The sequence below is a fragment of the Chryseobacterium phosphatilyticum genome (assembly GCF_002899825.2).
Classification (GTDB): Bacteria; Bacteroidota; Bacteroidia; order Flavobacteriales; family Weeksellaceae; genus Chryseobacterium; species Chryseobacterium phosphatilyticum.
Genome location: NZ_PPED02000004.1, coordinates 346,029 through 403,699, shown reverse-complemented (window position 1 = coordinate 403,699; position 57,671 = coordinate 346,029). Strand labels below are relative to the sequence as shown.

52 protein-coding genes (1 of these 52 only partly in view) are annotated in these 57,671 nt (G+C 36.6%); 26 read left to right on the top strand and 26 right to left on the bottom strand.

The features are described from left to right. Positions 1–8: 8 nt before the first annotated feature. From C1631_RS17515 to C1631_RS17495, 5 genes are all read left to right on the top strand, one after another. Entirely contained in the window at positions 9–1,244 is a 1,236-nt protein-coding gene (locus C1631_RS17515) for an OmpP1/FadL family transporter (RefSeq protein ID WP_103246668.1), read from the top strand. Between the two features lie 9 nt (positions 1,245–1,253). Continuing rightward, on the top strand, positions 1,254–2,825 hold the full coding sequence (locus C1631_RS17510) for an SGNH/GDSL hydrolase family protein (protein ID WP_109713566.1): 1,572 nt from the start codon (positions 1,254–1,256) through the stop codon (positions 2,823–2,825). Positions 2,826–2,910: 85 nt separating this feature from the next. Next, a complete protein-coding gene (locus tag C1631_RS17505) occupies positions 2,911–3,849 on the top strand; it encodes a ribose-phosphate pyrophosphokinase (protein ID WP_109713565.1) in 939 nt (312 codons plus the stop codon). A gap of 56 nt (positions 3,850–3,905) precedes the next feature. After that, positions 3,906–4,541, top strand: a complete 636-nt coding sequence (locus tag C1631_RS17500; RefSeq protein WP_109713563.1) for a 50S ribosomal protein L25/general stress protein Ctc — start codon at positions 3,906–3,908, stop codon at positions 4,539–4,541. Positions 4,542–4,824: 283 nt separating this feature from the next. Further along, entirely contained in the window at positions 4,825–6,045 is a 1,221-nt protein-coding gene (locus tag C1631_RS17495; protein WP_109713561.1) for a cysteine desulfurase, read from the top strand. A gap of 37 nt (positions 6,046–6,082) precedes the next feature. On the opposite strand, the gene C1631_RS17490 is transcribed toward C1631_RS17495, so the two are convergent. The 5 genes from C1631_RS17490 to hemA all read right to left on the bottom strand — a co-directional run bounded on the left by C1631_RS17490 (position 6,083) and on the right by hemA (position 10,347). Next, positions 6,083–6,205: a GNAT family acetyltransferase gene (locus C1631_RS17490; RefSeq protein WP_103246663.1), complete on the bottom strand. Its 123-nt coding sequence runs from the start codon at positions 6,203–6,205 to the stop codon at positions 6,083–6,085. A 157-nt stretch (positions 6,206–6,362) separates the two neighbouring features. Then, positions 6,363–7,394: a uroporphyrinogen decarboxylase gene (gene hemE, locus C1631_RS17485; protein ID WP_089692984.1), complete on the bottom strand. Its 1,032-nt coding sequence runs from the start codon at positions 7,392–7,394 to the stop codon at positions 6,363–6,365. A gap of 47 nt (positions 7,395–7,441) precedes the next feature. Beyond that, positions 7,442–8,125 (bottom strand): uroporphyrinogen-III synthase, encoded by a 684-nt coding sequence (locus C1631_RS17480; RefSeq protein ID WP_109713559.1) that lies wholly within the window; start codon positions 8,123–8,125, stop codon positions 7,442–7,444. 52 nt (positions 8,126–8,177) lie between these two features. After that, a complete protein-coding gene (hemC, locus tag C1631_RS17475; RefSeq protein WP_103246660.1) occupies positions 8,178–9,086 on the bottom strand; it encodes a hydroxymethylbilane synthase in 909 nt (302 codons plus the stop codon). Beyond that, complete coding sequence (gene hemA / locus C1631_RS17470) at positions 9,073–10,347, bottom strand: glutamyl-tRNA reductase (protein ID WP_103246659.1); 1,275 nt, start codon at positions 10,345–10,347, stop codon at positions 9,073–9,075. Before hemA ends, hemC begins: the two co-directional genes overlap by 14 nt. A gap of 324 nt (positions 10,348–10,671) precedes the next feature. Between hemA and C1631_RS17465 the strand changes: the two genes are divergently transcribed. The 6 genes from C1631_RS17465 to C1631_RS17440 all read left to right on the top strand — a co-directional run bounded on the left by C1631_RS17465 (position 10,672) and on the right by C1631_RS17440 (position 17,007). Then, positions 10,672–11,697, top strand: a complete 1,026-nt coding sequence (locus C1631_RS17465) for a rod shape-determining protein (RefSeq protein ID WP_002982450.1) — start codon at positions 10,672–10,674, stop codon at positions 11,695–11,697. Between the two features lie 28 nt (positions 11,698–11,725). After that, positions 11,726–12,580: a rod shape-determining protein MreC gene (mreC, locus tag C1631_RS17460; protein ID WP_103246658.1), complete on the top strand. Its 855-nt coding sequence runs from the start codon at positions 11,726–11,728 to the stop codon at positions 12,578–12,580. After that, the gene (locus C1631_RS24390) at positions 12,573–13,079 is read left to right on the top strand and encodes a hypothetical protein (protein ID WP_027371971.1); all 507 of its coding nucleotides are present in this window, start codon (positions 12,573–12,575) and stop codon (positions 13,077–13,079) included. Before mreC ends, C1631_RS24390 begins: the two co-directional genes overlap by 8 nt. After that, on the top strand, positions 13,076–15,121 hold the full coding sequence (locus tag C1631_RS17450; protein ID WP_109713557.1) for a peptidoglycan D,D-transpeptidase FtsI family protein: 2,046 nt from the start codon (positions 13,076–13,078) through the stop codon (positions 15,119–15,121). The genes C1631_RS24390 and C1631_RS17450 overlap by 4 nt, the downstream gene beginning before the upstream one ends. Next, a complete protein-coding gene (gene rodA / locus C1631_RS17445; protein ID WP_103246655.1) occupies positions 15,118–16,347 on the top strand; it encodes a rod shape-determining protein RodA in 1,230 nt (409 codons plus the stop codon). The genes C1631_RS17450 and rodA overlap by 4 nt, the downstream gene beginning before the upstream one ends. A 78-nt stretch (positions 16,348–16,425) precedes the next feature. Next, positions 16,426–17,007 (top strand): pentapeptide repeat-containing protein, encoded by a 582-nt coding sequence (locus C1631_RS17440; RefSeq protein WP_103246654.1) that lies wholly within the window; start codon positions 16,426–16,428, stop codon positions 17,005–17,007. Positions 17,008–17,208: 201 nt separating this feature from the next. Here C1631_RS17440 and C1631_RS17435 read toward each other — a convergent pair whose 3' ends face one another. Both C1631_RS17435 and C1631_RS17430 read right to left on the bottom strand, forming a co-directional pair. After that, positions 17,209–17,919 carry a C40 family peptidase gene (locus C1631_RS17435; protein ID WP_103246672.1) on the bottom strand — a complete coding sequence of 237 codons (711 nt, stop codon included), beginning with the start codon at positions 17,917–17,919 and terminating at the stop codon, positions 17,209–17,211. A 508-nt stretch (positions 17,920–18,427) separates the two neighbouring features. Further along, positions 18,428–20,623, bottom strand: a complete 2,196-nt coding sequence (locus C1631_RS17430) for a glutamine synthetase III family protein (protein ID WP_109713555.1) — start codon at positions 20,621–20,623, stop codon at positions 18,428–18,430. Between the two features lie 355 nt (positions 20,624–20,978). Here C1631_RS17430 and C1631_RS17425 point away from each other — a divergent pair, with 355 nt between their 5' ends. From C1631_RS17425 to C1631_RS17405, 5 genes are all read left to right on the top strand, one after another. Next, complete coding sequence (locus tag C1631_RS17425) at positions 20,979–22,670, top strand: DUF6909 family protein (RefSeq protein ID WP_103246652.1); 1,692 nt, start codon at positions 20,979–20,981, stop codon at positions 22,668–22,670. A 166-nt stretch (positions 22,671–22,836) separates the two neighbouring features. Continuing rightward, positions 22,837–23,304 carry a DinB family protein gene (locus tag C1631_RS17420; RefSeq protein WP_103246651.1) on the top strand — a complete coding sequence of 156 codons (468 nt, stop codon included), beginning with the start codon at positions 22,837–22,839 and terminating at the stop codon, positions 23,302–23,304. 154 nt (positions 23,305–23,458) lie between these two features. After that, the gene (locus C1631_RS17415) at positions 23,459–25,297 is read left to right on the top strand and encodes a M1 family metallopeptidase (RefSeq protein ID WP_103246650.1); all 1,839 of its coding nucleotides are present in this window, start codon (positions 23,459–23,461) and stop codon (positions 25,295–25,297) included. Between the two features lie 101 nt (positions 25,298–25,398). Next, positions 25,399–26,157, top strand: a complete 759-nt coding sequence (locus tag C1631_RS17410; RefSeq protein ID WP_109713553.1) for a type III pantothenate kinase — start codon at positions 25,399–25,401, stop codon at positions 26,155–26,157. Between the two features lie 78 nt (positions 26,158–26,235). After that, positions 26,236–26,769: a GNAT family N-acetyltransferase gene (locus C1631_RS17405; protein ID WP_103246648.1), complete on the top strand. Its 534-nt coding sequence runs from the start codon at positions 26,236–26,238 to the stop codon at positions 26,767–26,769. Between the two features lie 104 nt (positions 26,770–26,873). Here C1631_RS17405 and C1631_RS17400 read toward each other — a convergent pair whose 3' ends face one another. The 9 genes from C1631_RS17400 to C1631_RS17360 form a co-directional block, all read right to left on the bottom strand. Next, positions 26,874–27,305, bottom strand: a complete 432-nt coding sequence (locus C1631_RS17400; RefSeq protein WP_103246647.1) for a nucleoside deaminase — start codon at positions 27,303–27,305, stop codon at positions 26,874–26,876. Next, positions 27,306–27,914, bottom strand: a complete 609-nt coding sequence (locus tag C1631_RS17395) for a hypothetical protein (protein WP_228441320.1) — start codon at positions 27,912–27,914, stop codon at positions 27,306–27,308. It abuts the gene before it with no gap. Between the two features lie 55 nt (positions 27,915–27,969). Next, positions 27,970–28,890, bottom strand: coding sequence for a helix-turn-helix transcriptional regulator (locus C1631_RS17390; RefSeq protein ID WP_103246646.1), 921 nt, complete (start codon positions 28,888–28,890; stop codon positions 27,970–27,972). Positions 28,891–29,170: 280 nt separating this feature from the next. Continuing rightward, positions 29,171–29,341, bottom strand: a complete 171-nt coding sequence (locus C1631_RS24155; protein WP_165828324.1) for a hypothetical protein — start codon at positions 29,339–29,341, stop codon at positions 29,171–29,173. A gap of 112 nt (positions 29,342–29,453) precedes the next feature. Further along, a complete protein-coding gene (locus tag C1631_RS17380; protein WP_109713551.1) occupies positions 29,454–30,008 on the bottom strand; it encodes a hypothetical protein in 555 nt (184 codons plus the stop codon). Between the two features lie 3 nt (positions 30,009–30,011). Further along, a complete protein-coding gene (locus C1631_RS17375) occupies positions 30,012–30,695 on the bottom strand; it encodes a hypothetical protein (RefSeq protein WP_103246643.1) in 684 nt (227 codons plus the stop codon). Between the two features lie 76 nt (positions 30,696–30,771). After that, positions 30,772–31,347: a DUF2589 domain-containing protein gene (locus C1631_RS17370; protein WP_103246642.1), complete on the bottom strand. Its 576-nt coding sequence runs from the start codon at positions 31,345–31,347 to the stop codon at positions 30,772–30,774. A gap of 371 nt (positions 31,348–31,718) precedes the next feature. Next, positions 31,719–32,756: a patatin-like phospholipase family protein gene (locus tag C1631_RS17365; protein WP_109713549.1), complete on the bottom strand. Its 1,038-nt coding sequence runs from the start codon at positions 32,754–32,756 to the stop codon at positions 31,719–31,721. Positions 32,757–32,947: 191 nt separating this feature from the next. Further along, positions 32,948–33,448 (bottom strand): M15 family metallopeptidase, encoded by a 501-nt coding sequence (locus C1631_RS17360; RefSeq protein ID WP_103246640.1) that lies wholly within the window; start codon positions 33,446–33,448, stop codon positions 32,948–32,950. Between the two features lie 247 nt (positions 33,449–33,695). Between C1631_RS17360 and C1631_RS17355 the strand changes: the two genes are divergently transcribed. Both C1631_RS17355 and C1631_RS17350 read left to right on the top strand, forming a co-directional pair. Then, positions 33,696–35,276 carry a Na+/H+ antiporter gene (locus C1631_RS17355; RefSeq protein WP_103246639.1) on the top strand — a complete coding sequence of 527 codons (1,581 nt, stop codon included), beginning with the start codon at positions 33,696–33,698 and terminating at the stop codon, positions 35,274–35,276. Positions 35,277–35,421: 145 nt separating this feature from the next. Further along, on the top strand, positions 35,422–36,717 hold the full coding sequence (locus tag C1631_RS17350) for a Y-family DNA polymerase (protein WP_228441317.1): 1,296 nt from the start codon (positions 35,422–35,424) through the stop codon (positions 36,715–36,717). Positions 36,718–36,798: 81 nt separating this feature from the next. Here the strand turns inward: C1631_RS17350 and C1631_RS17345 are convergent, their stop codons facing one another. The 4 genes from C1631_RS17345 to C1631_RS17330 all read right to left on the bottom strand — a co-directional run bounded on the left by C1631_RS17345 (position 36,799) and on the right by C1631_RS17330 (position 41,150). Continuing rightward, complete coding sequence (locus tag C1631_RS17345; RefSeq protein ID WP_103246637.1) at positions 36,799–37,410, bottom strand: YdeI/OmpD-associated family protein; 612 nt, start codon at positions 37,408–37,410, stop codon at positions 36,799–36,801. 5 nt (positions 37,411–37,415) lie between these two features. Continuing rightward, positions 37,416–38,549 carry a serine hydrolase domain-containing protein gene (locus C1631_RS17340; RefSeq protein WP_103246636.1) on the bottom strand — a complete coding sequence of 378 codons (1,134 nt, stop codon included), beginning with the start codon at positions 38,547–38,549 and terminating at the stop codon, positions 37,416–37,418. 128 nt (positions 38,550–38,677) lie between these two features. Next, positions 38,678–39,502: a hypothetical protein gene (locus C1631_RS17335; RefSeq protein ID WP_123966724.1), complete on the bottom strand. Its 825-nt coding sequence runs from the start codon at positions 39,500–39,502 to the stop codon at positions 38,678–38,680. A 106-nt stretch (positions 39,503–39,608) separates the two neighbouring features. Then, on the bottom strand, positions 39,609–41,150 hold the full coding sequence (locus C1631_RS17330) for a glycine--tRNA ligase (protein WP_103246634.1): 1,542 nt from the start codon (positions 41,148–41,150) through the stop codon (positions 39,609–39,611). Positions 41,151–41,699: 549 nt separating this feature from the next. Here C1631_RS17330 and C1631_RS17320 point away from each other — a divergent pair. Beyond that, the gene (locus C1631_RS17320) at positions 41,700–42,395 is read left to right on the top strand and encodes a pseudouridine synthase (RefSeq protein ID WP_103246632.1); all 696 of its coding nucleotides are present in this window, start codon (positions 41,700–41,702) and stop codon (positions 42,393–42,395) included. 316 nt (positions 42,396–42,711) lie between these two features. Beyond that, positions 42,712–43,749 carry a quinone-dependent dihydroorotate dehydrogenase gene (locus C1631_RS17315; protein ID WP_103246631.1) on the top strand — a complete coding sequence of 346 codons (1,038 nt, stop codon included), beginning with the start codon at positions 42,712–42,714 and terminating at the stop codon, positions 43,747–43,749. Positions 43,750–43,800: 51 nt separating this feature from the next. Here C1631_RS17315 and C1631_RS17310 read toward each other — a convergent pair whose 3' ends face one another. Both C1631_RS17310 and C1631_RS17305 read right to left on the bottom strand, forming a co-directional pair. After that, a complete protein-coding gene (locus tag C1631_RS17310; protein WP_103246630.1) occupies positions 43,801–44,691 on the bottom strand; it encodes a hypothetical protein in 891 nt (296 codons plus the stop codon). A 15-nt stretch (positions 44,692–44,706) separates the two neighbouring features. Next, entirely contained in the window at positions 44,707–45,951 is a 1,245-nt protein-coding gene (locus C1631_RS17305; protein WP_109713547.1) for a DUF445 domain-containing protein, read from the bottom strand. A gap of 180 nt (positions 45,952–46,131) precedes the next feature. Here C1631_RS17305 and msrB point away from each other — a divergent pair, with 180 nt between their 5' ends. From msrB to C1631_RS17290, 3 genes are all read left to right on the top strand, one after another. Continuing rightward, on the top strand, positions 46,132–46,578 hold the full coding sequence (msrB, locus tag C1631_RS17300) for a peptide-methionine (R)-S-oxide reductase MsrB (protein WP_228441314.1): 447 nt from the start codon (positions 46,132–46,134) through the stop codon (positions 46,576–46,578). A gap of 129 nt (positions 46,579–46,707) precedes the next feature. Beyond that, on the top strand, positions 46,708–47,466 hold the full coding sequence (locus tag C1631_RS17295) for a murein L,D-transpeptidase catalytic domain family protein (protein ID WP_103246627.1): 759 nt from the start codon (positions 46,708–46,710) through the stop codon (positions 47,464–47,466). Between the two features lie 175 nt (positions 47,467–47,641). Then, positions 47,642–47,989 (top strand): cupin domain-containing protein, encoded by a 348-nt coding sequence (locus C1631_RS17290; RefSeq protein ID WP_228441311.1) that lies wholly within the window; start codon positions 47,642–47,644, stop codon positions 47,987–47,989. A 163-nt stretch (positions 47,990–48,152) separates the two neighbouring features. Here C1631_RS17290 and fabF read toward each other — a convergent pair whose 3' ends face one another. From fabF to C1631_RS17270, 4 genes are all read right to left on the bottom strand, one after another. Beyond that, positions 48,153–49,394 (bottom strand): beta-ketoacyl-ACP synthase II, encoded by a 1,242-nt coding sequence (gene fabF / locus C1631_RS17285; RefSeq protein WP_103246625.1) that lies wholly within the window; start codon positions 49,392–49,394, stop codon positions 48,153–48,155. Positions 49,395–49,577: 183 nt separating this feature from the next. After that, positions 49,578–50,846 carry an acetyl-CoA C-acetyltransferase gene (locus C1631_RS17280; RefSeq protein ID WP_109713545.1) on the bottom strand — a complete coding sequence of 423 codons (1,269 nt, stop codon included), beginning with the start codon at positions 50,844–50,846 and terminating at the stop codon, positions 49,578–49,580. 10 nt (positions 50,847–50,856) lie between these two features. After that, positions 50,857–51,462, bottom strand: a complete 606-nt coding sequence (locus C1631_RS17275; protein WP_109713543.1) for a TetR/AcrR family transcriptional regulator — start codon at positions 51,460–51,462, stop codon at positions 50,857–50,859. 113 nt (positions 51,463–51,575) lie between these two features. Then, positions 51,576–51,995, bottom strand: a complete 420-nt coding sequence (locus C1631_RS17270; protein WP_077413428.1) for an OsmC family protein — start codon at positions 51,993–51,995, stop codon at positions 51,576–51,578. 262 nt (positions 51,996–52,257) lie between these two features. Between C1631_RS17270 and C1631_RS17265 the strand changes: the two genes are divergently transcribed. The 3 genes from C1631_RS17265 to C1631_RS17255 form a co-directional block, all read left to right on the top strand. Further along, complete coding sequence (locus C1631_RS17265; RefSeq protein ID WP_103247000.1) at positions 52,258–53,136, top strand: AraC family transcriptional regulator; 879 nt, start codon at positions 52,258–52,260, stop codon at positions 53,134–53,136. Positions 53,137–53,503: 367 nt separating this feature from the next. Then, positions 53,504–56,467, top strand: a complete 2,964-nt coding sequence (locus tag C1631_RS17260; RefSeq protein WP_109713542.1) for a SusC/RagA family TonB-linked outer membrane protein — start codon at positions 53,504–53,506, stop codon at positions 56,465–56,467. Between the two features lie 10 nt (positions 56,468–56,477). Then, positions 56,478–57,671: the 5' portion of a SusD/RagB family nutrient-binding outer membrane lipoprotein gene (locus tag C1631_RS17255; RefSeq protein WP_103246998.1), read on the top strand. Its footprint extends 432 nt past the window's final position; only the first 1,194 of its 1,626 coding nucleotides appear in the window; the start codon lies at positions 56,478–56,480; its stop codon lies beyond the right edge, outside the window.

Below are 57,671 nucleotides of genomic sequence, written 5' to 3'. Positions count from 1 at the left end.
AACAGTCTATGAAAAAAATATTGGTATCAACTGCTTTATTGGCGGGCGTTTTATCTTATGCAGGAGGCTTCAGAGTTTCTTTGCAAGGGGTAAAACAATTGGCCATGGCGCATACTAGTGCTCATGCCGAAGATGCGAGTGTGACATTCTTTAACCCTGCGGGTATGTCATTTATCCCTTCTAAGCTGAGTGTAGTGGCAGGAGGGTTTGGTGCAAGTAATAAAGTTACTTTTCAAAACTTAAATACTTTACAAAGTACAGAAACGGATAACCCTTTGGGTACGCCAATCTATGCAGCGATTACTTATAGACCAATAGAAAATCTGTCTGTAGGTTTCAGTTTTTCAACACCTTTTGGGAGTACGATCAAATGGCCGGAAAACTGGGAAGGAAAAGAAATGGTACAGAAAATGGAACTCAAGAGTTACTATTTCCAGCCAATGGTTTCTGTGAAACTAGCCCCTTGGTTATCTTTTGGTGCAAGCTATATTTATGCCAGAGGAAAAGTTGATTGGGATAAAGCGGTAACACAGTTTAGTGGACAAGTTAATATTAATGATGAGAAAGCTTCAGGACATGGATATGGATTCGGGTTCTACTTCAGACCGGATCCGAAGTTGGATGTAAGTGTTGCTTACCGATCAGCTATCGATATGAAGGCTAAGAACGGAACGGCTACTTTCAAATTCCCAAGCCAATCTCCATACACTTTGTTAGGTCTGAATGCAGCCGGACAAGATGCTTTTTCAGCGACTCTTCCTTTGGTTGAAGAATATACCATTGGTTTAACCTACAAGATCACTCCGAAATGGTTGGTTTCTGCTGATTTTAACTACCATGGCTGGGAAAGATACAGCAAGCTAACTTTGGATTTTGCTAATGCTCCTATTGGAAACCAGGCAGATCCTACTATTCTTGTTAATCCTAAAAATTTCAGAAATTCCAAGACATTCAGATTGGGTACTCAATATGCGTTTACCAATATGATTTATGGACGTTTGGGAGGTTATTATGATGAATCTCCTTATACCAATGAAAATTTTATTCCTGAAACTCCTTCATTTGATACATTTGTTCTGACAGGCGGGGTAGGATTTAAGTTGAAACAATTCGGAATTGATATTGCCGGAGGGTACGCAATGCCTAAATCCAGAGACGTAAATAATGCTAACCTTGGATTCTATGGACAGGCAAAAGCAAGTGCATTCTATTTTGGTCTAGGTTTATCTTATAATCCTTTTTAATTGAAGACTATGAAAAAAATTATAATTTCAACAATAGCTGTTTCATCACTTTTTTTTACTGTAACAAGCTGTAAGACAGATTTTGATAATGATGTAAAAGATATTCCGGTAACAAAAGGAGATGCTGATTTTTCAAGATATGTTTCTTTAGGAAATTCATTGACCTCAGGTTTCAGAGATAACGCTTTATATATTGATGGGCAGAATGAGTCTTATCCAAGTATGATTGCTGCTCAGATGAGATTAGCCGGTGGAGGAGACTTTAAGCAACCTCTAATGAATGACAACCTTGGAGGAATTCCATCTGCAAATATCTCAAACAAAAAAGTTCTTGTGGTAGCAGGAGGAGCGTTGGCTCCGGTTGATGCCCCAGGTGTGGGAACAACAACCCTGGCAAATATCTATAATGCTGGCCCTTATCAAAATATGGGAGTTCCCGGAGCTAAAGTAGCTCATCTTCTTGCTCCTAATTACGGAGATCCTGCAGGGTTGAATCCTGCGGCTCCTACAGCTAACCCTTACTTTGTTAGATTTGCAAGTTCTAAAACAACTTCTGTAGTTGCTGACGCTTTGGCTCAAAATCCTACATTTGTTTCACTTTGGATAGGAAACAATGATGTTCTGGGATACGCTACAACAGGAGGGGATGGAACAAATCCTATAACACCGGTTGACGGCCCGATAGGAGTCGGATTTACCTCAACGTACAATGCATTGGTAGGATCGTTATTTCCGAGTGGAACAACAAGAAAAGGAATTGTTGCTAATATCCCGGATGTAACTTCTATTCCTTTCTTTACCAGAGTTCCGTATAACCCAATTCCACCAGAGAAATTTAATACAGCTCCAGCTGGAAGTGCATCCAATCAAAATGCTAATATAGATGCTCTTAATGCGCAGGTATTTGGACCTCTAAAGCAGGTTTTAACAGCGCTTGGACAAGGAAATAGATTACAGCTTCTTTCTAAAACTGCTGGTAACCCTGTTCTATTAAAAGATGAATCTTTAGCGAACCTTGGAGTTCAGATTACCGCTGCATTAGTGGGTGCTGGTGTACCTGCTCCACAAGCTGGTCTAATGGGACAGTTATTTGGACAGGCTAGACACAGCACATCTCAGGATTTGATTCCATTGACCACAAGTACAGTATTAGGAACGACGCCTGCTTCTCCTTTTGCAGTAGCTCCTTTTGATAAATATGGTACAACCTATCCACTTGAAGATAAACATGTACTAAGAGGAAAGTTTAATAATGTAAATGGAGAGGTTGAAGAAGTATTGGCTGCAACTGTATCTTTCAATGCTGCTATTAAAGCTGCAGCAACAGCTAAGGATCTTGCTTTCGTAGATATGAATACTAAAATGAAAGAACTGGATTCTAAAGCTGGGATTGTTTGGGATGGTGTGAAATACTCTGCTACATTCGTTACAGGAGGAGCTTTCTCCCTGGATGGAGTGCACCTTACCGGCCGTGGATATGGAATTGTTGCAAACGAGTTTATCAAGACGATCAACGCGAAATATAGATCGACACTTCCACAGGTAGATCCTAACAAATATTCAGGGGTTACATTCCCATAATAATTGATAAAATAAAAACTTAGAAACCACAAGAGTAATTCTTGTGGTTTTTTTTTAAATTTGCAAAATCTTTTAAAAAGTAAAAATGGCCGATCAGTTAAGTTATCTATTTTGTACAAGAACCAGCAGGGACTTGGCGGAAAAAATTGCCCAGCATTATGGGAAAGAATTAGGGAAAATCAACTTTCAGGAGTTCAGCGACGGGGAATTTGAGCCTGTTTTGGACGAATCAGTAAGAGGAGGAAGAGTTTTCCTAATCGGATCTACGTTCCCTCCTGCAGACAATCTTTTGGAACTTCTTTTAATGATTGATGCAGCGAAAAGAGCTTCTGCAAAAAGCATTACTGTGGTAATTCCTTATTTCGGACTTGCAAGACAAGACAGAAAAGACAAGCCAAGAGCACCAATCGGGGCTAAGCTAGTTGCTAACCTTCTTACCGCAGCAGGAGCAACAAGAATAATGACAATGGATCTTCACGCAGATCAGATTCAGGGATTCTTTGAAATTCCTGTAGATCACCTGTATGCTTCTACTATTTTCGTAGATTATATCAGGTCTTTAAATCTGGAAGATCTTACCATTGCTTCTCCTGATATGGGAGGTGCAAAAAGAGCAAAGAACTACGCAGGTCACTTAGGGGCAGAAGTAGTAATTGCTTATAAAGAAAGAAAAAAAGCAAATGTTGTGGAAGAAATGTTCCTTATCGGTGATGTAACAGGTAGAAACGTTATTCTTATTGATGATATGATTGATACTGCAGGAACACTTTGTAAAGCTGCAGATATCCTGATTGAAAAAGGAGCAAAAACAGTACGAGCAATGGCTACTCACGGAGTGCTTTCAGGAAAGGCTTATGATAATATTGAGAACTCGAAAATTCTTGAAGTTATTGTAACTGACTCAATTCCTGTTAAAAATAATTTGTCATCTAAAATAAAAGTGCTATCTTGCGCCCCATTATTTGCAGATGTTATGACAATGGTTCATGAGCACAAATCAATTAGCAGTAAGTTTGTTATTTAATTGATTTTAAGTGATTTGCGAATTAAATTAAGAACAATTTTTTAAATTTTTTATAAATGAAATCTATTACAATTCAAGGTACAAAAAGAGAAAGCGTGGGCAAAAAGTCTACAAAAGCTTTACGTGATGCTGAATTAGTTCCTTGTGTTGTTTATGGAGGTGAAGCACCTTTAAACTTCTCTGCAGAAGAGAAAGCTTTCAAAGGGTTAGTATACACTCCTGAAGCACACACGGTATCTATTGAAGTTGACGGAAAAACGATTCCGGCTGTTCTTCAGGATATTCAGTTCCACCCAATTACTGACAAGATTCTTCATGCAGACTTCTATCAACTAGCTGACGATAAGCCGGTTATCATGGAGGTTCCTGTAAGAATTACTGGACGTGCTAAAGGTGTTGTAGCTGGTGGTGTTTTACGTCAGTCTTTCAGAAAATTGAAAGTAAAAGCTATCCCTGCTAACTTGCCAGACGAAGTAGTTGTTGATGTTACTCCATTAAAAATTGGTAACAAACTTTATGTTGGAGGAATCAAGACTGAAGGATATTCTTTCATGCACCCGGACAATGCAGTTGTAGCAGCTGTTAAGATGTCTAGAAATGCAATGAAAGGTGGTGCAGCTGCAATGGATGATGAAGAGGAAGAAGAAGTTGCAACTGAAGAAGCTGCAGCTCCTGAAGCAGCAGCAGAATAAGAATTGCTTATGTAAACAATATAAAACCTGTCAATGTATTGGCAGGTTTTTTTATTAGCAAAAAGAGAGATTTTAGGGGAGGAATAGAGAATACCTCATTTCGCAAATTTTACCTTTTCAATTCATTCATAGGGTTCGTATCATCAGCTTTGGTCACCTTTCTTTATTGAATATTTCTATCAGCTGACAAGTATCACCCCTCAACTTCATGCTTTCTTTCAGAAAAAAAGCCGTAAATTTGAAGTGTTCTAAATAAGAGCGTTTTAATTTAAAAAATAAATAAATGTTTGACATTCAGGAAATAAGAAGCCAGTTTTCTATATTGGACAGAGAAGTGAATGGTAAACCCCTGGTTTATCTAGATAATGCAGCTACGTCTCAAAAGCCAAATTCGGTGTTGGAAGTCTGTCATGCATACTATACAGAACTTAATGCAAATGTTCACAGAGGGATTCATACATTAAGTCAGTTAGCAACAGAAGAAATGGAGCTTTCGAGAAGAAAAATCCAGAAGTTCATTAATGCTAAACATGATTTTGAAGTTATTTTTACCAAAGGAACAACAGAAGGTCTTAACCTTATTGCCTACATCTTAACACAAAAGGTGCAAAAGGATGATGAGATTATTATTTCATATCTTGAGCATCATTCTAATATTGTTCCCTGGCAGTTGCTTTGTGAGAGAACCGGAGCAAAACTTCGTGTAATTCCTATTGATGAAAATGGTATTCTTCAAATGGATTACTTTGATCAGTTTTTAAGTGAAAAAACAAAAGTAGTTTCTGTAAATCAGGTTTCCAATGCTTTGGGAATTGTGAATCCTATTGAAGAGATTATTGCAAAGACAAGAAAAAATACGGATGCCTATATTGTAATTGATGGTGCGCAATCTGCCCCTCACTTCCACATTGATGTTCAGAAAATGGATTGCGATTTTTTTGTCTTTTCAGGACACAAAATGTACGCTCCAATGGGAACGGGTATATTATATGGAAAAAGAGAGATTCTTGAGGTTTTACCTCCATTCCATGGAGGGGGAGAAATGATTGCTACCTGTTCATTTGAGGAAACTACATATGCTGGCCTTCCTTTCAAGTATGAGGCCGGAACACCAAATGTTGGAGGAAATATCGCATTGGGTGCTGCGGTTGATTTTATGAACAAGGTCGGGCACCAGGCCATTCAGAGTCACGAAAATGCTCTTCTGGAATATGCCCAGAGACAACTTTTGGAAATTGAGGGCCTTAAAGTATATGGAGAAAAAGCCCATAGGACTGGTGTTGTTTCCTTTAATCTTGAAGGTGTGGGGATTTCTTCTGACGTGGGAATGATCCTGGATAAAATGGGAATTGCGGTAAGAACAGGACATCACTGTACACAGCCTATTATGAACTTTTTTAATATTGCAGGAACCGTAAGAGCAAGTTTTGCAATCTATAATACTTTTGAAGAAATTGATCTTCTTGTAGAAGGAGTTAAGAAAGCGCAAAGAATGCTTGGATAAAAAAATAAAAAGGCAGCTGAACTTCAGCTGCCTTTTTTTAATCTTCAACACATTTGCATCTTCCGTTGATAATTACCTGATGATATCCATCAGCACATTCCAGGCAGATTTCTCTTGCACCCATGATTGTTTTCATTTTTTCTTTGTTTAGTTTTTTCATAATAAATGATTTAAAGTGTTAATAATCAAATATAAAGATAAAATACTTAAAAAGTGATTAGAAAAAAATATTTTACAGTGTAAATTGAATATGAATTAAAAAGCCTTGCCAGATGATGACAAGGCTTTTATATTTTAAGCTTATGGGTTTGTAATCCTTATAGGTTGGGTTTCCAGTCTACAACTGCTCTGATGAATGCTTCAGCATTTTCAACCGGAACATTAGGTAAAATTCCGTGTCCTAAGTTGGCAATGTATCTGTCTTTTCCAAAACGGTTAATCATCTCGTTTACCATTTTCTTGATGGTTTCAGGAGTCGAGTGAAGTCTTGCAGGATCAAAATTTCCTTGCAGGGTCATTGTATGGTTTGTTAAAGTTCTGGCAAATTCAGGCTTGATTGTCCAGTCAACACCAAGAGCAGAAGCTTTAGACATAGTCATATCTTCCAATGCAAACCAACACCCCTTTCCAAATACCACTACATGAGTAAGTGGGCTTAATGCTTCAACAATCTGGTTGATATACTGCCATGAGAATTCCTGATAATCTGTAGGAGAAAGCATTCCTCCCCATGAATCGAAAACCTGTACTGCAGAAACACCTTTTTCTACTTTTCTCTTTAAATAAGCAATTGTAGTATCAGTGATTTTTTGTAATAATAAATGAGCAGCCTCAGGTTGTTGAAAACAGAAGGATTTTGCAATATCAAATGCCTTGCTCCCTTTTCCTTCAACACAATAACAAAGAATCGTCCATGGAGAACCTGCAAAACCAATCAATGGAATTTCATTGTCAAGTTTCTGAAGAGTCAATTCAATAGCATCAAAAACGTAGCCTAAAGTATCATTCACATCCGGAGTTTCAATATTCTGAACCTGCTCCATTGTTCTGATAGGAGTATCCAACCATGGCCCAACAGATTCTTTCATTTTGAAATCAATTCCCATGGCCTGTGGAACTACCAGGATATCAGAAAACAGAATCGCGGCATCCAAAGGAAATCTGCGGATAGGCTGTAATGTAATTTCAGCAGCAAGTTCAGGAGTCTGACATCTTGTAAAGAAGTCATACTGGTCTCTCAATGCAATGAATTCCGGCAGATATCTTCCAGCCTGCCTCATCATCCAGACAGGAGGTCTTTCAACGGTTTCTCCGCGAAGTGCTTTTAAATATAGGTCGTTTTTTATCATAATCTATTTAAACTAATAGTACCGGTAATGCTCCGGTAACAAATATTCTAAATTTTACTTCTGATTTCCCTTCGTATCAGTTCAAATATCGAAGTCAGCGTATTTTCTTCAGAAGTAAAAATTTCTTCCTGCGTATAATTTCTCAACTCACCGGAAGTGGTTTCGCCAATCGAAAAAAGTTTCATGCCTTCCAGAGAATTTCGCCTTGCAAAACTACGAACTCCGCTCGGACTAAAAAATACTGCAGCATGATATTTTTCATTTATTAATGGATGAGTTTCCTCAGTATTGTATATCGTAACTTTTTTGTACTTAATGTTTTGTAAAGGAAGTTCTTTATCTAAAACATTGATGGCAAGGTTACCGCAGAAATGAAGAAACTGCTCATGCTGACATTTTCCGATAATGAATCTGGAAAGAGTATCTGCATTTTTCAAAACCTTGAATGTTCCGAAGCCATGTTTCCTTAATTCTCTCTTCGTTTTTTCGCCAACACAATAGATCTTGTTGTAATTCTTGGACGTAAAATCCTCATTGGGCTTAAATTTATTTTTAAAAAATGAAATGACTCCATTTACACTTGTAAAAATCAATGAGTAATTTTTCAGATCAAAAGGGCTGATCATAATGGGTTCGGTCTTAATTACCTCAACACAGTCCGCCAAAGCATCCTCTCCTAATTCTTTGGATAGTATTGTCCGGTCTATATTTTTGGTAAATAAGATTTTCATGTCTTTACAATTAAGAAGATGAAAGGGGGATCAAGAGAAACTGAATCTGAAATTAGATCTGGCTTTTGATTTCAGCCATTAATTCCTTTCCTCCGTTTTCAAGAACAACTTTTGCATATTTTTCTCCGAAATTCTCTGTAGAATTGTGGTCAAAGTTTTCATCAACTGCAATGCAGTTTTTACCATCTAAAGAGCAGAGTGCCGCTTTAAACCGGATCTGGTCTCCGATAATTTCTGCAAAAGCTCCGATAGGAGCAGTACAACCGCCTTCCAACGTGCTCAGAAAATTTCTTTCAATCTCTACGCAGGTTTGCGTTGGTTTATGGTTGATCTGATTTACTATTTCATTGATCTCTGGTTTGTCAGTATGTCCGGCAACTGCAATAACACCTTGTGAGGGGGCAGGAATCATTAATGGAAGCATTTCATAATCAATTTCCATCTTCATTCTTTTGATGCCGGCCAATGATAAAATAGTAGCATCAAAGTTTCCTTCTTCCAGTTTTTGAAGTCTGGTTTGAATATTTCCACGAATATCTGAAAACTCAGTAGCAGGATAATTTCTCAGCCAAAATGCTCTTCTTCTTAAACTGCTGGTAGCCAGTTTAAGTTCATGAAACTCCTTGTTTCTTGCCGATTCTTTTCTGATCAGGATATCCTGAGGATAATCTCTTTCCAGATAAGCGATCATCTCAATATTTTGAGGCAACTGGGTAGGGACATCCTTTAATGAGTGTACCGCAATATCAATCTCATCATTTAATAATGCAATATCAAGATCCCTTGTAAAAACGCCTGTGATTCCCAGGGAATACAAAGGTTGATTGAGATTTTTATCGCCGGAAGAAACGATAGGAACAATCTCCGTTAAATAATTGTTGTTCTGAAGGTGCCTTGCAACCTCTCTAGCCTGCCAAAGTGCAAGTGCGGAATTTCTGGTTCCAATCCTAATGCTTTTCATTGAATTCGTTGTTTGGTTGTTCAACTAATATTTCGTGCATTAATTTACTAATTTCTTCGGCTTTTAAAGGATTATCAATGATATATTTTGCAAAACGGTTGGTAATCTTTTGGATCATTTTGTCGGAAAGTTCCATGTCCGTGATGTTTATATATTTATTCTTTTTATAAAAATTATGCATTTCATTGCGTTCCATATTCTTTAAAACGGCTTTGAAATGATGGATATTAGGAGCTAGTTTTCTCTTTTTTTCCCATTCGATGAAGTCTTTCATCAGCTCCTTGATAATCTTTTCAGCTTTTGGAATTTCTTTTTCCCGCTGCTGGATTGTTTCCTGGATCTGTTTTGAAAGCTCATCCACATCAATCAATGTTACATTTTCATTTTCGGTAACATTTTTTTCAACGTTATGAGGGATTGAGAGATCAATCACTAAAGTCTCTTTTCCGTTCGGAAAATGAGATTGGTTAACAATAGGATGTTTTGCTCCTGTTGCTACAATAAGAATATCCGTATTTTTTAGTTCCCTGTCAAAATCAGAATAGTCAACATGAGGAATATTATATTTCTGGGAAATCTTTTCAGCTTTCTCCTGGGTTCTGTTGGCAATTTTAATTTTAGGCTGATAAACATGCTTTACCAGATTCTCTACTGTATTTTGACCAATTTCACCTACTCCCAAAAGAAGAATGTTTTTTTCAGCAATCCTTTTCTGACTGTTTAAGATGTAATGAACCGCAGCATACGATACTGAAGCTGCTCCGTTGGAAATTCCGGTTTCATTCTTAATCCTTTTTGAAATCTGAATAGCTGCATTGATGGCTCTTTCCAGATAGGGATTAGAGTTTTGTCTCTCTTTCTTAAAACGGCTGTATGCTTTTTTAATCTGACCGATGATTTCAAAATCCCCGATAATCTGACTTTCAAGGCCTGCTGCCACTCTAAAAAGATGAATTAAGGCTTCTTCTTTAGTAAGAATATTGGCAAACTGAAGGAAATCTGTGAGGTGTACCCCAATGGTTTTACAGTATTCTTCTGCAACCAGGAGATAATTGGGAGAGGTGGTGTAAATCTCAGTCCTGTTACATGTGGAAACTACAAATGCGTCCCCAAGATCTTCTTGATGGACCCGGGAAACAAAATTTTTAATGTTTTCGTCAAAAAATGCAAACTTTCCTCTCGTTTCTACATCGGCTTTCTCGTAGCTGATGGAAAGCACAGCAAAATTCGATGTTTGATGGATGTTGGAGTACTGTAACATAAGCGCTGCAAATTTACGCTTTTTTTAATTAATGATGCTCTGAAAGTGTATATGATAATTATCGTAAAAAACTATAAGGTCAAGCTGAAAAAGCTGAAGAAAGTCGATTAGGCAAATTTTCGATCTGTATTATCTGCTTTTCTTGCTTTTTAACCTTTTGATGTCCCATTAATTTTAGTTGAACTCAAACTCTGTAAACGTCTAAACTAAAAGTTAATAAAGAATTATAAATTTTAATAAAATTTTAACCAAATTAAGTTGGTGGGAAATTTCTTTAGTAGTGTTAAATTTATATCTTTGTAAACTTAAAATCAGAAGAAAAATATGAGTTTATTTGATATGTTTACGCAAGAAATTGCGATAGACCTGGGAACAGCTAATACCCTTATCATCCATAATAATAAAATTGTTATTGATCAACCTTCAATTGTTGCAATTGAACGTTCGTCGGGTAAGCCCATTGCTGTAGGTGAACAGGCTAAGCATATGCAAGGCAAAACTCACGAGGATATCAAAACGATCCGTCCTTTGAAAGACGGGGTTATTGCTGATTTCCATGCTTCTGAACACATGATTAAGGAATTCATCAAAAAGATTCCGGGAATCAAAGGTAAATTTATACAGCCTGCATTACGAATTGTAATCTGTATTCCTTCTGGTATTACTGAAGTTGAAAAAAGAGCGGTAAGAGATTCTGCTCAGAAAGTAAACGCAAAAGAAGTAAGATTGATCTACGAACCAATGGCTGCTGCAATTGGAGTTGGGATTGACGTACAAAAACCTGAAGGGAACATGATCATTGATATAGGTGGTGGTACTACAGAAATTGCAGTAGTTGCTTTAGGAGGTATTGTATGTGATAAGTCGGTGAAAATTGCAGGAGATGTATTTACAAATGACATTGCCTATTATCTGAGAACTCACCATAACCTTTATATCGGAGAAAGAACAGCTGAAAGGATTAAAATTGAAGTAGGTTCTGCGGTTGAAGATCTTGATGTGGATATTGAAGATATTCCTGTGCAAGGAAGAGACCTTATTACAGGTAAACCAAAAGAAATTATGGTTGGATATAAGGAAATTGCCCGTGCATTAGACAAATCGATTATCAGAATTGAAGATGCTGTAATGGAAACTCTTTCACTTACTCCACCGGAATTGGCAGCTGATATTTACAAAACAGGTATTTATCTTGCAGGAGGAGGTGCATTATTAAGAGGCCTTGCGGATAGAATTCACAAGAAAACAGGACTTCCTGTATTTGTTGCTGAAGACCCGTTGAGAGCTGTTGTTCGTGGAACTGGTATTGCGCTTAAGAATATGGATAAATTCAATTTCTTAATTAAATAATTTTAACTTTTTACGACTATATATCTGAATGGGATTTTTGCTGAGATTATTTTCGAAGAACACTCTTTTCGTCTTCTTTATATTCCTGCAAATTATTGCTTTGGTTCTGATATTCTCTAGAAATGCGATGCAAAGATCCTGGATAGCAGGGCAGACTGCTGCCGTGAACTCATGGATTTCCGGCTACATTGATGAAGGAGTTTCCTATCTGAAACTGAAACAGATCAATGAGGATCTTGTCGTTCAGAATAAAGCCCTTATGACTCAGCTTTACGGAAAAGAAGGAGCAAAGAACCCTCTTTTTAGAAAAGTTCATGATACCATAGGAGGTGGTCAAATTTATACTTTTGTTGACGGTGAAATTGTTTTCAACAGTATCAATAGAAGAAACAACTACTTTACCATTAATCGTGGCCGTAGAGATGGTGTACTTCCACAAATGGGGGTGATGGCACCAAGAGGTATTGCCGGGATTGTGATCAATTCTACAGACAGCTATGCATTGGTGCAGTCCGTATTAAGTGTAAATAAAATAAGGATTAATGCGGCACTCAAAAACTCCGGATATTTTGGAACATTAACATGGAATGGAGATAATTCCCGTGTCATGCACCTTGCTGATATTCCAAAATATGTTGCCTTGAAAGTAGGGGATAGTGTTGTGACAGACGGAAAGTCCGCAATTTTCCCTAAAGGTATTATGATTGGTACTATCGCGGGTTATTCTGTTGATAATAAAACCGGTTTTTGGGATATCTCAGTGGAGCTGAGTGAGAAAATGGGAGCATTGAATAAAGTATATGTAGTGAAGAATCTGAAAAAAGCAGAAGTGCAAAAGATTCAGGATACTCTACAGACTGTAATAAAGAAAGAAAATGATTAGCAGGACTTTATTTACCGATATATTGATAATGATATTTCTTGTTGCATTACAAATATTTGTATTGAACAGGATTACTCTTTTTGGAAAATATACCCCCGTGTTGTATCCTGTGTTCGTTATGTTTTATCCTTTTTTCAGAAATAAATTCCAGTTTCTGGCTTTAAGCTTCTTAATCGGGCTGTCTATTGATGGATTTCTTTATTCATGGGGAATTAATGCTTTTGCAACCACATTGATTGCTTATTTCAGGACCCTGATATTCAGGACTTCAACGGATACTTCCACAGATTTTTTTTCCTTTCAGTCCCTTCAATGGGCGCAGTTTTTGCTGTTTTTATTTTCAAGTATTTTTCTGCACCAGCTTTTAGTACAGTATATCGAATTCTTTAAGTTGAGCAGATTTTTTGAAATATTATTTAATGTGTTGGTGACTAGTGTAATTTCATTTATATTTATTGTCATTTACGCATTAATATTTAAAATCAAACAAAAAGTTTGAACACACGTTATTTAAAAATCTTTTCCGTCCTTGTAGTGATCGCCCTTATTTTTGTGGCGAGGCTTTCTTATTTACAATTGTTTACGGATCGCTATGCATTGAATGCGGCGAATACTTCCATTAAAATTGAATATGTAATTCCACAACGTGGAGTTATTTTTGACAGAAACGGTAAAATCATGGTAGGGAATCAGCCTGCTTATGAAATTTCTTTTACCCAGGCTTTGATGAAGCCGGATTTCGATACATTAGGTTTTTGTAACCTGATGAAGATCAATAAAAGGGATTTTATCAATAAGATTAATGTTATTAAAAAAGAAAAATATTACTCTAAACTGACGCCAATGACTTTCCTGAAAGATCTTAGCAGGGAAGATATTGCGAGAGTACAGGAAATCATTTTTAAATATCCTGCATTCAGTATTGTTCAGAGACCTCAGCGTCAGTATGAAGTGTCTACTTCAGGAAACCTTTTAGGGTATACCAGTGAAGTCAATGAAAGAGAAATTAAAAAAGATTCTATTTATTATCTGCCTGGAGATTTTATCGGAAAAACAGGGGTAGAAAAATCTTACGAAAAAGAACTTCGTGGAGTAAAGGGGATGAAATACATCCAAAAGGATATCAAGCTTCGAAACATTGGTTCTTATAAAAATGGATCTTTAGATAAGGATGTTATTACTGGTAAGGATATTACTTTAACTATTGATTACGACCTTCAGAGAACGGCTGAAGAAATGCTGGTCAACAAACACGGTGCAATTGTAGCCATAGACCCAAATAATGGGGAAGTATTAGTGGCAGCAACCGGGCCGGATATTGATCCGAACCTCTTTACCGGACCTTATAAATCTAAAAATTTGTATGCCCTCTCAAAGGATACGCTTTATGAGAATAAACCAACTTTTGATCGTTCTTTGCAGGCAGGATATCCTCCGGGATCAACTTTCAAATTGCTGACTGCTTTAGCTGCTATGCAAATGGGGGTGATGGATGAAAAGACCGTTTTTCCTTGTGGAGGTGGATTTTTCTATAAAGGTAAGAGAATTAAAGGGCATGGTGGTGCTGATCCGCTCATTCCTTCCATTCAGGTTTCCAGTAACTGCTTTTTTACCTATGCATTTATTGCAATAATCAAAAAATATCCGGGTAATCCTTCCAAAGGGGTTGATGAATGGAAAAAGATCATGAGCAGCTTTGGAGTTGGGGAATTTTTGAATAACGATTTTGCAGTGGGCGCAAGAGGGAGAATACCTTCAGGAGATTTTTACGAGAAAAGGTTTAAAGCCATCATGAAAGCAAGTGGTTCAAAGAGAACTGATTTTAAAGATTGGGATGAAATGTCAACCGGTGCTATCTATAACGGAATGGGGCAGGGAGATGTTTTGGTAACCCCTATTCAGCTGGCAAATTATGTGGCTGCTATTGCGAACAAAGGATGGTATTATACCCCTCATATTGTAAAAGGAATTGACGGAAAACCAAATCCGGATCCTAGATTTAAAGTTAAACATAAAACCCTGGTTGATCCAAAACACTTTGAGCCTGTTTTAAAAGGAATGGAAGCTGTAGTTTTGAGAGGAACAGCAAGAGGGTTAAAATCCAATGACTTTACACAATTGGCTAAAACGGGAACAGCACAGGTTCCGCAAGGAAAAGATAATTCTATCTTTGTATTGATTGCTCCTGCTGATAAGCCAAAAATTGTTGTGGTTGCCGTAATGGAGCACGCAGGATTTGGAGCTACATGGGCAGGCCCGGCTTGTACAGTGATTGCTGAAAAATATATTACAGGTGATCTGAAAAGAGAAAATCTGTATAAAAAAATGATCACTTCGAGTTTTATGCCGGAATATAAAAGGCAATGGGTTGTAGATTTAAAACGTAAAGGACTGTATGTTGACCCAAAACCTGATTCAATTAAACAAAAAAGAATAAAAGATAGTCTGGACCTTGTTAAACAACAAAAGGCTAAACTCCAAAAGAAAATAGAAGAGGAAACTAAAAATAATAACGCCGCTAAAAAACCTGTTAAGCAATGAAATGGACAGAAGGGATAGATAAACTGGGTCTTGGGCTGTATTTCCTGCTTTGCATCTTTGCGATTGCAAATATCTACAGTGTTGACCAGAAGTTGGGAGAAAAACAATTTATGTTCTTCTGTATTTCTCTTGTTGTAGGATTGGTAATTTTTTTGGGAAGAAGTAAGTTCTTTGAGAATATGGCAGGAATTATTTATATAGGTGGTGTTTTGCTATTGATAGGACTTTTTCCTTTTGGAAAGGAAATTCTCGGGCAGAAGAACTGGTATAAGTTCGGAAGCTTTACAATGCAACCTGTGGAATTTGCAAAAATTGGAACGGCATTAATGCTTGCCAACTATGTATCCGGACCGGATTTTAACCTGAAAAACAGAAAATCATTACTGACAGCACTTGCTATTATTGGCGTACCTGCAGTAGTGGTGCTTGCTATTCCCGACGTAGGATCTATGCTTGTGTTTATTGCCTTTTTTATTGCTTTGTACAGAGAAGGGCTGAGTGGATTTTTGTTTGGGATAGGATTTATTTTTGCTGGTGTATTTCTTATTTCTCTGGCAATACCTCCAATTTATGTTGCCGGCGCGGTTGTACTGATTGCAGGAATTTTGATTGCCATGAATTATCATAGAATGTCCTGGGATGTGATTACCATTTCCGGAATTTCCGGATCTATCCTTTTGTTATGTGGACTTGCATTTGCTTCGCCTTATATTTTAGAGAAACTTCCCAAGCACCAGAGAGAAAGAATTGAAGTGCTTTACAAAGGTGAAAAAGCGTTTAGAGATACTTCAGGGTACAACTTGTTATATTCTAAAACAGCTATCGGATCAGGTGGTCTTTGGGGAAAAGGTTACCGTGAAGGATCTGTTACCCAGGGTAAATTTGTGCCTGAGCAACAAACAGATTATATTTTCTGTGCTGTAGGAGAGGAATGGGGATTTGCAGGAAGTGCGCTTTTAGTATTGGCCTATATGGTGTATATTGGGAGAATTTATTACCTCGCTGAAAAACAGAAATCAACATTTAATCGTGTGTTTGGCTATTGCTTTGCTTCTATCCTTCTAATGCACTTTTCCATCAATTTGGGCATGGTTATGGGGCTTTTCCCAACAGTAGGGATTCCCTTACCATACTTCAGTTATGGGGGAAGCTCTTTATTGGCATTTTCTATGATGACCTTTATTTTCTTTAAACTTAATTATTCAGATAAAAATAGTTTGGTGTAGTTTTCTGAGCTAAAGCTATTTTACTAATTTTTACAAAACCTATGGAAATAATGTTATTTCCATCATTAACTATATTCTATGAAAGAGGTTTATATTGTAGATTCAAACTTTGAGAATACAGATTTTTCGCAACGCGGTTTGGAGAAAGGAGAGTATGAAAATTGTACTTTCAGACACTGTAATTTTGAATATATTAACCTGTCCGGATTCAATTTTACAGACTGTGAATTTATTGGATGCAACCTCAGCATGGTGAAATTGATGAATACTGCTTTCCGGGAGGTATCTTTCAAAGAATGTAAAATGTTTGGACTTCAGTTTCATGATTGTAACCGCTTTGGATTGTTATTCAGATTTGAAGAATGTTTACTTAATAACTCTGTATTCTATCAGGCATCCATAAAGAAAACGGTTTTCAAAAACTCCAGGCTGATTGAGGTAGATTTTACCGAATCTGATTTATCCAATGCTGTTATGAGCGGTTGTGATTTATCAGGGGCTGTTTTTGATAATACAAGCCTTGAAAAAACAGATTTGAGGACTTCATTCAATTATTCTATAGATCCTGCTTTAAATAGGCTAAAAAAGGCTAAATTTTCACTCTCTGAAGTTCATGGTCTGTTGTATAAACTGGATATAGAGATTGACAGAAATAGCTAATGCCAGAGGTCAGAAGCTGAAGTTGTAATTGGTCTAAAGGAGAAATACTAAAATTTCAGGTACTCATTCAATAGAAGCGGCTTTTTAAGTCCATCTTTTGTATGAATATTCTATTGGGTTTAGCCGACATTTAAAAGAGAGAACAAATAAAAAAGCCATCAAAAAAGATGGCTTCATTATTTAAATCAATTATTTATAAAATTAAAAATTTGCGGGTGTAGCTGGAGTGACTGCTGCTAAGTTGTTATAAGCTTCTCCGTCTTCGGTGATAACTCTTTTAGCAAATCTGAACTTTGGTCCCCAGTAAGAGTCATTCAGTGAAGAGATCATTACTCCTTTTGATGTTGCTGCGTGGATAAATTTTACCTCACCTTCTTCAGTAACACTTTCTACAATACCTACGTGAGAGATTCTTCTTCCATGAGAAAAGAAGATCAGATCTCCTTTCTGTAGGCTTCCTTTTTCAATTTTTTCCCCTTCCTGAGCCTGAGAAGCAGCTACTCTTGGTAAGCTTAGCCCTGCTGCAGCTCCGAATACAGAAAGAACAAAAGCTGAACAATCTATACCGTTTCTAGTTGTTCCTCCGTATCTGTAAGGAGTTCCCAGGTATGTTTCAGCTTCAGTAAGGATACCGTCAATCGTTTTATTATGTTTGATTGCTTTGGCAATCTCAGAATTCTTAATTGCTTTCTTAGCATTTGCTATAGACGCAGCTTTTTCAGCAAGGAAAGAGTCGATAAGTCTTTGCTTATCCTGCTCCATTTTTTTGTTGTCTATAGAAGCTAGTTTGGCATCTGTTTTGTATTCTTTAGCGTAAGTTGCTGGTTTTGAAACCACATAATTAGTAGCACACGATTGCATTGATACTGTAGTAACTATAGCAACTAAATAAAACAAAACTCTTTTCTTCATATATATTTGATTATCCGTGTTAAAAGGAATATTTATTTTCAAAAGCATTACAAAAGTAGAGATTCCGAGTAAAAGACCCCTGATATGATAATTGTCAGGATCTTACTTTAACACATTTTAACATATTATTTACGTATGTTAAAGAAAAATAAACCGCAATTGCCCTTTTTTGGCAAGCATGCGGTTTTTTTTATTAAGATTCTTTAACAAAATCTATCGATTTTCTTCTATAAATAAGGTTTTGAAATCTAAAACTCTAATTTTCATGGTTGTTAAAAAAATAAAATAAATCTTCGTTAAATGTAGTGTTTAAGGGTGTTTAGCGGCTGTTCTGTTTTCTATTTATAATGATATGTCTATTTCTGATATAAAAATGAGATCTGATAAATTTGCCGGAAGATGAGTAGCTTAAATTTTAACAACGGTTATTCAGTGTAATGGGTCTACTATTAAAAAAAATTCCCCGGCAAAACCGAGGAATTTAAACTAATATGGAACTTTACAGATGTTATTTTGTAAACAACATTTCTCTGTATTTTGTCATTGGCCAAAGTTCATCATCTACCATCATTTCTAATGCATCAGAAGCCTCTCTGATTCCATCGAATAATGGTTTTACTTTGTTACAATAGTCTTCTGCCTGCTTTTGGCTGTTCGATACGCTTTTTGCAGCTTCTCTTGCTTTGATAAGCCCTTCAACACCTAATTTAATTTTAGAAACATTCTCTGAAATGTCAGTAATCAAACTCATTTGTTCTTTTGCCAAAGGTTTGAAATCTTTATCTCCAAAGATATCTTTAAGCCCCTTAACGTTTTCAATTAATCTGTTCTGATAATTTAAAGCGGAAGGAATGATATGGTTTCTTGCGATATCACTTAATACTCTCGCTTCAATATCGATAACAGTAGAATATTTCTCCAGTTTAATTTCGTTTCTTGCTTCAACTTCTCTATGGTTGAAAATTCCCATCTCTTCGTACAGATCAAGGAATTTTTTGTCCATTTCCTGTTTAAGAGCTTCCGGAGTTGTTTTAAGGTTGTTTAATCCTCTTTTCTTAGCTTCTTTTGCCCAGTCATCAGAGTATCCGTCACCTTCAAACATAATACTCTTGGATTGCTTGATATATTCTCTTAATACATTGAAAATGGCTTCATCTTTTTTCAATCCTCCTTCAATAAGAGTATCTACTTCTTTTTTGAAATCATTTAACTGCTTAGCGGCAATAGTGTTCATTACAGTCATAGACTCTGCGCAGTTTGCAGAAGATCCTACTGCTCTGATCTCAAATTTATTTCCTGTAAACGCAAATGGAGATGTTCTGTTTCTATCTGTATTGTCTAATAAAATTTCAGGAATTTTTCCAACAACGTTTAATTTTAATTCAGTTTTTTCCTCCGGAGATAATTTCCCATTGGTTACTTTTTCAAGTTCTTCCAAAACACTGAACAACTGACTTCCGATAAATACAGAGATGATTGCCGGTGGTGCTTCGTTAGCTCCTAATCTGTGGTCATTACTTGCCGAAGCAATGCTCGCTCTTAATAAATCAGCATATTCATGGACTGCTTTAATAGTGTTTACAAAGAATGTTAAGAACTGTAGATTTTTCTTAGGGTTCTTTCCGGGGCTTAATAAATTTTCCCCTGTATCAGTTGCCAAAGACCAGTTGTTGTGCTTTCCGCTACCGTTCACACCAGCAAAAGGTTTTTCGTGGAATAAGATATGGAAGTGGTGCTTGTGAGCGACTCTTGCCATGATATCCATTAATAAAGAGTTGTGGTCTACAGCAACGTTTACTTCTTCAAACATTGGTGCCAGCTCAAACTGGTTAGGGGCAACCTCATTATGTCTTGTTGTAGCAGGAATTCCCAGTTTCATACATTCGATCTCCAATTCTTTCATAAAGTTCATTACTCTTGTAGGAATTGATCCGAAGTAGTGGTCATCCAGCTGTTGTCCTTTAGCCGGAGAGTGTCCTAATAATGTTTTACCTGTTAATACAAGGTCCGGACGGGATTGATACAATGCTGAATCAACCAGGAAATATTCTTGCTCCCAACCCAAAGTAGGAGTTACTTTTGTTACATTTTTATCAAAATACTGCATTACATTGGTTGCAGCTTCATCTACCGCGCTCAAAGCTCTTAATAAAGGTGCTTTGTAGTCAAGTGTTTCTCCTGTGTAAGAGATAAAGATTGATGGAATACATAATGTTGTTCCCATGATGAAAGCAGGAGATGTAGGATCCCATGCAGTATATCCTCTTGCTTCGAAAGTATTTCTGATTCCTCCGTTCGGGAAAGAAGATGCATCAGGTTCCTGCTGTATCAACATGTTTCCACTGAATCTTTCAATCGCTCTTCCTCCTTCAATTGGCGTGAAAAAAGAGTCGTGCTTTTCTGCTGTCGTTCCTGTCAAAGGCTGAAACCAGTGCGTATAATGGGTTACCCCTTTGCTCATTGCCCAGTCTTTCATGGCTACTGCTACCTGGTCTGCAATGTGTCTCTGAATTTTAGTTCCTTTCTTAATAGCATCCATAATAGAGCTGAAGGCTTCTTTCGTTAAATATTCTCTCATGGTTTCTTCTGAGAAAACATTTTTGCAGAATAATTCTGATAATTTAGCAGGGATCTCAACAGAGTTGTCTTTTCTGAAATCCTTAAATGGGAGTGTTTCTAATGCTTTGAATCTTAAGGTTGACATATTTGGGTTTATTTTGATAGGGCAAATTTACAAAAAAAATGAATTGAAATCATTTTGACCCTAAAAAAAACAGGGGTATTTTGAAAATTTATATTATTTAAACATTTGTTTGGTGTTTTTTTGCCGGGGGTGTTTGTGATATATTATTTAAAATTTGCCAACCAACGCTTGTTTGGAGGGGGAGAAGAGAGTTTCAATATACATTACATCAATACTGATTGTACTTAATCAGGAGTATAAGATAGATTGTACAATATACATATACGTCATAAAATCACTGCGATTAAGCGACTTATTAAAAGATAGTTAAAATAAAATGGGCAAAGATTTTGTATATTTGTGTGAAATTTATTTTATGACAAATTCTAGAGCAAGAGAAACAACAGAGGCTATTGAAAGACTATACATTTCTATGAGACATTTATTTTATAGAGGGTTTTTCAAGCCGGGAGGTGTTTCAGGAGAAAGTATCAGAAGTTTGTTAAAAACCATCAATCCGGAAATTTATGGAACCATGAATATTCCGAACAAATTGGAGCTTGACGGCTTGATGTATGTTTTGGACAGACTTCCGGAAGGGATTGAGGAATGTGCTTTTATTCATCTTACATCAGATGAAGGGTTTGATAAAGGAAGTTTCGAACCTATCGTTCCTAAGAAAAGAAGAAGAAACTGTTATAGAATAGATGAACACCAGATGAATATTGAAGTTCTTTTGGGACGTTCTGAGATATATGACATTCTTACTCACCTTACCTTCTTATTTATAGAAGCTGATAAAATACGTAACCTGGCTTTCATTCAGGATGAAAACTGGAAGCCGACACGTGCCTTCAAAATTATTGAAGAAGTTGTGAAGGGTGAGAAAAAATTCAGCAGAAGAGAAAAAGAAGTTGCGCTTATTCACCTTTCTTCTTTAATCGGAAGATCTTTTGATGAAACGTTAAGAGCTTATAATACTTTTGGTGATGATCAGAATCCTGACCGTTTATTCAAAATTATCTACAACTTAGGAAAAGTAAGTCTTGAAGACGCTAAAGGATCAAGAGAAAGAGAAGTTCATTTCAGTGCTATATTAAGAGAAAGGGTAGGACATCACTATTTTGGTGAGAAATGGGCGAATAAAGTGAAAGAGGTTTTATTTGAAAACAACCTTCATATGAGACCTTTGCATATTATTTCTGCCAATATGCACTCTGTGAAAAATATGCTGTATGCCAATGAGGCTCTTAAAAAGAAACATCATCACGAGATCGATTATAAGCTATACGAGGAGATTTCCAACAAAAAAGAGCTTCGTGATAAAGTATTGAAATATGCCTTGGATGAAGGGATGATTCATATTGCTGATAAAAGTGGAAGTAATATCGATGTTCAGATCATAGACCTCAGCAAAACGGATTTGAAAAATACTCCATTCACTGACAGCAAGTTCTCAGGAGACGATGTGATCATGGTATTTGATTATGCTTTCGGTGAACAGGCTTTTGAGGTAATGGATGAGCTTTTGAGACCTTTTGAACATAAAGGAGAGATCTATATGATGAAAGTGAAATCTGTATCTATCATGGGGAAAGCTGGAATTCTTACCGGAGAAAAAGGAGATATCATGATTCCTACTTCTCATATTTTTGAAGGAACAGCCGATAACTATCCTTTTGAGAATGCACTAAAGCTGGATGATTTCAAAGACGATGAATTGAAAGCCTTTGAAGGGCCAATGATTACTGTTTTGGGAACGTCGCTACAAAACAGAGATATTCTATCTTATTTTATGAATACTTCATGGAAGGCAATCGGTCTTGAAATGGAAGGAGCACATTATCAGAAAGCCATTCAGGTCGCTTCTAAAATCAGGCACCATATTTCACCGGATTTATTTGTGATGTATGCTTATTATGCTTCTGATAATCCTTTGGAAACAGGAAGTACATTGTCTTCAGGAGGTCTTGGTCTTACAGGAGTAAAACCAACTTACCTGATCACTTTAAGAATTCTTGAAAAGATCTTAAAAAGCAGTAAGAAGGAAGTTTCTGCTAAGAAATAATCTTAATTTCCTATCATAATATAAACCTCAGCTGTAAAAAACAGTTGAGGTTTTTGTTTTAAAAAAACCTTGACAAGGCTCATGGAGATCTGCGTCATCTGCAAAATCAGCAAAAGTTTAAAATCAATCCTTTAATTGATTATCTTTAGAAAAACATAATATAGCTATGGGATCAGTATCACAATTAGCCAAAAGATTCAGAGAGGTTTTGCTTGACGGTCTTTGGATTGCCAATACCAATTTTAAAGATCAGCTTTCTGATGTCACATGGAAACAAGCTGTAGAGAGGGTAGGCTCTTTAAATACCATTGCAATGCTTACTTTTCATATCGATTATTATATTGCAGGAATTATAAATGTATTGGAAGGTGGGCCTCTCGAAATAAGAGATCAATTTAGCTTTGATCTTCCTCCTGTTACGTCTCATGAACACTGGGAAACATTGTTGAATAAATTGTGGACAGACTCTGAAAAGTTTGCAGCCTTATTGGAGCAAATGCCCGATTCTAAAATGGATGAGGTATTTGTAGACGAAAAGTATGGAACCTATCAAAGAAATATTGATGGTATGATTGAACATGCTTATTATCATCTGGGACAGATTACCCTGATTAAAAAACTGTTGAAAAGATAAAGTAATATTTCTTTTAAATTATCTTCAAAAATCTCTTTTAACAATTCAGATTAAAATACATCTAAAACCATATTAAACAGAATAAAACCTTCAAATAACTCTAATTTGAAGGTCTTATTTAAATTACCTACCTTTAAAAAAAATAAAATTTTAAATGAGAAAATCGGCTGCAATCATTTTTGCGTTTATCATTTCACAATTTCAGGCTCAACAAGGAGCTTATTATCAGCAGGCTGCGAAGTACAAGATGGATATTGATGTTAATGCTGAAAAATTTACATACCAGGGAAAACAAACATTAGAATACACCAATAACTCACCCGATGAGTTGAATGTGGTTTATTTTCACTTGTATTGGAATGCTTTTAAACCCAACTCAATGATGGACCAAAGGGTCGCTTCCCAAGGGAAAAATGGAGATGGAAGATTGCAAAAAGACGGAATTTCGAGATTGGCTTCCATTCCTAAAGATCAGGAAGGAGCTCAAAATATTCACTGGATTAAGCAAAATGGTAAAGATCTGAAGTTTGAAGTTCAGGAAACCATCATGAAAGTTTATCTGACAGAGCCCATTAAGCCGAATTCTACCACTACCTTTACAATGGATTGGGATGCCGTAATCCCTGAGCAGATCAGAAGAAGTGGAAGAAACAACAGGGAAGGGGTTGATATGACTATGACCCAATGGTACCCGAAAATTGCAGAGTACGATTATGACGGCTGGGCAACTTTTGATTACCTGGGAAGAGAATTTCATGCCCCATTTTCAGATTTTGATGTCAATATTAAAATCAATAAAGATTATGTAGTAGGGGCAGGAGGAATTCTTGAAAACCCAACGGAAGTGAAAGGCTATGATACCAATGCCAAAATCAAACCAGAAAAAGATAAAAAGGTAATCTGGAAATGGACAGCAAAAAATATTCTGGATTTTGCCTGGAGTGCAGACAGAGATTACTCTGTAGAAAGCTTCAATGTTCCTCAGGGACCTAAGGTATATCTGGTATATCAGAAAAATGATAAAACGAAAGCCTGGGGGGAGGCTCAGCCTTATATTACAAAGTATTTCCAGATTATGAATTCTCACTTCGGGAAATATGTATATCCTACCTATGCATTTATCCAGGGTGGTGACGGTGGCATGGAGTATGGAATGTGTACCATGATCTTAGGAGAGGCTAAAAATATCAAGGATTTGATGGGCTTAATGGCTCACGAAGGATCTCACTCATGGTATCAGCAGATGCTGGCAACCAACGAATCGGTACGTCCGTGGATGGATGAAGGCTTTACCAGCTATGCAGAAGGCTATACTATGCATCAGCTATTCCCGGAACAATTACCCAACCCTTTTGTTGAAAGATTAGATGCCTACAGAAACTTTGTTAAAAAAGGAATTGAAGAGCCGGCAGTGTGGTTAGGAGATCACCATGATAACGGAACAGCGTATACTTATGCCTCTTATGTGAAAGGAGAATTGTATCTGGTACAACTAGGATATATTATGGGAGAGCAGAACCTTGCTGAAACATTAAAGCAATATTATGATCAGTGGAGTATGAAACATCCTTCAGACAGAGACTTCCTGCATATTGCTCAAAAAGTTTCCGGAATGGATTTAAAATGGTTCCATAATTACTGGATCAATACCACCAAAACAATTGACTACGGAATTAAAGATGTAAAATATGATGCAAAATCCACTACCATTACTTTGGTAAACAAGGGGCAGGTTCCTATGCCAATAGATTTCAGTGTAATGACAACAGATAAAAAAGTTATTACCTATCAAATCCCATTGAATATGACTCATACATGGAAAGAAAAAGATATCTATGGCGACTTTAAAACAATGCCATACTGGCCCTGGACACAGAAGGAATATACTGTAACCATTCCTTATACAAAATCTCAATTGTCTGTGTTAGGAATAGATTTCAGCCAGAGAATTGCAGATGTGAATATGGCGGATAATTTTGTAGAAGTAAAATAAAACGATAAACATATAGATAAAAGGAGTATTTGAAAGTACTCCTTTTATTTTTTTATAAATTTGGACGGAAATTTTTTTTAAATCATAGCCTGTTAAAATAAATGAATTCAATTGTAATAAACGTAGGGAACAGTAATATCAGATTTGGCCTTTTTAATGGAGATAACTGTGATGTTTCGTGGGTGATCAATACCAAACCTTACAGAACAGCAGATGAACTGTATGTACAGATGCTGATGCTTTATCAGACCTATAAAGTAGAGCCTAAAGAAATTGACAAAGTAATCATTGGTTCAGTGGTTCCTCAGTTAACCAAAGTAATGAGTTCAGGAATCAAGAAGATTCACGGCGTTACTCCGGTAATTGTTGACAGGGCTACACCTTCAGCAGTACAGGCGAAATCCAAACAGATGGGGACAGATATTTATGCCAATCTTGTGGCCGCACATAACCTGTATCCGGATAGGAAAAAAATTGTTATTGACTTCGGAACTGCTCTTACAGCAAGCTGTGTAGCAGAAACGGGGGAAACATTGGGCGTTATTATCGCTCCGGGGATTGTGACTTCTTTAAATTCTTTGATCCACCAGACAGCTCAACTTCCGGATATTGAACTTAAAAAACCTAAATCTGTCCTGGGATTAGATACAGTAACCTGTATGCAAAGTGGTATGGTATATGGTTTTCTGGGAATGGTAGAAGGTTTTGTCAACCGCATCAATGATGAGGTTAATGATGATTGCTTTGTGATTGCGACCGGTGGTGTTTCACACGTTTATAAACCTCTGACGGATAAAATTCATGTAATGGACAGGCTTCATACTCTTAAAGGACTCTATTTTCTGGGAAAAGATCTGTAAATTTAGAGACTGGGACGGGAGTAAGTCCTGTTTACATGAAGTTTCTATGGTAACCTCAATTTTAAATCTTGTAACAAAATGGGAAATTTTCCTATACTAAAAACAGAAAGACTGATATTATCACAGCTGGAAGAAAAAGATATTCCTTTCATTGTTGACTATCTTCAGCATAGAATTTATTCGGATTTTACGTCCAATATTCCTTATCCTTACACGGAGAATGATGCTAAGCTATGGGTGAAATTGTCTCAGGAAGCTTTTGAAGATAATTCAGGATATACTTTTGCGGTCCGAAATAAGGAAGAGGAACTCATTGGAGCGATTGGCCTCCATGACCGGGAAGACGATAAAGCTGAGTTAGGATACTGGATAGGAATTCCTCACTGGAATAAAGGATATATTACTGAAGCAGCCAGAGCGATCGTAGATTTTGGATTTAAAGAACTGGGATTCAATAAAATTTTTGCAACGCATCTTCCACATAATCCTGCATCCGGAAAAATCATGGAGAAGATAGGGATGGAGAAAGAAGCTGTTTTAAAGCAAGATGTAAAGAAAGGTGGAGAATATTTTGATCTGGTCATGTATTCTATTTTTAACAACAGAAATTAATATCAGGTTTTAATACAATTTCAACCTTATAAAAGTAAAAATCAGAGAATACTTGATGTTCTCTGATTTTTTTATTTTTAAATTATTCCGGATAGGGATTAAAATTATCTCTTACTTTTAAAAAAGTCTTTAACGATAGAAGAGCATTCTGTTTCCATGATGCCGGTCACTACTTCTGTTTTCGGATGTAAAGAAAGATGTTTATTGATAAACCCTCTTTGCTCATCTCTCGCCCCAATCACTACTTTTGATATCTGTGACCAGGAAAGAGCTCCGGAACACATGACACAAGGTTCCATGGTAACATAGAGCGTACAGTCTTTTAAATATTTTCCTCCAAGAAAATTGGCAGCAGAAGTGATGGCCTGCATTTCTGCATGAGCCGTTACATCGTTCAATGTTTCAGTAAGGTTATGGGCTCTTGCGATAATACGGTTGTTGGAAACCACAACACATCCGATAGGAACCTCATCTTTTTCCAGTGCGGCTTCTGCTTCCTGCAGAGCCATTTTCATATAGTATTCGTCGGTAAACATTTAGTCTGCCATTGTTAAAGTTAAAGGAAGATTATATTGAAATCTTGCAGGATCCCCTTTGGTGAGGGCAGGGGTGAATTTTTCAGAAATAGAATATAAGGCAATTTCCGCCTGCCTGTTAAAAGTAAAATTATCGCCGTTAGCATGTACATTGCTTACACTTCCGTCTTTTTCCACAATAAAAGCAACGCTTGTCTTTACCGTTTTTACGTCAGAATTAACCCCATTTATGTACAGAAGATCAGCAACCTCCTGTCTCAAAGTATTAATTCCTCCCGGATAATTCGGAGCTGATTCTACCACAGAAGGTCCGGTGTAGGGTTCTCTTTTTATAGACTGAAGATCCTCCAGATTTCTTACCTTTAATAAGGCACCGATCAAAGCAGTATTTTCAATACTGTCCATCTTCTTCATAAAGTAGATAAAGTCTCCCCTTATGCCGGCTTTTTTGAACGTGTTGGATTCTGCATCAAATTTCTTTTTAAACTCATTATTCAGCATATTTCTATGCTGGTTGTAATAGCTCTTTACAAGCCTGAATTCCTCTTTTTGCTGAGATAAACAAAAGGAAGAAATGATGCAACATATACAAATTAATAAAGCTTTCAATAGAGGCATATTTATGTAAATATACTTAAAAAATATGAGATCAGTCTATTGTTGATTAGCTTTCAAGATAATGATTTAATGATTCCTGAAGATGGGAACGGATGTCGTCAACTAAACATTTCGGTTCTAAAACAATGACTTCTTTTCCATAGGATAAAACCTCCTGCATAAAGTCATAGGTAGGATGAAGAAAAAATTCAAAATAGATTTCTTCAGTCGTTTCCTTCGTTTCTTTCTGTGATTGATGGAGAGGAAAGCTTCTGATGTATTCGCCCTGATGGCGGCTGCATTTTAAAGTAATTTTTTCAGGTTTGTGTTCTGTAAGATTCATCACCCCGAAAGCATTTTTGAAATGTTCTCTAAAATTGTAATTATATTTTTCTCTGAATTTGCTTTTGTCTACATCCAGATAATTGATTCTGTCCAATCCAAAAGATTTTAATGCTTTATCTTTGGTATCAACAGCAATCAGATACCATCTGTCTTTTGACTCTTTTAAGGCCAGTGGATGAACTTTCCGGGAGGTCATCAGTTTGTTCTTGTAATTGTAATGTTCAAAAGTAACCACCCTTTTATTACGGATGGCGAAAAACAGATCATAGAAATGCTCCACTCCGGTTGGCTTACGACTTTCAAAGAAAATAAAATTAGAAAAATCAGGATGAAGATTCAGGGCGTTGCTTACCTGAAAGGATTCCAGTAATTTCTGGTTGTATTCATCCACTTCCATGATGGGGCGGCTTTCAATATAATACCGGTTATCTCCTTTTTTCTTATTGTGAATAGAAAGATTGAAAAGATCAGAAATCTCACGGATATCCCTTTGCAGGGTGCGGATCGAGTAGCTCTTAATCTCTGCATCCTGAAATTCAAAAGAGTTTAAAAGATAGTGTTCCAGCTGAGAATAGGTAGCCGGAGAACTTTCCAATCTTTTTATAATTAAGGCATATCTGGTCAGATAAAAATCTTTTTTCATGATGTAATTTTGTAAGGCAAATATATGGGCTTAATGCGACAAAACGTGTCGTGTTTTATTATTTTGTCGAAGTATTTTTTGGATATTTACTTTAGAAATTCTCTTTAAAAGAGATCCAAAAAACAAAAACCATCTCAAAGAAATGGTTTTTAAACACAGGTTCTGCTGTCCCGGATTTTGTGAATGGTGAATTCAAAGGGATATGAAGATTGAAATGGTTATTAGTTTTTATGGTGTTCTAAAGGTGATAATAGACAGCGCAGAACCGATGTGTTGTAATTTATAAATTCTCCTCTTCAGGAGTAGCTTCTGTAAAATCTTCTCTGAAGAAATTTTCAATATCGTCGAGATAGTTTTCATAGTCTATCTCTACATTTTCAATGTCTCTCCATTCTATGGTGTAAGGGATTTCATTAAAGATGACATTTGTGTTGTGCTGAGCTATTTCCATATTATCAGAGGTTAAGAAGTTTGTTTTTTGGGTTTGTTTCTGTTTCAAAAATAGTGTCGTAAAGCGTCAAAACTTGACGTATAAAAATTAATTTACAGAGAATTTGATTTTTTTAAGAAAAATCTTTGATTTCTATCTCATCAGCCATCAGCATAATGATATCCATTTCTGAAAGCATTGATTTGAGTTTTACCCCGCCGATTTTCAGATCATGGTCAGACAAAATATACCACCAGATTCTTTGAATAAAATCTTCAAATTGTACTTCATTTGTATACATTAAAGCCTTTGTCTGAGCGGTCAGTGCGAGTAGCTGCTTCGTGATGTCCCTGCATTCGTTCATTTTTCTTTCGTGGGGCAAGAGAACATTAAGGACGCAGTTCTGTGAATCATAGAGAAGATTGGCTGTAATTTTCAGCTGTTTTTTTTTAACATTAACTCCTCGTTCATCACTTATCTTTCCTGCCAGAATTTTACTCCTGAAGCCTGCGATTTCTGAAACTTCACTGATGGTATTTGTAGAAAGAATATCTTCTACAGTTTTTAACCAGTTTAATGTCTTTTCAACAAATAGAGGGTCCTTTTTTTCCAAAGAAGAAACTATTTTCGGGAAGTCCTGAAGTTGTTCCTTTAATTGGGAAACCAGAATAAATTGTGATTTTTTCATGTTTTATTCCGGGATTAAAGTTTCTACAATATTTCCATTGATGTCTTCATATCTTGACCATTCCATTCCGGCTTCACTCACGCTCATTTTAGCAAAAATCAGGCATTTGACATCCAGTTCCATTAATTTGCTGGCTTCCACAATGATTTCCTGATCTTCAATTTTTTCAACTACCTTTTTTGTTTCCAGAATAACCCTGTTGGAAATACTTTTATGGAAAATATCAGGATTTGTATATTTCCAGCTAAAATTGGATAATGACTTGCAAAACTCTACAATGATTTTAGGAATTGGTGCAAGGTATTCGATCTGATCAAGAGTGAGTGTCGGTGTATTTTCTTCCTTAATCTTGATAAGGAGATCAAGGTAAGCAGGTTCCTGTTTAATGAGAAAATCCTTTAAACTCTGATCACTTTTTATATCTGAAGGATCATAGTCTGTTTTAGCAGCTTGAATGATTTCGTCATAGATAAAGTCTCTGAAAATCATTTTTGGTGATTTTCCTGCTGTAGCAAAAGGAATAGTAAGATCAACAGTACCTACTTTCATTCTGGGAATTGAAAAATGTTTCAGTAAGTTATCCTGGGCATATTCTTTTGCCATTTGTACTGTTTGTAAATCAGTCATTTTTCTGGCTTCAGCAATCTCAGAGACAATGCCTCCCAGATATTCTCGTAATTTTGGCATAATACGTTTTTTTTAGTGAGTAAAAAATGGGTTAAAATGGATGGCTGCCTGAGCAGCCATCCAGAATAAGATATTGTTAAGGAGTTACCGGTGTTGAATTCGCAACAATAGCATCCTCCAGCATGTCCATGATTCTTGCAAGACCGGCAGGCAATTCATCATTTACAGCTTTTACATGTACTCCCAGAGTGTATGTTTTTTCTGTGGTAGAAGTGCTTGAATTGGTTTTCTTATAAGATGCTGAAGCATTGAACTTAACTTTCCAAAACTTGGCACTTAAAGAAGCACTTCCCTGAAACTCGCTGGAGACATTCTGAGTTTCTACAGAGTTTAGTTTTGCATTAAAGTCAATGGTCATTTCATCAATTCTTAAAGCCGGAATCGTTAGCATAGAAAGTAACGGAACACTTAGAGTAACCTGAGATTGTACAGGGGTTTCATTACCCTGAACAGGATTCGGTACTGTTTTTTTGTACACAAAATCTACATATCTAAGCTTTGAAGTGGCTCCGGTTCCTTCAAAACCAACTTCTTTAATGAAGCTTACCTGTGACATAGAAGCGTCATGCTGCGCCTTAATAGCAGCCTGCATAGGCCCTCCGATGTATACACTGAAATCTAAACTGTTTAATTCCTGGACTAAATTTGCCATAATTCTAAAATTTTTAAGGTTATTAATTGGTTAATAATATATAGTAGTGCTAGCAGACTAATATTCATTGTTAAGTAATAGATATCCTGTTCAGCAGCAGATTGCTGAAGAATAATTGTTGACAATTAAAAGGATATTGGGTTAGAAAAAGAAGCTTGTTTAGCTATAGTTTTCCTGGTTATTTTCTTTATTCAAAGATCGTTTTGCGTAGCGTCAAAACTCGTCGTGTTATAAATCTTTTTTTGATTTTTTTTTGTTTTTTGATAATTCAAAAGTAGTAGCGGAGAACGACAAAACTTGACGCATATAAAACTTTTTTTGACCTTTTATAAGCTAAAAAGCTTATTTACATTCATTATAAGCTTTTTAGCTTATAATTTATTTCTAATCAGTTTTTGAACGATTTGATTCAAAACTTCTCTGTTGTCATCAATATAGCTTAATCCGGCCTGTATCAGATTTTCAATATTGGAGCGTCTTACATTATCCATTGACGGAGAGGCATTTTTTAACGATGGGTTCAAACGGTAATAGTTCTTCTGATTTCTTAAGCCTAAAGTCTGAAACATCTGTGCAAGCTGATAATCTACTGTTTCTGCATTAGCAGACATTAAAATATCAATTATCGGATTTACCCAGCCTATTTTTCCTGCCTTTTCCAATCTTTTGAAAGAATAAGGTCTGGCCTCAATCCCTGTTCCGATGGATACAATGATCATATCATTTACTCCAGGATGATTCGCTTTCTGATGATTTTTTAAAATCTCTGCAAAAGGAATTTTCCGAGCTTCCGCATACGCACAAAGTGCAGGATTATTGGCAAACATCCCCCCATCGATCAGGCTAAAGATTTGTCCGTACATTGATTTGATCTGAACAGGACAAAAATAGGTAGGGGCAGCGGACGTCGCTCTACAGATATCTTTTACATAAAAATTATCTGTGCTGAGATGGGCTTTCCATGAGTTGAAAAGTTTTGCCCTTCTGTTCTCTATATCATAACTTGTTATCAAACATGGTTTTATTAATTCTTTCAGTTCCAGATTTCCAAAAAAGTCGTTCAGGTTTTTTTGTAATGAGTCCTGAGAAATTCTTTCATTCAATAATCCAAACGGATTGACCAGTTTTTCCCAAAAAGAAACCTGGAAGATGTCGCCGCCCTTTTCAGCATATAATTCTAATCCTTTCTGGATAGAATACTTTGCTTTTCGGGTCTCATCGGGGCATAAAATAATAGAAGCAATCAGACCTCCCGTGCTGCTGCCTGCCACCAGATCAAAATAATCTCCCAGTTTGGCACTCGGCTTATCATAATACTGGAGCTGTTCTTCTATGTAGCGTAGAATAATGCAGGTGATAATCCCCCTTATTCCACCCCCGTCCAAAGAAAGAATGGTTGTCTTTTTCATGTGATATTTTTAATTATTTTTTTAAAAGAACACATGCAATTTTAAATCTATAGAGCTATTTAACAGATCGTAGAAAATAGTGGTTTTGTCTTTTAGATTTATTGCTTTTTTGTTGTTTTCTTGTAAAGCAAAGGTAGGACGGGGAAGCGACAGAACGTGTCGTATATTAATTAATTTCCAAAAAAAGAGAATTAAAATATAACGTAATTTTCCTGATCTTTAGGTAGTTTGATTAATATTCTCCAGCTGGTTTTTATAGAGCCTTTGGGAGCTGGAATCTTCTTTTTCTCGAAATGCGGAAGGTCCTTAAATGTTTTCCAGTTTCCTCCCCAATCCCATCCATGTTGGGCAAAAATTTTCACACATTCATACCAGTCAGCTACCTGATCATTGTCCCAATCTTTTGCGGTATCCCAGCTTGCGGTTTTCCCATCAATGATCAGGCAGATATCTACAGCAAGGCCATAATTGTGGATGCTTTGTCCGGCTTTGGCATTGGTTACCTTTTTTCCTGAAGTAATTCTTCCGATAGCATACAGCTTTTCCTGCTCCTCGAAAGACCGTAGTCCCTGAGTGATTCTTACTTTTGCTCTGCCCGTAAGAGCTTTATCACACTCTTTAATGATTTGTTTTACTTCTTCTCTGATGAGCGGGTGAAGTTTCTGAATGCGCTCTGATGTTACTTTGTCCATGGTGTTATTCTATTGTTAGTCAAAAATATAGGATGTAAGCGACGAAACTCGACGTATTATAAAAATTTTACGTGAATTTGTTGTAAAGAATTAGTTATTTACTGTTTTGTGTGCTTGGTAATTAAGTTTGGATAAGATCATAAAAATGATTCGTCAAATTTGAATTGACTGTATATTTGTACAATAAATTCCTTTCATTAATTTGAAGAGATAAATGAGAAGAGTCTGAATTAAAAAACACAACATAATGCATACCGTTTTACCTTTTTTTCTGGCAATGATAGCCGCTATTGTCCTCTTAAATATGTGGGCTACAAAACTCAAAATAGCCTATCCTATTTTATTGGTCGTGTTTGGATTGCTTGTAAGCTTTGTGCCCGGTCTTCCTACTGTAAAAATTAATCCCGATCTCATTTTTTTTATTTTCTTACCTCCTTTATTATTTGAGGCATCCTGGTCTATTTCCTTTAAAGAAATGAGGAGATGGTGGCGGATTATCGGCAGCTTTGCTTTTCTTGTCGTATTCTTTACGGCATTGTCCGTGGCTGTTGTTTCTAATTATTTTATTCCCGGATTTAGTATCGCTCTGGGATTTTTGCTTGGAGGGATTGTCTCTCCACCTGATGCGGTAAGCACCGGAGCTATTATGAAATTCGTGAAAATCCCTAAAACAACCTCGGCTATTCTGGAAGGTGAGAGTTTATTAAATGATGCTTCTTCTTTGATTATTTTCCGTTTTGCACTTATTGCTATTGGTACAGGACAATTTGTATGGCAGGAAGCCTCTCTTACCTTTTTGTGGATGATTATTGGTGGGGCAGGTCTCGGATTGCTATTAGCCTGGATTTTTGTGCAAATTCATAAACGATTGCCCACGGATGCATCCTCAGATATTGCTTTGACCCTTATCGAGCCCTATCTCATGTATTGGCTGGCAGAGCAATTTCACAGTTCCGGCGTATTAGCTGTGGTGTGCGGAGGTTTGTATATGTCTAGTAAACGATTGATCTTTTTAAGCAGTACAAGCCGGATAAGAGGATACAGTGTCTGGGAGAGCTTTGTATTTATTCTGAACGGGATTGTATTTTTGATCATAGGTTTGGAGCTTCCCGAAATTGTAGGAGGCTTACGCTCAGAAGGAATTCCTTTGATGACAGCCATTAATTACGGGGTGCTTGTAACAGGTATTCTTATTGCAGCCAGAATTATTAGTTCGTATGCCGCAATGCTGGCTACTATTATCTTTAGACCTACTGTAGCTCCCAGAGCATCTTCCAACAGGAGGCGATTTATGATGCCACTTATACTTGGCTGGACCGGGATGAGGGGAGTGGTGTCGCTGGCTGCAGCACTTGCCATTCCTATTAGCCTTCACGGGGCTCCTTTTCCCAACAGAAATCTCATTTTGTTCATCACTTTTGTCGTGATATTGCTTACTCTTCTTGTTCAAGGATTGACCTTGCCATACATTATAAGGTTCGGACATGTATTTGATGATTTTATTGATGATGAAAAAGAAGAAAAGGCCCGTCAGGAAATAAAGCAGAAACTCAAGCAGCATGTGTATCATTTTCTTAAAAATAAACATGAAAATGAACTTCAAAGTCATGCTGGTCTGGAGCGTATGTTAAAGCATTGGGAAGAAAAAAATAAAGCGAACGACACAGAATGGATGAGTACAAAAAACAAAGTTATTTTTCTTGAAATGCTGGAAAGTCAGAGACAATTTCTTTCAGAGCTGAATAAAGATGTCTCCATCAATGAAGAGATTATCCGTCATCAGCTTTATCAACTTGATCTGGAAGAAGAACGTTTGAAGATGATTTAAAATAAATGTTTTTGTAGGTAAAATTAACTCTCTAATGCGACAAAATCTGACGTGTTAAAAATGTTTAATAGGCTGATCATTAATTTGTTAAAGCTTGTGTTAATTTTAATGTTAAGACTGTTTTTATTCTTTGAAAACCATAATTTTGTATAAACATTTCTTTCTCACTATGTATGCTTTGGTAGACTGCAATAACTTTTTTGTTTCCTGTGAGAGGACTTTAGATCCTGATCTTGAGGGGAAACCTGTTGTCGTTCTTTCGAACAACGATGGTTGTGTTGTGTCCAGAAGTAAGGAAGCAAAAGATTTAGGGATTCCTATGGCTGCACCGGCATTCAAATATAAAGAGCTTTTTCAAAAACATGATGTGAAAAGCTTTTCTGCAAAATTTGAATTGTATAATTACAAAAGTCAGCAGGTCATCAATATCTCAAAATCGTATGTGATTGATTATGAAATTTATAGTATTGATGAGCTCTTTTTGGACCTGACAGGATTTAAGTATATTGATATTCAGGAGTATTGCGTTAAAATCAAAGACGAGATTAAGGAAAGGGAAAATATTCCCGTGAGCATAGGTATTGCTCCGACGAAGACTTTATGTAAGGTCGCCAATAGGATTGTAAAAGATTTTCCGGAAAAGTTTGATGGTGTTTACATCTTGGATACCTCTGAGAAAATTGAAAAAGCCCTGAAATGGCTTAATATAGGTGATGTATGGGGAATAGGAAGGAAGCTGGCTGCAAAAATGAACGACAGTGGAGTTTATAAAGCCTGGGATCTTCTTCAGAAACCTGAAATGTGGGTTCGGAAAGTTATGGGAATTCACGGAGTCAGAATGATTAATGAGTTAAAGGGAATGCGCCAGCTGGAATTGGATGAGCCTTCTCCTAAAAAATCTATAGCGGTTACGAGAAGTTTTATGGAGATGCTAACGAAGAAAGAGGAGGTTCGTGAGCGGGTTGAAACTTTTGGAATGTATTGCTCGGAACGATTGAGAAAACAAAATACCTGTTGTAAAATGATCACTGTTTTTGTACAAACCAACCGTTTCAGAAAAGATCTTCCTGAATATAGAAATGCAATGACCCGGGTTCTTTCTAATCCTACAAATTCTTCCATTTTGATTGGAAGGGTAGTGAATGAGCTTTTTGAAGCGATTTATAAAGAGGGTTTTTATTATAAAAGAGCTGGTGTAATGGTAAATGATTTCGTTCCTGAAGATCAAAGACAGATTGGCCTTTTTGAAGAAGATAGCCAAAACCAACATCTTCCTGTCATGAAAGCAATGGATGCCATGAACCGGAAATTCGGAAAAGATAAAGTTCGTCTGGGAAGTATGAGCGGCGAAAATACCTTTGGTCGCGCGCAATTATCTCCGGAATACGAGGCCTTTTTAAAAAATAATACACTACCTGAAGCCAATTTCAGGTTTCATTAATCATATTTATTTTTAGCCTTCGATCCTTTATCTTGAGTATAGAAGATTAAAAGGTCTTAGGAAGAATAACATCATGTAAATCTATTTTCTCTCATATTTCCAGTTTCTTCCTTTTCCTTCTGCAATCCATTCTATAGCCTGATCCATTCTTTTATTCCTTGTAGCTTCTGTTTTGGCTTCCATAATCCAGGTGATGTATTCTTTTCTAAAGGAGGGTGATGCCTTTTTAAAAACATCTAAAGCTTTTTGATTGGCCTCTAAAGCCGTTTGAAAATATTCAGGGATCTCCATCTCCGTTTTGGAAGGGGCTGCTTTTTTCATGATAACCCCCATATCGGTAAGTTCCATAGCTTCTTTAATCGCTTTTTTGAGCTGAGGTTTTGATGGAAGATCCTCAATTCCTGTTATTTTACCGAGACTGAACATCGAATTCTTTTCAATATCTTGAGTGATTTCCTTCATTGTTGTCATCTCCTTTTCCAGCCAGAACCCAAATGTGCAATGTTGCTTGAAAGAGGCCATAGCACAAAGATTCTTCCCTTTATAGATAAAATGCGGAAAGCTCCATTTCATGGTTTCTTCGGCATCAGGACAGAATTCATGAACGGTTTCACGAAGATAATGTAAGACAGGCTTGGCAAAATCCTGAGATTTTTCGATATAGTGATCTATTTTTGAACTGTATTTTTCCATAATTTTTATTGAAATAAGGCTGCTGTTTCATTAACGAGGAACTTTACCTGATCCGGCCTTCCTCTGTCATTTTTAGGACTGTTGGCATAGCTTCCCGTTCTTACAATAACCATATTGTATTCCGGAACCATAATGATATATTGTCCTTGTAATCCTAGGAAGTAGTAATGTTTGATCGGGTTATCATTATTAATCCAAAGGCCCATTCCGTAGATGTTTTCAGATTTCTCTGTGGGAGTTCTCATTTGTTCAATAAAATCAGAATTAAGGAGTTGTTTATCACCTACTTTGCCATTGTCAAGGAACAACTGTCCTAATTTTGCAAAATCTCTGGCATTGGAATGAATACAGCAATAGGTTTTTTCCATTCCGTAATCGTCGGTACTCCATTTAGCATTTTGCTCCATTCCCAGAGGAATCCAGAATTTTTCTGACAGATAGCTTGCTAATGGTTTATGGAGTGCTTTTTTTAGGGCAAAACCAAGAAGCTGGGTAGAACCGCTTTGGTATTCAAATCTCGTTCCCGGCTCTTCCTTAAATTTTCTTGAAAATACTGCTTTTACAAGACTTTTACCATAATAAGCTTTGGCATTGGGAAGAAAAGGATTATTATAATTTTCATCCCAGTCAAGTCCGGATTCCATTTGTGCAAGATTTTTAAGACTTACATTATTTCCAAAGACCTTCTCATTAAACTCGGAATAAAAGGTGGAAAGCTTATCCTCAATATTTTTAATGATTCCTTCCTCCAGAGCTTTTCCAAGGAGCATTACGGTTATTGCTTTTGCCATAGAAAAAGAATTGGTCTGTGATAATTGATTATAGCCATCCCAATATTGCTCGTGAAGGATTTTTCCATTTCTGATGACCACAAAGGCAGCTGTTCTGGAAAGTTTCAAGTTTTCAACTAAATGTTCCGGTAGTTCCTTTTTATTGTATTCAGGGTCCTCTATCCATAGTATGGGTTCCTCTGTAGCAATGGGATTACTGGGAAAAAGCCCCCCGTCGTCAATGTAAGCTCCTGATTTTCCTTTAAGATAAGTTTTGGAAATACCACTGAAAAGGTAGTCATATCCCAGAAAATAAGCTGCTGTTGCTCCGGCTACAGCACCGCCTATCATATATTTTAATAGTCTCATATTTTGTGAATCGGTCTCTGACAAATGTAAATAATTTGAATTTAAAAATAGTAAAATAAGGTATAAGCTCAGTAAATAAAAAAAGCCCTGAACAAATAGTTCAAGGCTTAGTATTTCAAATGATAGGATTACTTGTTGTATTCGTAAATATAGGTATGAGTATTGATTCCGAATGAAGAACTTGTATACTTCATCACAGTCTTTGTAGGATAAGCAGAATTATTAAATGTGTGATCAGCATTCGATTTGTTATTTCCGCTAACCGTTCCTGAATAATTTTCACTTCGGCTTATTAAATTATTATATGCCAATTCGCCATCGCCCAGATAAAACAAATCAATTTTGATATAACCTTTTACATTTTTCATTGGATGGTTAGAATTGTCGTAGGTATTGGCTGCATTATAAGTTGTTCCATTATAAGTGTAGCTTGTGGAAGCGATATTTCCACTATTGGTAAGATATGCATCTACATCAGCAAATTGAATATTTGAATGAGTTCCTGTTGACGGACTATAGGTAGACCCTTTATACTCATTAAACTTAACGTGAGTATTACTCAGATACTGATAGTTTTTGGTATAAACCAGCGTACCATTATCTTTTCGGGTTACTTTTTCAGCAGAAACCTTTCCGTTGGTGTAAGTGAACTCTCTCATTTGTCTCATGGTGGCTCCCTTATACTCCTCGGTTTTTATAATATCGTCACCATTGTAAGTATACACCGTCTTTTCATTGTCTGTACTGCTGTAAGATTCAACGATCTTATCGCCGTTATATTTGAATTCTAAAGTATAAGTTTGTCCGTCCTGTGTAGTTTCTGTAAGTTTCTTTAGCAGATAAGGAGTATTATTACTATTATTATCGTTATTGTTGTCTGAGGAGTCATCATTGGATGAGCTACAGCTTGCGATCACTGCCATGGCGAGTGATGAAATAATTAATTTCTTCATGGTTATTATTTTTAGTTTAAAATCGTTCAAAAATAATAATTTCTCCAATATATTTGTCAAAAGTTTATGAAAATTAAAAAAGCCCTGAACAATCAGGGCTTTTCTATTATATTTTTGAAAGTAAATTTCTGAAGTTGGTCTTCTCATCAATGATTCTTCTCAATTCTGAAACCGGGACTCTTTCCTGTTGCATCGTATCTCTGTCTCTGATGGTCACCGTATGATCCGTTAATGAATCGTGATCTACCGTGATACAATAAGGAGTACCGATCGCATCCTGTCTTCTGTAACGTTTTCCGATCGCATCTTTTTCCTCGTAGAATAAGTTGAAATCATATTTCAGGTCATTGAAGATTTTCTCTGCATACTCTGCTAAACCATCTCTCTTCATTAACGGAAGAATGGCTGCCTTAATTGGCGCTAACGCCGGAGGTAAGGATAAAACAGTTCTTTCTGAACCATCTTCCAATACTTCGTCTTTTAAGCAGTGAGAGAAGATAGAAAGGAATAATCTGTCTAGCCCTACAGAAGTTTCCACGACATAAGGAACATAGTTTTCATTTCTTTCAGGATCGAAGAACTGAAGTTTTCTTCCTGAGAATTTTTCGTGAGCTTTCAAATCGAAATCTGTTCTTGAATGAATACCTTCCAGTTCCTTGAATCCAAATGGGAAGTTAAACTCAATATCAGCAGCAGCATTGGCGTAGTGAGCCAGTTTCTCATGATCATGGAACCTGTAATTTTCATTACCTAATCCTAAGGCCATGTGCCAGTTCAGACGTTTTTGTTTCCACTGCTCGTAAAATTCAAGTTCCGTACCCGGAGCTACGAAAAACTGCATTTCCATCTGTTCGAATTCACGCATTCTGAAGATAAACTGTCTTGCAACAATCTCATTCCTGAATGCTTTTCCAATCTGTGCAATACCGAAAGGAAGTCTGTGGCGAGAAGTTTTTTGTACATTTAAAAAGTTAACGAAGATACCCTGTGCAGTCTCCGGTCTTAAATAAAGATCCATGGCACTATCTGCAGAAGCTCCAAGCTTAGTTCCAAACATTAAGTTGAATTGTCTTACCTCAGTCCAGTTTTTAGAACCGGTATCAGGATCAGCAATTTCAAGTTCTTCAATCAAAGCCTTTACATCAGCAAGATCTTCATTTTCCAATGATTTTGCCAGTCTTGTAAGAATAGCCTCTCTTTTTGCTCTGTATTCCAAAACTTTTGGATTTGTAGCTTCAAATTGAGCCTTATCGAAAGATTCGCCAAATCTTTTGGCGGCTTTTTCAATTTCTTTATTTTCTTTATCTTCAATCTTGGCACAATAATCTTCCACCAAAACGTCTGCTCTGAAACGTTTCTTAGAATCTTTATTATCAATTAACGGATCATTGAAAGCGTCTACGTGGCCCGATGCCTTCCATGTCGTTGGGTGCATAAGGATCGCCGAATCAATACCTACAATATTTTCGTTAAGCTGTACCATAGCTTTCCACCAGTATTGTTTGATATTGTTTTTAAGTTCAGCCCCGTTCTGTCCATAATCATAAACAGCGGATAAACCATCATAGATCTCACTTGAAGGGAAAATAAAACCATATTCTTTAGCGTGAGAAATCACTTTCTTGAAAACATCTTCTTGCTTTGCCATAATTTTTTTATGTCTGATGTGCAAAAATAATGTTTTTTATTGGGAAAATATTAATATCGGTAAGATCCTACGTTAGATATGCTCATGAGAAAGCATCCTCCTGCACCAATAATAAATAAAATACCCGCAATTATAAACAGCAATATCTTTCCTGTTCTATAGGTTTTTAAGGGAACAAAAATAATATTGACAATCATTATAATGACAGAAATCACAGTCAATTTCACAAAAAAACCAAAGTAGTCTACCATATTTTTTAATTAAGAAAATACCTTCTTCTAAGATAAAAATTTTATTTGAAGTGTGATGTTCATATAAGGAGCCGGGAACCTGCTTTCGCTACTCGCTTTTTCTGGATTCTGGCGGCGGCAGAGCCGCCGCCAGAATCCAGAAAAGAGCTCAGACATGCCGCTCAATCAGGGCTATTGATATCCACAAGACCCAACAGATTTCAAAAATATTTTAGATTCAGAATAAATCCGGTTTATGAAATCTTGAAGGTTTTCTTACTGAAATAAAAATCAGTAGAAAAATCTCTATTTTTGTCCCATGTTAGAAATTCTTTATCGCGATGAACATATTATTGCGATTAACAAACCCAGCGGACTATTGGTGCATAAATCTTTTTATGCCGGAGAAGCCGATACCTATGCTATTCAGGAACTGAGAAAACAAATCGGGCAAAAAGTGTATCCTGTGCATCGTTTAGACCGCAAAACATCGGGGGTCTTGTTGTTTACCTTAGATAAAGATACGCTTAGAATAATGAGCGACCGTTTTGCTACCCGGGAAGTGGAAAAAAAGTATATTGCCATTCTGCGCGGTTGGGCGAAAGAAGAAGAAACCATTGATTATGATCTGGTTAATGAAAATGAAGTTAAGCAAAATGCCATTACCTATTATCGACTTTTACAAAAATCAGAAATTGATTTACCTTTTTTAAAACATCAGACTTCAAGATATTGTTTAGTGGAAGCTATTCCTGAAACGGGACGGTTTCATCAGTTGAGAAAGCATTTTAAACATATCCTGCATCCTATTTTAGGTTGCCGCAAACATGGCTGCAATAAGCAGAATAAATTGTGGCTCCAGACATTTGGCATTAACAAAATGACACTTCACGCCCATCAATTGATTTTTAATCATCCTGTTTCTAACGAAAGAATTACGGTAAATGGCACTGTAGATGAAGAGTTTAAAAGAGTAGGAGATCTTTTGAATTTTGATTTGAGTGCCTATTCTTAACTGTATATATAATTTTTTTAACGGTATGAACGCAAAGTACTTTAAATAAATGACTGTTGTTTTTCGATCGCAGCGGCACTTCGTTCAGCAATGAGACGTATTCTTTGCTAAATGAAATGCCTTTGCAAACAAAAATGTTTTCAGGTAATATCATCATCCTTTGCGAACATAGCGTTAAAAAGTATTTATCTGGTTTTAACAATTATGCAAAATGTTATCTCTTGTATAGATACTATATATAAAACATTTTGATAAAAAATCATACATTAATCAACGATTAATTTTAAAATGAGTATTTTTGTAAAACTTTTTTTCAATGTACAAATCGCTCATTCGTCCTATTCTTTTTAAATTCGACCCCGAAGATGTTCATCACTTTACATTTTCGATGCTAAAGAACTTTGGATTTCTCACTAAATTATTTTTCCCGAAACCCATTGAAGACAAGCGTCTGGAAAGAGAAGTTTTTGGATTAAAATTCAAAAACCCAGTGGGACTGGCAGCCGGCTTTGATAAAAATGCAGTTTTGTTTAACGAATTGGGAGATCTAGGTTTCGGATTTGTAGAAATCGGAACGGTAACCCCAAGAGCTCAGAAAGGGAATCCCCGGAAAAGGTTATTCCGATTGATCGAAGACGGAGGGATTATCAACAGAATGGGATTCAACAACGACGGCCTTGAAGCGGCCATTGAAAAGCTGAAAGACAACAAAGGAAAAATAATCATTGGAGGCAACATCGGAAAAAATACTGATACAAGTCCTGAAAACTATACCCAGGATTATCTGGACTGTTTTGAAGGTCTTCATCCTCATGTCGATTATTTTGTACTGAACGTAAGTTGTCCGAATGTTGGGAGCCACGCTAAACTTGAAGATGTCGACTATCTTCGTGAGCTGATCACGGAAGTAAAGAAAATTAATCAGTCAAAATCTGTACAAAAACCAATATTACTAAAAATTGCCCCGGATCTTAATAACAGCCAATTGGATGAAATTGTTGAGCTGATTGCGGAGACAAAAATAGACGGAGTAATTGTTTCCAATACCTCAGTAAACAGAGAAGGATTGAAAACTTCTCCTGAAATACTGGAACAAATAGGAAACGGTGGATTAAGCGGAAAACCTATTCGTGAGAGAAGTACAAAAATGATCAAATACCTTTCTGAAAGAAGTAACAGAGCATTTCCTATCATTGGAGTTGGAGGAATTCATTCCGCAAAAGATGCAATGGAAAAGCTGGATGCGGGAGCAAGTCTGGTTCAATTGTACACCGGATTTATTTACGAAGGCCCGGAACTGATCAATGAAATCAATCAGGAGATTCTGAAAAGAGCAAGCAGATTGCCGAGATAAAATATACAAAAGAGAGCTGTTAAAACTCTCTTTTTTGTTTTTATATTTCTCTTACTTTGATCTGGTAATAGATGAGTTTTTTATATCTACATTCAATGTATAACCAGGAGAAGAGGCTGACTTTGGAATTTTAAACTGAAGTATGTCAGGATCTTTGGTTTTTACCTTTTGGGTTTCAAATATACCCTCCCGGCAACTTTCCGTAAGAAATTGCTCATAGTGTTTATAGTTCCAGTCTTTGGTAAAATATAATACCCGATATCCTTTTTCTCCGTCACTGGCACCGCACATCCCGCAGAAATTAAAATTGGAAACTTCTTCAAAATAGAGCAGAATTCTGTTTCCCTTTTCTCCGGATGAGTAGGACACTAATATATTGCCTCCTGCTTTATTAATGAAATCATAGGTGTTGATCTTTTTACTGTCAGGTAATGTGATATAATTGTTGTAACGGTAAATCATATCATTACCGGTAAAAAGTTTTGCAGCTGAAGTCTTTTTGTTCAGATAGAAATGACCTGAAATTATATTTTCTTTAATGTTGGGACGGTCAAATATAATTGATTCCTGAGGAATGAGTTTTTGCGCTATTTCATTGGTGTTTTCTACTTTCTGTCGTGAAGTGATCTGATCTTTAAGTGTCTTAGAGTTTTGTTTATGCTTAGTCCCGAAGTTGTATAATGAAAGGTTACCATAAAAATCATAGATTCCGGTCAAGGGTATTTTTTTCTGATACTTATCGTAGCAGTACCATCCGTCTACATAATGCTGATACTGATCACAATCAACGATTCCTGTATAATTAAGCTGAATGGTAATGGGAGCTCCTGCAATTTCTCCTTTGAAGGTCTGGGAAAAATCTGTCACTGATTTGAGTTCAACTTTTTGACCCGAATAAAAGACAAAAAATCCAAGGAAGAAGAGGCTACATATTTTTTTCATGGTTAATGATTAGTTTTAAATAAAGAAGTGGGAAACGGTATAGATCAGTAATCCGACCAAACCTCCCACCAGTGTTCCGTTTACACGGATAAACTGAAGATCTTTTCCAACTTCTAACTCGAGTTTTTCACTCAATTCTTTTCCTTGCCAGTTTCCAACGGTAGTACTGATGAGGTTTCCAAACTGATGGGTGTTTTTGAGTATATATTTGTAAGCGGTTACCCGAACCCAGTGATCAATTTTGTTTTGAAGATTTTCGTCTGTTTTTAAATTTTGTGAAAACTCGTTCAGGTTTTTAGAAAGATATCCTTTCAAGGCAGAATGTTCTTCCTGAAGTTCTTTCATCAACGTTTTTTTGATGGAAACCCAGATGTCATTGGAATATTCATCCAGCTTATCGTTTTTCAGAAGCCCGTTTTTAATCGTTTTAAATTCATCGTCCCATTTGGGATCCTCCTTAAGATCAATAGAAAATTCGTGAATTTTTTGAGTAATCAATGTTCTCACTTCGTGTTGAGGATCTTCTTCAATTTCTTTAAAAAATTCCGAAAGCCCATCTGCAATTTTATCTGCAATTTTATTATCTACAAACGATGGAATGAAAGTATAGCTTCCTTTTTTTACACGATCTTTGATCATCTCATCATTGTCAATGATATACTCTTTAATCTGTTTGGACAGATTGGTAATCATTCGCTGGTGATCTTTTTTCTCAAGAATATAATGGATGCCATTGCCCACGATTTGGTTGAGTTTAATATTGTCAGTCATTTCTGTGACCTTATTACTGATGAATTGGCTCACTGTAGAATCGTCCAGCTTATTGAGAATATCCAGCACAATATCTGAAAGGTTTCTGATCAGAATCTCCTGATTTTTTCCCTTACTCAACCATTCTCCGACAAAATTGGAGACCTTAATTTTCTGAATGTATGGACGAATATTTTGTGGTGACAGAAAGTTGCTGACTACAAAGCTTCCCAGATTATCTCCAAGCTTTTGTTTGCTGTTTTCGATCAAATTGGTATGAGGAATGGGAAGTCCTAAAGGATGACGGAATAAAGCTGTTACTGCAAACCAATCGGCCAGTGCTCCCACCATAGCTGCCTCTGCAAAAGCGCGTACGTAGCCAATCCAATGAGAATTATTAGACTTCTGTAAAATAGTGGTAATAATGAAAATAACAGCCATTAAGACAAACAATCCTGTGGCAAATGCTTTGTATTTTCTGAGCTGTTTTCTTTTTGCTTCGTCATTCATATTCTCAAATTTACTAAATTTGGCTGTCAAACCATTTACTATTTAAACCATAAAAGTTCTGTTACTTTATAGTTAAGATACAAGAAATTAAAATCTATCATGAAATTTTTAATTTCAATCACCATATTAATTGTTCTGCAATCATGTACGCAGAAATATCAACCCGTTAAAACCCCTCTTATGGAAAATACAGAAGCAAAAAACAATCCATATTATTCTAGAACCGACACGACCAAACTGAACGTTTCCAATGAAGAATGGAAAAAAATACTGGCTCCGGATCTCTATGCTATATCCAGAGAAGCTGCAACAGAAAGAGCTTTTACCGGGAAATACAATGAATTTGATGAGGTAGGAGAGTACTATTGTGCCGTTTGTGGAAATCATTTGTTCCGTTCTACTTCGAAATTTTCAAGCAGCTGTGGATGGCCTAGCTTCTTTGAAGCAGACAAAGAAGGTACTTATTATAAAAGAGATGTATCCTACGGTATGGAAAGAGTAGAGGTCCTTTGCAAAAGATGTGATTCCCATTTGGGACATGTTTTTGATGACGGCCCAAAACCTACAGGACTGCGATATTGTATGAATTCCATAAGCCTGGAATTTGTTGCGGACTCACAAAAATAATAGCCTTTAATTCACAGAATCAGGACGTTAAAGTTTCTTAAATAGCGTTAAACTTTTTGGAGTTATAACGTCCTGGTATATATGTTTTTATAATTTTGCCCCACTAATTTTGAATTAACATATTATTGAATGAAAGGATTTTACGGCGTAATAGGCCTGGTGTACATGGTTACGACATCATTCTACATTTCCCCAAAAATGGCAGTAAAGAATGAAAATGTCAATACAACAAAAACAGAAAGAGTTATTGAAATGACATCTGAGAAGCATACAAGTAATGCTGTATCTTCATCAGAAGCACTGTACCAATCAATTGCATTTGACCCTGAACATGAATTAAATTATGAGGTTTTCTCAAAAGCATTAACAGGATTTGAAAATTTAAAAAAAGCGGGATTACTTACTCAGGATTCGCATTTATTAACGATTTGTGATTTTTCTATGTCTTCCAATACAAAAAGACTTTGGATTATAGATCTTGATGATAAGAAAGTTTTATTCAACTCGTTAGTTGCCCACGGAAAAAATACAGGTGAAGAATTTGCGACGAATTTTTCTAACAGGGAAAGTTCGCTGCAGAGCAGCCTTGGATTTTATATCACCGATGCAACGTATCAGGGAGATAACGGATATTCGTTAAGACTATTGGGAATGGATAAAGGATTTAATGATGCTGCCTACAGAAGAGCTATTGTACTACATGGAGCTAATTATGTAAGCGACGATTTTGCAAGCATGCACAAAAGAATCGGAAGAAGTTGGGGATGTCCTGCAGTACCAAAAGAACTGACACAACCCATTATTAATACCATCAAAGGAAGAAACTGTCTTTTCATTTATTATCCTGATCAGAACTATCTTTCCTCATCGGAATGGTTAAAAGCATAAGATATAAGCAGTCAGATTTGACTGCTTTTTTATTTTTGAATACATTTATTATTCGAAATATCATCAAAACTTAACAGCAATTATCCCTGGAGGTATGAATACAGAATATAAGAATGATCAGTATGCAGATGCAACACAAAAGATAGCGACTGGGTTTGTTCCAGCTATAAGATTAATGAGTAATCTTGATGGGTCTTGTACCTTCGAAAAAGGAAAAATACCCACTTTAGCTCACATTGGGGTAAATGTATTCTGGGTGAGTAATCAAACGGAAGAATGGGAGAAGAATATACATGTTGCTCCAAGAAAACAATATGTAATTACAATTCAAGGAACTGTCAGATTCAAAGTTACTGGTGGTTCAACGTTTGTGATAGAACCGGGCATTATTCTTTTAGCAGAAGATACTAAAGGAGAAGGACACAGCTGGGATATAGTAAATGGTACAGAGTGGGTTAGACTCTACATTCCAATGGTAGATAATGCTGAGGATCTTTTCATTCCCGATGACGGCATGTTTTAGGTTATTTATTTTTATGTTACATCTTTCGTAAATTACAGACGTTTTGCAGATGATTGTGTCATCAGATACAGAATAAAATCTGCATTATTTGCTCGATCAGTGAGAGTAATAAAAAAATCCCTGCATGGCAATACAGGGATTACAATTATTTTTTTATCTCAGATTAGCTGAACTTTTTGAAAACTATAGTGGCGTTATGCCCTCCAAAGCCAAAAGCATTACTTAATGCAAAATTGATTTCTTTTTCCTTTGCCTCGCCAAAGACAATATTAATCTCCTGAGGAATATTCTCATCAATCTTGTGAAGATTGATGGTCGGAGGAATAATGCCCTGCTGAATAGCTTTTATGGAAAGGATCGCTTCGATTGCTCCTGCAGCTCCCAGCAAATGCCCGGTCATAGACTTTGTAGCACTGATGTCTAAGTTCTTGCTTCCTTTAAACGCTTTATTAATGGCCTTCAGCTCAACTAAATCTCCAAGCGGCGTAGAAGTCGCATGTGGATTGATATAATCGATATCTTCCATATTGGCGCCTGCTTCTTTTACTGCCAGCTGCATTGCTTTAATCGCTCCAACTCCTTCCGGATGAGGTGCTGTCATATGATGAGCATCGGCAGTCATTGCAGCTCCTGCTAATTCAGCATAGATTGTGGCTCCTCTTGCAATAGCGTGCTCATATTCTTCAAGAACCAAAGCTCCCGCTCCTTCACCCATCACGAAACCGTCTCTGTCTGCGTCATAAGGACGGCTGGCCGTTTTGAAATCATCATTTCTGGTAGACATTGCTTTCATAATAGAGAATCCTCCAATAGAAGCCGGTGTAATAGCCGCCTCAGAACCACCGCTGATGATTACTTTTGCTTTTCCTAAACGAATATAATTGAAGGCATCCATTAAAGCCGTATTTCCTGTAGCACAAGCAGAAATCGTGGTATAATTGATTCCCTGCAGTCCATATTTCATAGAAATCATACCGGAAGCCATATTGGCAATGAATTTTGGAACGAAAAACGGATTGAAACGCGGTGTTCCGTCTCCCTGTGCAAAATCCATCACTTCTTTTTCGAAAGTCCACATTCCTCCCTGTCCTGTACCCCAGATTACTCCGGTGTCGAAAGGATCCATATTTTCGAGATCCAGACCGGAATCTTTTATAGCTTCTGCTGAAGCATACATGGCATATTGTGAAAAAAGATCACTTCTTTTTATTTCGTTATGAGTAAGGTGAACTTTTGGATCGAAGCCTTTTACCTCGCAGGCGAAATTAACTTTAAATTTTTCTGAATCAAAATGGGTAATTAATCCTGCTCCGCTGACTCCGTTTATGCTGTTTTGCCAAAAATCTTCGACATTATTTCCCATAGGCGTCAACGCACCTAATCCTGTAATGACAACTCTTTTCATACTTAGTTATTAATGTTAAATAGATTAATCTTTATGGGCTAAACAAGTAGTACCCCATGCTCTATTTTTGCTTTTCGACTGCAATATTATCATTTTTCTATCGTTGCAAACAAATAATTAACAGTATTATTTGTAGCATAGCAAAAAAATGGGCTGCAGGAAAGACTTTTATGGATATAATATTTATTTTTCTAAAATCATCGTAACTCCCTGTCCACGGGCTGCGCAGATCGAAATAAATCCTTTCCCGCTTCCTTTTTCATGAAGTAGTTTTGCCAATGTTGCAATGATCCTTCCTCCGGTTGCTGCAAACGGATGGGCTGCGGCAAGACTTCCGCCCTTTACATTCAGTTTATTCCTGTCAATTTTTCCCAATGCTTTTTCTAATCCGAATTTTTTAGCCAGTTCATCATTTTCCCAGATTTTCATCGTAGCCAGTGTTTGTGCGGCAAAGGCTTCATGAATTTCATAATAATCAAAATCTTCAAGATTAATGCCCGATTTTCTAAGCATTCTGTCTGCCGCAAAAACAGGAGCTAACAGTAGATTCTGCTTATTTTCAACATATTCTATTCCTGCAATTTCCGAAAAAGTAATATAAGCCAAAACCGGCAGATCATTGGCTTTTGCCCACTCTTCACTAGCAAGTAAAACTGCTGAAGCGCCATCAGTAAAAGGAGTAGAGTTTCCTGCTGTTAATGTTCCATTTTGTTTGTCGAATGCAGGTTTCAACTGGGAGAGCTTTTCTAAACTGGTATCGCGGCGCAGATTATTATCTTTATCCAAGCCAAAAGCAGGACTAATCATATCATCAAAAAAACCTTCGTCATATGCTCTGGCCATATTTTGATGACTTTTGAATGCCAAATCATCCTGCTCTTCTCTGGAAATCTGATAGTATTTTGCTGTGATTTCAGTATGTTCACCCATTACCAAACCTGTTTTGGGCTCTTGCCCTTTATAAGGAACAGGGATCCACTCTTTAAGTTTCGGACTTAGCAATTGTTTTAATTTTCCGAATACTGATTTTTCTTTATTGGCTTTTAATAGAGCTTTTCTTAGTTTTGGTGAAGATTCAAAAGGGATATTGCTCATGGCTTCTACACCACAGGCGATACCGCTCTCTATCTGACCCAAAGCTATTTTATTTCCAATATAAATGGCTGCCTCAATACCCGTATCACAGGCCTGTTGAAGATCACAAGCCGGAGTCGCAGGGTCCAGAGACGTATTCATGACAGATTCTCTGATGAGGTTGCTTTCTGAAATATGTTTGATGACGGCACCACCCGCAACTTCACCAAGAAGTTTACCTTTAAGTCGGTAACGATCTATTAGTCCATTAAGGGCAGCAAGGAGAAGATCCTGATTTCCCTGGTCGGTATAGGCTGTATTCATTCTGGCAAACGGGATTCTGTTGTACCCTACAATAGCCACTTTTTTTGTTTCCATATCGTGAAATTTATGATGGAAGAATCGTTAGTTCGTGATCAATCATGTCGGCAATTTTGTCTAAAGCCTGATTCAGGTAATTTTGATGCCCCGTCGTTTTTGAAAGCAGAATTCCGCCCTCAATAAGCATGACGAAAAGAGAGGCATATTCTTCTGCATTTGCTTTTTCATTCATTTCTCTTTTTTTTTGGCCTTCCACAATGACAGATGATATTTTTGTCATCCATATATCAAATGAATTCTTAACCTGTTTTTTTAAAGCCGGAAAAGAATCATCTGCCTCTGTGGCAGCATTCATTAAAGGGCAGCCTCCGTTTGAAAAAACAACCGGCCAGTTTTTTCTGTAGAAATCCACAAAAGCATGAAGCTTTTCTCCGGAAGTAGGAAATTCATTTCCAAAGGATCGGTTGATGGTCCTACTCAGCAGTTCTGCATTGTATTTGTAAACCTCAATAGCAACTTCATCTTTGTTTTCGAAATTTCCGTATATACTTCCTTTTGTCAATCCGGTTGCCTGCGTGATATCTGAAAGAGAGGTAGAGATATACCCCTTTGTATTAAAAAGGGTTGCTGTTTTCTCAATGATGAGTTGTTTTGTTTTTTCTGCCTTAGACATTTAAGTATTCAATTCTGATACAAATATACAACAAAATATACCAAACGGTATATTTTGTATTGAAATTAAATCTGAATCCCATAAAGGACCCAGATTTAGGAGTTTATGAATTTTTATTGTTCTAAAGTCGCATTCAAGGTAATCTCAAAATTGAAAGCTGCACTTACAGGACATCCTTCCTCAGCAATTTTCGCAAATTTCTGAAATTCTTCTTCAGAAATTCCTGGAACTTTTGCCGTTAAAGTCAGTTCTGATTTTGTGATTTTTCCAATATTAGGATCAAGGGTAATCACGGAAGTGGTTTTTAATTCTTCAGGGTTGTAACCTGCCTGAGAAAGCTCCGCATCAAGTTTCATAGTAAAACATCCTGCGTGAGCCGCTGCCAGTAATTCTTCAGGATTGGTTCCCACACCATCTGCAAAACGACTGTTGAAAGAATACTGAGTTTGGTTTAAAGTGGTACTTTGAGTTGTTAAATGACCTTTACCTTCTTTGATAGTACCGTTCCAAACGGCTGTTGCGTTACGTCTCATAATATTTGTTTTGGTTAATATCGACTTTGATAATACAATATGTCCGGAAAGAAATGTCAATTTTATATTCCGGATTTTAAAGATACAAAAAAGCTTAATTTTAGGGATATTAAATTATAAAAACCTGTTCTCCTGAAAAGATAAAAGGTAAGATTCCTTTGAAAAAAATAGAAAAAGATATCTTTGGATTGATATTATTTTATCAATTTTACAAAGATTTGTAAGTTACCCGTTTTAATATAATGATTTCCAAAACTTCTGCATGAGTGAATTAGAAAATATTTTAAGAGAAATAACTCCACTTTCTCCTGAAGACAGTTTTCTTGTATTTGACAGGATCAAAGCCTCATTTGATTTCCCTTATCATTATCATCCCGAAATTGAGATTAATTTTATTTATAAAGGAAAAGGGTATCGCAGAATGGTAGGAGATCATACCGGAGAAATCGGGAATATAGAACTGGTACTGGTTGGCCCCAATCTTCCGCACTGCTGGGCAAATTACAAGTGTAAAAACAGGAAAACCCACGAGATTACAGTGCAATTCAATCAGGATTTTTTCAGCCAGTCTCTGATGCAAAAAAACATTCTGAAACCGATCAACAATCTCATGAAAGAGTCCATTCGCGGAATATTATTTTCAACGGAAACTGCAGAAAAACTAAAAGATTCTTTTCTCAATCTTTCGAAAATGAACAGTTTTGAGTCATTCATCGAAATTATGAAGATTCTTAATGAGCTTGCGGTAGCAGAAGATAAAACGCTTTTATCATCTTACAGCATCGAGCTTGAAACGTTTGGTGACCATGATAAAATGAAGATTGTCCACGATTTTGTTCATAAAAACTTTGAGAATAAAATAACACTTGATGATGTTGCTTCTTTGGTGAATATGAGTAATGTAACGTTTAATAGATTTATCAAGAAAAGGATTGGTAAAACATTTGTCAATTATCTCAATGAGGTTAGAATCAGTTATGCGGCCCGATGGCTGATGGAAAAAAATCTAACGGTTTTCGAAATTGCTTTTGAGGCAGGCTTCAACAATATTGCCAATTTTAATAAAGTATTTAAATCCATTAAAAAAACAACGCCTACGGAATTCAGAGAACAGTTTAAGGGGGTGAAGAAGATCGAATAAAAATTCAGGTTAATAAAATAATATCATACAAAGATCCGGTTTCCAATATCGGATCTTTTTTATGAGAAAAAGTAAAATAATTCCTCTTTAACAGGGGTGTTTTTGATGGCTGTATGTTGTTGTAAATCACTGATTTGTGAGTGTGTTTTTCAATTATATGAAAGAATAATATCGTTTTATGACAAAATAGTATTATATCGGACTGGCAACAAAATTTAGATTTGTTAATGTGAATTAAATCTTAACAAAACTTTAAATAATTTAATACATAAACGGCAAAATTTTGCCAAAAGAATAATAATTTATCTGTATTAAATCCTAAAGTAATGTCATTGATTCTCAATTAAATCTAACTAATCTAAACCTTATGAGAAAAGCAGTTATACCGGTTCTATTAGTTCTTTCCTTTTATTCGAATGCTCAGGAAAGAAAAGCGGCCGACACCACAAAGACAACCGATATTCAGGAGGTCGTTGTCACTTCTTTGGGGATAAAAAGACAGGCCAGATCCCTGACTTACTCCAGTCAGCAGATTGGTGGAGATGAACTTACTGAGGTAAAAACTCCCAATCTTTTAAATTCTATCAACGGGAAAGTTTCCAACGTGCAAATCAATAGAACGAACGGTGTAGGAAGTTCTGTAAGGGTGATTATGAGGGGGAACAAATCCGTTTCCAACAGCCAGCCATTGTATGTAATCGATGGGATTCCTATTATCAATCAAACAGGAAAATCTGCGAACATAAGCCAGTATGCGAATATGCCGGATCCCGGAGATGTATTAAGCTCCATCAACCCGGATGATATTGAGAGCATCAATTTCCTTAAAGGAGCGTCTGCATCTGCATTATATGGTTCTGCAGGGGGAAATGGTGCAATATTGATTACTACAAGAAAGGGAAAAATAGGGAAGAGCTCTATTTCTTATAGCACCAGTTTAACTGTGGATCGTGCGTACAGTCTTCCAAAACTGCAGCATAGCTATTTGTCTTATGATCCTTCAGTACCCAACCAGAATCCTGGAGATAATATTGAAAGCTGGGGTGCCAAAGGTTCTTCCAAGGATTATCTTAAAGATTTTTTACAAACGGGAACGACTTGGGTAAACAGCCTTTCTTTCCAGTCTGGAAATGAAAAATCAACCAACTATTTTTCTATTGGAAATACAACGAACAAAGGGGTGGTACCCATGTCTTATTTTGACCAATACAATATATCTTTTAGAAATTCAAGTAAATTTCTGGATGATAAGTTAACATTAGATGCAAACTTTATAGGTTCTATACAGGATAGTAAAAACAGACAAACTCCGGGAGCTTCTTTCTCTCCATTGGCAAGTTTGTATTGGTTGCCGAGAGGAGTTGATTTTGATCAATATAGTGGTGATCAGTATTCTTTTATCAATAAAAAGAGATTGTTGCCTGCTCAAAGCTGGTGGGAAATAAAACCGGACGGAACGTTCAAAGGAAATCCGGAAACCCAGAATCCGTACTGGATATTGAACAGAAATGCCGTTACGGTTAAAAATAAAAATGCATACAGTGCAATTACCTTATCTTATGAGATTAATCCATGGTTAACCGCAAGAGTAAGAGGGAACTATAGCTGGAGTTCTTCCGATAGTCAGCGTGATATTTCTGCATTTTCCGCACCAAGTTTATTGGCTGGAGGTGAAAATGGAAGAATTCTTAAAAATATATATGAAAATTCCTCTACTTACGGAGATGTTTTGTTAATCGGTAGCCCGAAGTTAAGTGAATCAATTTCTTTGGATTTTACAGTGGGAGGAAGTGTAAACTCCACCAACAACAAAGTAACGGAAATAGACAATGCTTATTTAGCTTATCCTAATTTGTTTACCTTAAACAACCTGCAATGGAATGTAGACAGAAGTCCCGGAGATGGCTATCATAATCAATATTGGAACGTCAAAAAACAGGTTCGTTCAGTTTTTGCCAGTGCATCTGTTGGATATAAAAATATGTTCTACGTAGATATGACCTTCAGAAATGACTGGGATTCTACTTTGTCTTTAACAGGAAGAAGTGGCTTTGATTATGAATCGGTAGGGGTAAATGCTATATTATCTTCAGTATTCAAACTTCCTGAAGCTATTAATTTCTGGAAAGTAAGAGGGTCTTACGCAAGTGTTGGACTAGGACTTTCTGCAAATACCTCCAATGCCATGGTTGAATATTATAAGGCCTATTCATATGGAGTAGATGCAGGAACTATTATTTATCCAAAGAGTTCATTTGTTACGGATCCTAATTATAAGGAGTTATTTCCAAAACCTGAGCTTAATAAAACCTTTGAAGTTGGTACTGAATTAAGAATGTTCAAAAACAAATTAAGTTTTGATTTTACCTATTATAATTCCAATGCAACCAATCAGTTGTTAGAAACAACCATTTCTTCTAACCTGGGAGGACTTCCAACAGGTTCATACTTCATTAATGCCGGTAAAATACGTAATACAGGGTTTGAATCTTCTTTATCATACAAAGTTTTTGACAACGAAAAATTTGGCTGGACCGCTACAGTAAATGCTTCAGCGAATAAAAATACAATTGTAGAATTATTCCCAACAAGACTAAGTATTCCGCAAGATCAGCTTTTCTCTTTAACGGGAGGTGGTGAATTTACAAAAATGAGACTGGGAGGATCTTTTGGAGACCTTTACGGAGTGAAATTCCAAAGAGATGATCAGGGACGTATTTTAGTAGATCAAAATGGCGCTCCATTAGGAACAACGGGTGTTCCCGGGTATTTGGGTAATCCTAACCCTAAATTTATCCTGGGCTTTGGAAACTCGTTCAATATTGGTAAACTGGGTATCTCTTTCCTTGTTGATGGTAAATTTGGAGGGCAGGTATTATCTCTCACTGAAAAAGCCAATGATTTGTATGGGGTAAGCCAAAGAACTGCTGATGCAAGAAACGCCGGTGGAGTATCAATACCTAATGCAGTATATGCTCCGGGAACTCCTTTGGCAGGACAAGCGTACACAGGACTAACTGATGCAAAAACCTATTACAAAAGAACAGGTGGTGCCGGAGGTATCGGGACAGGGATTGATGAAGCCTATATGTATAGTGCAACAACCGTTCGCCTTCGTCAGGCATCCATCTCATATACCTTTGAGATTAATGCAAAATATATGAAGAATGCTACGGTAAGTCTGGTAGGAACAAACCTGTTCTTCTTCTATAAAAAAGCACCGTTTGATCCGGAACAGGTATCCGGAAATACACCGGGAGGAGTGGGTGTTGATTCATTCGGGCTTCCAATTACCCGATCTATAGGACTATCATTAAAGACTAACTTCTAATTTAAAGAAAATGAAATTCAATCATATTAAAATATTAGTATTCGGGGCAGTAGCATTGCTTTCTGCTTCAGGATGCGGAGATCTTGAAGATATTAACAAAGAAAAATTAGGTAATCCTGAAAACTTTTATTCAGATTATGCAGCGGTAGTAAATCCTATGAAATCTATGCAAAGAGGATTGCAGTCTGATTACCAGTTGTATCCTAATTTAAGTGCGGATATGTTCAGTGGAATGTTCAGTACAGCTACTCCGTTTAATGGTGGCAAGAACAATATGTCATATTTTATGATGGACGGATGGAACAACAGGATTATTGCGAGACAACAGGATATTTTTAATTATTCCATCATCATTGATGATGCCGCAAAAACGATCTATCCCGATACAGACTTTACCGCTACATTCGCTGTTAAAAAGATTATAAAAATATTTACTGCATCAAGAGTATCGGATAGTCATGGTCCGGTAGTGTACAGCAAATATGAAACTCCAAACCCTAATGGAACAACTGATTTTGACTCTCAACAGGATGCTTACAATTTTTTCATCAAGGATCTTGATGCAGCTATTGTCAACCTGCAAAAGGTACAGAATATGCCTGTTACAGGAAATGAAGGTGATAAATCTGCATTAACGAAAGCGGATTTGGTGTTTGGGGGTAATATCGGACAATGGGCGAAATTTGCCAATTCACTTAAACTGAGATTAGCCATGAGAATGAGCTATGCGGATCCTGCAAAATCAAAACAGTATGCAGAAGAAGCTCTCGCATCATCTGCAGGGCTGATTACTGATAATGCTGATAATGCATTGATCAGCGTGGGGCAATCAGAATTAAGTTTTATCATCTATTCATGGGGAGATTGTTTAATTGGAGCACCTTTGATGGCTTATATGAATGGATATAATGATCCGAGACTGCCTGCTTATGCAATTCCTGCAACAGATAGTCAGGTTCTGGGGAGTTATATTGGTATTCGTCAGGGAATAGATTTATTAAATGGAAAAACAACCTACGGAGGTTTCTCTCAGCCACAGGCAAAATCGGCTACTGGGGATTATTTTTCCGGAACTAACGGAAAAATGAAATTGTTTACAGCGGCAGAAGGCTGGTTCCTGAAAGCAGAAGCAGCGTTAAGAGGATATGCAGGTGCAGGAGATGCTAAAACCAATTATGAAAACGGAGTAAAACAGTCTTTCGGA

What these genes read in the sequence shown, in the direction of transcription:
- C1631_RS17515 (WP_103246668.1), top strand. Translation starts at nt 9, where the DNA reads ATGAAAAAAATATTGGTATCAACTGCTTTATTGGCGGGCGTTTTATCT.
- C1631_RS17510 (WP_109713566.1), top strand. Translation starts at nt 1,254, where the DNA reads ATGAAAAAAATTATAATTTCAACAATAGCTGTTTCATCACTTTTTTTT.
- C1631_RS17505 (WP_109713565.1), top strand. Translation starts at nt 2,911, where the DNA reads ATGGCCGATCAGTTAAGTTATCTATTTTGTACAAGAACCAGCAGGGAC.
- C1631_RS17500 (WP_109713563.1), top strand. Translation starts at nt 3,906, where the DNA reads ATGAAATCTATTACAATTCAAGGTACAAAAAGAGAAAGCGTGGGCAAA.
- C1631_RS17495 (WP_109713561.1), top strand. Translation starts at nt 4,825, where the DNA reads ATGTTTGACATTCAGGAAATAAGAAGCCAGTTTTCTATATTGGACAGA.
- C1631_RS17490 (WP_103246663.1), bottom strand. Translation starts at nt 6,205, where the DNA reads ATGAAAAAACTAAACAAAGAAAAAATGAAAACAATCATGGGTGCAAGA.
- hemE (WP_089692984.1), bottom strand. Translation starts at nt 7,394, where the DNA reads ATGATAAAAAACGACCTATATTTAAAAGCACTTCGCGGAGAAACCGTT.
- C1631_RS17480 (WP_109713559.1), bottom strand. Translation starts at nt 8,125, where the DNA reads ATGAAAATCTTATTTACCAAAAATATAGACCGGACAATACTATCCAAA.
- hemC (WP_103246660.1), bottom strand. Translation starts at nt 9,086, where the DNA reads ATGAAAAGCATTAGGATTGGAACCAGAAATTCCGCACTTGCACTTTGG.
- hemA (WP_103246659.1), bottom strand. Translation starts at nt 10,347, where the DNA reads ATGTTACAGTACTCCAACATCCATCAAACATCGAATTTTGCTGTGCTT.
- C1631_RS17465 (WP_002982450.1), top strand. Translation starts at nt 10,672, where the DNA reads ATGAGTTTATTTGATATGTTTACGCAAGAAATTGCGATAGACCTGGGA.
- mreC (WP_103246658.1), top strand. Translation starts at nt 11,726, where the DNA reads ATGGGATTTTTGCTGAGATTATTTTCGAAGAACACTCTTTTCGTCTTC.
- C1631_RS24390 (WP_027371971.1), top strand. Translation starts at nt 12,573, where the DNA reads ATGATTAGCAGGACTTTATTTACCGATATATTGATAATGATATTTCTT.
- rodA (WP_103246655.1), top strand. Translation starts at nt 15,118, where the DNA reads ATGAAATGGACAGAAGGGATAGATAAACTGGGTCTTGGGCTGTATTTC.
- C1631_RS17440 (WP_103246654.1), top strand. Translation starts at nt 16,426, where the DNA reads ATGAAAGAGGTTTATATTGTAGATTCAAACTTTGAGAATACAGATTTT.
- C1631_RS17435 (WP_103246672.1), bottom strand. Translation starts at nt 17,919, where the DNA reads ATGAAGAAAAGAGTTTTGTTTTATTTAGTTGCTATAGTTACTACAGTA.
- C1631_RS17430 (WP_109713555.1), bottom strand. Translation starts at nt 20,623, where the DNA reads ATGTCAACCTTAAGATTCAAAGCATTAGAAACACTCCCATTTAAGGAT.
- C1631_RS17425 (WP_103246652.1), top strand. Translation starts at nt 20,979, where the DNA reads ATGACAAATTCTAGAGCAAGAGAAACAACAGAGGCTATTGAAAGACTA.
- C1631_RS17420 (WP_103246651.1), top strand. Translation starts at nt 22,837, where the DNA reads ATGGGATCAGTATCACAATTAGCCAAAAGATTCAGAGAGGTTTTGCTT.
- C1631_RS17415 (WP_103246650.1), top strand. Translation starts at nt 23,459, where the DNA reads ATGAGAAAATCGGCTGCAATCATTTTTGCGTTTATCATTTCACAATTT.
- C1631_RS17410 (WP_109713553.1), top strand. Translation starts at nt 25,399, where the DNA reads ATGAATTCAATTGTAATAAACGTAGGGAACAGTAATATCAGATTTGGC.
- C1631_RS17405 (WP_103246648.1), top strand. Translation starts at nt 26,236, where the DNA reads ATGGGAAATTTTCCTATACTAAAAACAGAAAGACTGATATTATCACAG.
- C1631_RS17400 (WP_103246647.1), bottom strand. Translation starts at nt 27,305, where the DNA reads ATGTTTACCGACGAATACTATATGAAAATGGCTCTGCAGGAAGCAGAA.
- C1631_RS17390 (WP_103246646.1), bottom strand. Translation starts at nt 28,890, where the DNA reads ATGAAAAAAGATTTTTATCTGACCAGATATGCCTTAATTATAAAAAGA.
- C1631_RS24155 (WP_165828324.1), bottom strand. Translation starts at nt 29,341, where the DNA reads ATGGAAATAGCTCAGCACAACACAAATGTCATCTTTAATGAAATCCCT.
- C1631_RS17380 (WP_109713551.1), bottom strand. Translation starts at nt 30,008, where the DNA reads ATGAAAAAATCACAATTTATTCTGGTTTCCCAATTAAAGGAACAACTT.
- C1631_RS17375 (WP_103246643.1), bottom strand. Translation starts at nt 30,695, where the DNA reads ATGCCAAAATTACGAGAATATCTGGGAGGCATTGTCTCTGAGATTGCT.
- C1631_RS17370 (WP_103246642.1), bottom strand. Translation starts at nt 31,347, where the DNA reads ATGGCAAATTTAGTCCAGGAATTAAACAGTTTAGATTTCAGTGTATAC.
- C1631_RS17365 (WP_109713549.1), bottom strand. Translation starts at nt 32,756, where the DNA reads ATGAAAAAGACAACCATTCTTTCTTTGGACGGGGGTGGAATAAGGGGG.
- C1631_RS17360 (WP_103246640.1), bottom strand. Translation starts at nt 33,448, where the DNA reads ATGGACAAAGTAACATCAGAGCGCATTCAGAAACTTCACCCGCTCATC.
- C1631_RS17355 (WP_103246639.1), top strand. Translation starts at nt 33,696, where the DNA reads ATGCATACCGTTTTACCTTTTTTTCTGGCAATGATAGCCGCTATTGTC.
- C1631_RS17345 (WP_103246637.1), bottom strand. Translation starts at nt 37,410, where the DNA reads ATGGAAAAATACAGTTCAAAAATAGATCACTATATCGAAAAATCTCAG.
- C1631_RS17340 (WP_103246636.1), bottom strand. Translation starts at nt 38,549, where the DNA reads ATGAGACTATTAAAATATATGATAGGCGGTGCTGTAGCCGGAGCAACA.
- C1631_RS17335 (WP_123966724.1), bottom strand. Translation starts at nt 39,502, where the DNA reads ATGAAGAAATTAATTATTTCATCACTCGCCATGGCAGTGATCGCAAGC.
- C1631_RS17330 (WP_103246634.1), bottom strand. Translation starts at nt 41,150, where the DNA reads ATGGCAAAGCAAGAAGATGTTTTCAAGAAAGTGATTTCTCACGCTAAA.
- C1631_RS17320 (WP_103246632.1), top strand. Translation starts at nt 41,700, where the DNA reads ATGTTAGAAATTCTTTATCGCGATGAACATATTATTGCGATTAACAAA.
- C1631_RS17315 (WP_103246631.1), top strand. Translation starts at nt 42,712, where the DNA reads ATGTACAAATCGCTCATTCGTCCTATTCTTTTTAAATTCGACCCCGAA.
- C1631_RS17310 (WP_103246630.1), bottom strand. Translation starts at nt 44,691, where the DNA reads ATGAAAAAAATATGTAGCCTCTTCTTCCTTGGATTTTTTGTCTTTTAT.
- C1631_RS17305 (WP_109713547.1), bottom strand. Translation starts at nt 45,951, where the DNA reads ATGAATGACGAAGCAAAAAGAAAACAGCTCAGAAAATACAAAGCATTT.
- msrB (WP_228441314.1), top strand. Translation starts at nt 46,132, where the DNA reads ATGGAAAATACAGAAGCAAAAAACAATCCATATTATTCTAGAACCGAC.
- C1631_RS17295 (WP_103246627.1), top strand. Translation starts at nt 46,708, where the DNA reads ATGAAAGGATTTTACGGCGTAATAGGCCTGGTGTACATGGTTACGACA.
- C1631_RS17290 (WP_228441311.1), top strand. Translation starts at nt 47,642, where the DNA reads ATGAGTAATCTTGATGGGTCTTGTACCTTCGAAAAAGGAAAAATACCC.
- fabF (WP_103246625.1), bottom strand. Translation starts at nt 49,394, where the DNA reads ATGAAAAGAGTTGTCATTACAGGATTAGGTGCGTTGACGCCTATGGGA.
- C1631_RS17280 (WP_109713545.1), bottom strand. Translation starts at nt 50,846, where the DNA reads ATGGAAACAAAAAAAGTGGCTATTGTAGGGTACAACAGAATCCCGTTT.
- C1631_RS17275 (WP_109713543.1), bottom strand. Translation starts at nt 51,462, where the DNA reads ATGTCTAAGGCAGAAAAAACAAAACAACTCATCATTGAGAAAACAGCA.
- C1631_RS17270 (WP_077413428.1), bottom strand. Translation starts at nt 51,995, where the DNA reads ATGAGACGTAACGCAACAGCCGTTTGGAACGGTACTATCAAAGAAGGT.
- C1631_RS17265 (WP_103247000.1), top strand. Translation starts at nt 52,258, where the DNA reads ATGAGTGAATTAGAAAATATTTTAAGAGAAATAACTCCACTTTCTCCT.
- C1631_RS17260 (WP_109713542.1), top strand. Translation starts at nt 53,504, where the DNA reads ATGAGAAAAGCAGTTATACCGGTTCTATTAGTTCTTTCCTTTTATTCG.